Origin of the sequence: Streptomyces sp. NPDC046977, assembly GCF_040644455.1 — a bacterium.
GTDB lineage: Bacteria > Actinomycetota > Actinomycetes > Streptomycetales > Streptomycetaceae > Actinacidiphila.
In genome coordinates this window covers 1-57054 of sequence record NZ_JBEYWO010000016.1, presented here as the reverse complement: position 1 = coordinate 57054, position 57054 = coordinate 1, and the positions used below count along the sequence as shown (strand labels likewise).

Below are 57054 nucleotides of genomic sequence, written 5' to 3'. Positions count from 1 at the left end.
ACCGACAGCTTCCCGGGCTCCTTCCACCCCCGCACCATGCACCCCGGCAGCCTCACCGTCGAGTCCCGGCTGGGCGAAGCCCTCATCGACGACCTGCGGCGGCGCGGCCACGACCTCACCGTCGCGGCCCCCTGGAGCGAGGGCCGCCTCTGCGCCGTCGCCCGCGACCCGCGCACGGGCCTCCTGTCCGCCGCCGCCAACCCCCGCGGCATGCAGGGCTACGCGGTGGGCCGCTGAGGATCCCCGCCCCGGTGGGTTCTCAGGCCCGTCGCCTCGGCGGGACGCCGTTGACGAGTTCGACGGGGGTGGAGGCCGTGGCGAGGGCGGCCAGGGCGGCGCGGACGCGGCGGTGGAGGCCGGGGGAGAGGTAGGCCTCGGCCTCGTCCGGGGTGGCCATGCGCCAGTCGGAGAGTTCCTCGGCCTGGAGGCGGACGGCCGCGAGCGACGCGTCGTCGAGCACGCCCCCGTCGAAGAGGAACGAGGCGAGCGGCGGCCGCCCGGGAACCCCCTGGATCCAGTCGACGGCGAGGAGTTCGCCCGGTTCGACGTCGAGACCGATCTCCTCCAGCGTCTCGCGCCGCGCGCCCTCGCGCGGCGTCTCCCCGTCGGCGGACTCGATGGTGCCGCCGGGCAGCACCCACTTGCCGTCCTCGCGGTAGGTGGTCTCGGCGATGAGGATGCGGCCGTCGGCGTCACGGAACAGGGTGCTCGCGCCGGCGAGGATCTTGGGGAGGCTCTCGATGTACGCGGAGAAGTCGGAGGTCGTCACGGGTCCCAACCTAATCGGCTACCGGCCGTCCCGAGGAGACCGGGTCGCCCCGCTCACTCCTCGCGCCGGACCCAGGGAGCGAATTTCCGGCCGGGAACGGCATCCGCACGCCAGTGGCGCGGCACCGTCCCGAGCACGATGTCGAGCCGTTCCGCGGCGACCAGGCATGAGGCGGGGCCGGGACAACCGGCCGCTCCCGGCCTGCTGATGCTGCCCTCACGTCCTCAACAACGGGCCGGTGAAGACCGGTTCGCGGCCGTGGTGGCTGGTGAGTTCATGGCCGGCGGCGGGCCGGAACCGCCACCCCGCTGTCCGGCGGCGTGGTCACGTGCCGGCCGCCGCGACGGCCGCGTCCACCGCCGCCGCGAGGTCGGCAGGCGGAAGGCTGCCGGGGGCGCGGCGGGCCCGGGCGGCGCGGTTGAGGAGGTTGCGCAGGGTGTCGTTGACGGGGGTGGGCACGCCGTGGAGGCGGCCGAGGAGGACGATCTCACCGTTGAGGTGGTCGGCCTCGGCGGAGCCGGTCGCGCGGCTGAGGCTCTGCCATGTCGAGCCGCCGCCCCGGGCGGCGCCCTCGACGGTGCGCACCGTGACGAGGTCGCCGCGCATCGCGGCCTGTTCGGCCTCGCTCGCGTACGCGATGCCCGCCGCGTCGAGCACCGCCTCGCCCTCGGCACGCGCCCGCCGGTGGAGCGCGCGCACGGAGTCGTCGCGGCCGATGAGCGCCTCCACGGCGTTGCCCAGGTTCGTCAGCAGCTTGGCGTACTTCCACCGCATGACGTCCTCGGTGACCGGCGCGCGCAGGAACGGGGACGCCTCCAGGCCGGCCGCGATGCGCCGGACGGTGGCGTCCGTGCCGTGCGGGTAGCGGCCCAGGTGGAGCATGCCGGTGAGAGGCGCACAAGGGGCGATCACGACGCCGGGCTCGACGTGGGCCGACGGCAGCCACACGCACATGCCGTACACCTCGGGGAAGCGCCGCAGCGCGAGCCGTTCGTTGGCGACGCCGTTCTGGGCGAGCACCAGGGGGAGGCCCTGGCCCACCGGCGCCCAGGTGTCGAGCGCGGCGGCGGTGTCCTGGGTCTTGACCGCGAGGACCAGGACGTCGTCGTCGCGCAGGTCGAGCGCGTCCGGTCCGTCGACGACCGGGACGGCGAGGGAGAGCGTCGCATCGGGCGTGCGCAGGGTGAGCCCGTGGTCCCGCAGAGCCGCGCCGTGCGCGCCCCGGGCGACCATGACGACGTCCTGTCCGCTCTGGAACAGCCGTCCGCCGATGGACCCGCCGACCGCGCCCGCGCCGATGATGATGTACCGCACACGCGGACCCTACGGCACCAGGGCGAGCGTGCGGCGGGCGAGGTCGCCGATCGCCACGCCGTCGAAGCCGAAGACCGCGCTGCGCACCCGGTCGCGCAGCGGTTCCGTCCACTGCGGCGGGATCGCGGCGCCGCCGCACAGCACGCCCGCCACCGAGCCCGCCGTCGCGCCGTTGGAGTCGGTGTCGAGGCCGCCGCGCACGGTCAGCGCGATCGTGGACGTGAAGTCGCCCTGCCCGTACAGCAGTCCGGCGGTGATGACCGCGGCGTTGGGCACGACGTGGATCCAGTGCAGGTGCCCGGTCTCCTGCTCCAGGTCCGCCAGGGTGTCCGCCCAGCCGAGCCCGGCCTCGTGCAGCGCCATGGTGCGCCGCACCGTGCGCGACAGCCGGCAGCCGGGCGGGATCTGGGTCAGGGCCGCCTCCAGCGCGTCCCGCGCGTCCGGAGCCGTGAACGCGGCGGCGATCAGGGCCGCCGCCCACATCGCGCCGTAGACGCCGTTGCCGGTGTGCGACAGCACCGCGTCGCGCCGGGCGAGGGAGGCGGCGCGGCGCGGGTCGCCGGGGGAGGTCCAGCCGTACACGTCGGCGCGGATCAGGGCCCCGATCCACTCCTGGTAGGGGTTGTCGACGGTCGCGCTGAGCGGCGGTCCGATACCGGACGCGAGATTGCGGTACGCGGCCCGCTCCGCGGTGAAGGTCTGAAGGTAGGGCAGCCGCAGCAGCCACAGCTCGCCGACGTCCTCGGTGGTGAAGCCCGCTCCGTGCGTCTCCAGCAGGTCGAGGCCGAGGATCGCGTAGTCGACGTCGTCGTCCCGCACACTGCCGTCGATGCCGCCGCGCGTGCACTGCCGCCACTCGGGGCGCAGGTCGAACTCTGCGGGGTCGGGGGGCGGGGACAGCGCGGGCAGGTAGTCCGTCAGGGGGAGGGCGTCCGCCCGGCGCAGGTAGCGGTCGATGCGGTCCCGGGTCCAGTGGTCGCCGCGCTCCACGGGCTTGCCGAGCATGTTGCCGGCGATGCGGCCCAGCCAGCCGCCCAGGATCCTGTCCTGAAGGACGGGGGTTGGTGACGTCATGCTCCCGGTGTACCGGAATCCCGCGGCTCCGGCGGGAAGCCCGCACTCCTGCCGTCGCGCGTCGCGCGCTTCCGCCCGCCCCGCCCGCCCCTGGGGGGTGCGCTGAGACAATGACCGGGTGTCAGAAGCCTCCGGTGCCGCCCCCGCACTGCTGCCCGACGACGAGCTGGAGCGGTCGTCCGTGGTCGCCAACAGCACCATGAACCGCGAGCGCGGGCTGTCCGGGGTGAACAGCTACGCCCGTGAACTCGGCTTCGATCCCGTCCGCGAACTGCTCGCCCGTTCCGCCTCGCCATCCTGGCTCGACCTGTGCAGCGGGGAGGGCCGGGCCCTGCGCGAGGCCGCGGCCGGGCTCCCGGCGACGGCGGTGCTGACCGGCGTCGACCTGGTGGGTCCCCTCGTCCCGGTGCCGCTACCGCCCGGGGTGGAGCTGGTGACGGCCTCGGTCGCGACCTGGACGCCGCGGCGTTCCTACGACCTGATCACCTGCGCCCACGGGCTGCACTATGTGGGCGACCGGCTCGGCCTGCTCGCCCGCGCGGCCTCCTGGCTCAGCCCCCGGGGGCTGCTGGTCGCGCACCTGGACCCCGCCTGGATCCGCCGCGCCGACGGTACGTCGGGCGGCCGCCAGGTGACGGCGGCCCTGCGGTCGGCCGGCTTCACCTACGACGCCCGCCACCACCGGCTCAGCCTGCGCGGACACCGGGTCGTCCGCCTGCCCTTCCGCTATCTCGGCGCGGATCCGCACGCCGGACCCGACTGGACCGGCCAGCCGTCCGTCGCCTCCTACTACGCCGCGGGGTCCCCGGGATAGGGTCCAAGCGGCGCGACCTGCGGCAAGGGAGATCAATGTGACGGACACACGGCGAGCGCGCGTACTGATCGCCGCGGACAAGTTCAAGGGCTCACTCACCGCCGTCGAGGTGGCCGAGCGGATCGGCGCCGGACTGCGCCGCGTCGCGCCGGACGCCGTCGTCGAGTCCGTACCCGTCGCGGACGGCGGCGACGGCACGGTGGACGCCGCCGTCGCCGCGGGCTTCGAACGGCGGCTGGTGGAGGTCACCGGGCCGCTGGGCGAGCCGGTCACGGCCGCGTACGCACTGCGCGGCGACACCGCCGTCGTCGAGATGGCCGAGGCGTCCGGACTGCGGCATCTGCCGCCGGGGGTCTTCGCGCCGCTGACGGCCACCACGTACGGCACCGGCGAAGTGCTGCGCGCCGCGCTCGACGCGGGCGCGCGCTCCCTGGTGCTCGGTGTCGGCGGCAGCGCCACCAACGACGGTGGCGCCGGCATGCTCGTGGCGCTCGGCGCGCGCCTGTTGGACGCACAAGGTGTGCCGGTGGCCCCCGGTGGAGCGGCGCTCGCCACCCTGGCGTCGGCGGACCTGACGGGGCTCGACGCGCGCCTGGCGGACACCGAGGTGGTCCTCGCCAGTGACGTCGACAATCCGCTGCTCGGCCCGAAGGGCGCGGCCGCCGTCTACGGACCGCAGAAGGGTGCCGGCCCCGAGGACGTCGCGACGCTGGATGCCGCGCTTTCCCGCTTCGCCGAGGTGCTGGACGCCGCCGAGGCCGCGGAGGCGCCCGGCGCGGGCGCGGCGGGCGGTGTCGGGTTCGGCGCCCTCGTCGGGCTGCGGGCGCGGTTCCGGCCCGGCGTGCAGGTCCTGATGGACATGCTCGGTTTCGCGCAGGCACTGGAGCGGGCCGACCTGGTGATCACCGGCGAGGGCTCCCTGGACGAGCAGACGCTGCACGGCAAGGCCCCCGCCGGTGTGGCGGCCGCGGCCCGCGCCCGGGACGTCGAGGTCGTCGCCGTGTGCGGGCGCCTGGCGCTGCCCCCGGCCGCACTGACCGCGGCGGGCATCCGGCGCGCGTACGCCCTCACCGACATCGAGCCGGACCCGGCGCGCTGCATGGCCGAGGCCGGGCCGCTGCTGGAGCGCCTCGCCGTCGACATCGCGCGCGACGTCCTGGTCTGAACCGTCTGAGCCGCCGCCGCACACACGTGGGGCCCCGAGCCGTTCCCGGCTCGGGGCCCCACGGACGTTCGTCGTACGGCTACGGAAGCTCCGCCGCACGCGCCTCACGGCGGTTGTTGCGGATCGTGTTGACCCGGCGGGTCGTCGCGAACAGCGGGATGACCGCCGCCGCGATGATCTGCAGGGCCGCACCCGTCTGCAGCAGCACGTCGCCACCGGGGACCGCGAAGGCCCAGCAGACCAGGCAGCCCATGCTGACCACGATCCAGGCGAGGGTCATCACGGCGAGCCGGCCGCGCGGCTTGGGGTACTCGACCCGGCTGACCATCAGCCATGCCACACCGACGATGGCCAGCACCGTCGGGATGAACGGCAGGTCCAGCAGCACCACCGAGATCACGGTCATGGCCCCGAAGGGGCTCGGCATGCCCTGGAAGATGCCCTCGCGCACCGTCGTGCACGAGAACCGGGCGAGCCGCAGCACGACCGCCAGCAGCACCACGACCGCGGCCACCGCCGACACCCGGCCGTAGGCGTCGTCGGAGATCAGACCCCAGACCACCACGAAGTAGGCGGGGGCCAGGCCGAAGCTGATGAGGTCGGAGAGGTTGTCGAGCTCCGCACCCATCGCCGAGCTGCGCAGCTTGCGCGCCACGAGCCCGTCGAAGAGGTCGAAGACCGACGCCATGAGCATCAGCAGCACGGCGGTGGCGGCGCTGTGCCGCGTCATGCCGCCGTCGGTGTTGCCCATGAGGTGCGGGACCAGGACTCCGGTGGTGGTGAAGTACACCGCCATGAAGCCGCAGATCGCGTTGCCGAGGGTCAGGCCGTCCGCTATCGACAGCCGCGTTGACAGCGGCATGTCATCGTCGTCGTCCTCGTCCACCGCGGCGACCCACGGTGCCTGCGCGTCGGGCTCAATCACGGTCAAGGCGAGTCACCCCGGCAACGGTGGTCTGGCCGACCTCGACGGCGGGCTCGACGCCCTCGGGAAGGTAGATGTCGACGCGGGAGCCGAACCGGATCAGGCCGATCCGCTCACCCTGCTCGACCTTCGCGCCCTGCGGGATGTAGGGCACGATGCGACGCGCGACGGCACCGGCGATCTGCACCATCTCGATGTCGCCGAGCTCGGTGTCGAAGTGCCAGACAACGCGCTCGTTGTTCTCGCTCTCCTTGTTGAACGCCGGAACGAATCCACCGGGGACGTGCTCCACCGACGTGACCGTGCCCGCGAGGGGGGCGCGGTTGACGTGGACGTTCAGCGGGCTCATGAAGATCGCGACGCGTGTGCGCCCGTCCTTCCACGGCATGATGCTCTGCACCACGCCGTCGGCCGGCGAGATCACGCGGCCCTGGGCGATCTCCCGCTCGGGGTCGCGGAAGAACCACAGCATGCCCGCCGCGAGGGCGGTGGTGGGGACGGCCACGGCCGCCCATCGCCCGGAACGGCGGGCGCGAACGAGACTGACCGCCGCGGTGGCCACGGTCGGGAGGAGCCACGGCGATGCTCCGCGCGCGAGGCGTACGCCGGCCAGGCTGTCGCGTTTAGCAGAGGATTGGCTGTGGGGCATGGAAGACCTTCGTAGCGGAGGGTGCCGCAAGATGGTTCTGGGGACGGCGGCTTTCCGTGAATGGTATCGGCAGTGACGGGCAACTGGGCAAGCCAGTGGCGGAGTCAGTGGCCGGTTATTGATGACTGGGTGTGACCTTTGGCTCGCACAAAGTGTCACAACCCAGACATTCATCCCTGGATTCGGTACTCCTCGAGCAGCCGGCGCCCGATGATCATTTTCTGGATCTCGGCGGTGCCCTCGCCGATCAGCAGCATTGGCGCCTCGCGGTACAGACGCTCGATCTCGTACTCCTTGGAGAAGCCGTAGCCGCCGTGGATGCGGAACGCGTCCTCGACGACCTCCTTGCAGTACTCCGAGGCCAGGTACTTCGCCATGCCGGCCTCGAGGTCGTTGCGCCGGCCCGCGTCCTTCTTGCGTGCGGCGTTGACCATCAGCGCGTGCGCGGCCTCCACCTTGGTGGCCATTTCGGACAGCTTGAACTGGATCGCCTGGTGCTGCGCGATCGGCTTGCCGAAGGTCTGCCGCTGCTGGGCGTACGCGATCCCCAGCTCGAAGGCGCGCTGGGCCACGCCGCAGCCGCGGGCGGCCACATTGACCCGGCCGACCTCCACGCCGTCCATCATTTGGTAAAAACCGCGCCCGGTCTCGCCGCCCAGGACGCGATTTGACGGAATCTTCACATCCTCGAGGACGAGCTCGGTCGTGTCGACGCCCTTGTAGCCCATCTTCTCGATCTTCCCGGGCACGGTCAGGCCCTTCACCATCGGGTTCGGGCCGAAGCCCGGCTCCTTCTCGATGAGGAAGGTCGTCATCGACTTGTGCGGGGCCGTGCCCTCCGGCAGGCCCTCGTCCGTACGGCACAGGACCGCGACGAGGTTGGAGGTGCCCCCGTTGGTCAGCCACATCTTCTGGCCGTTGATGACGTAGTCGTCGCCGTCGCGGACGGCCTTGGTGCGGATGGCGGAGACGTCGGAGCCCAGGCCCGGCTCGGACATCGAGAACGCGCCGCGTACCTCGCCGGTGGCCATCCGGGGCAGGAAGTGGTCCTTCTGCTCCTGCGTGCCGTGCTGCTTGAGCATGTAGGCCACGATGAAGTGGGTGTTGATGATGCCCGACACGCTCATCCAGCCGCGGGCGATCTCCTCGACCGTCAGGGCGTACGTGAGCAGGGACTCGCCGAGGCCGCCGTACTCCTCGGGGATCATCAGGCCGAAGATGCCGAGCTCCTTGAGGCCCTCGACGATGTCGGCGGGGTACTCGTCCTTGTGCTCCAGCTCGTTGGCGACCGGGAGGATCTCCTTGTCGACAAAGCTGCGGACCGTGGAGAGGATCTCCTGCTGGACGTCGGTCAGCCCGTCGGTCTGGGCGAGACGGCTCATCTGTCGTATCTCCTAGGAGTTCAGTGGGCGACGGACGGACGGCCGGGCTGCTCGCCGCCGCGCTCCTTGATGTAGGTGGCGGTCGGGACCATCACCTTCCGGCGGAAGACGCACACCAGGGTGCCGTCCTGCTTGTAGCCCTTGGTCTCCACATGGACGATGCCCCGGTCGTCCTTGGACTTCGACGGCCACTTGTCCAGCACCGTGGTCTCGCCGTAGATCGTGTCGCCGTGGAAGGTCGGCGCCACGTGCTTCAGCGACTCGATCTCCAGGTTGGCGATGGCCTTGCCGGAGACGTCCGGGACGGACATGCCCAGCAGCAGGGAGTAGATGTAGTTGCCCACGACGACGTTCCGGCCGAAGTCGGTGGTCCGCTCGGCGTAGTTCGCGTCCATGTGCAGCGGGTGGTGATTCATGGTCAGGAGGCAGAAGAGGTGGTCGTCGTACTCGGTGACCGTCTTCCCGGGCCAGTGCTTGTAGACAGCGCCGACCTCGAACTCTTCATACGTGCGGCCGAACTGCATCGCTTCCAGGCCTCCGGGGTGTCGTGCTTGCTCGTACGGGTGATGTCCGCGGCGGTCATGCGGGGACCTCCAGCGGGTCCAGCGTGTTCGCCCTGCGGATCTCGTCCACGATCCTGCCGATGATCTCCGTGATTCCGAAGTCCTTCGGCGTGAACACGGCGGCGACGCCGCACTCGATCAGCTTGGCCGCGTCCGCAGGGGGGATGATGCCGCCGGCGATCACCGGGACGTCGTCCGCGCCCGCGTGGCGCAGGCGCTCCAGGACGTCCGGCACGAGCTCGGCGTGCGAGCCGGACAGGATCGACAGGCCGACGCAGTGGACGTCCTCGGCGACCGCCGCCGACACGATCTGCTCGGGCGTCAGCCTGATGCCCTGGTAGACCACCTCGAAGCCGGCGTCGCGGGCCCGCACGGCGATCTGCTCGGCGCCGTTGGAGTGGCCGTCCAGTCCGGGCTTGCCGACGAGCAGCCGCAGCTTGCCGCCGCCCAGCTCCCGCGCGGTGAGCTCCACCTTGCGGCGCACCTCGGCCAGCGGCGTGCCCGCCTCGGCGGTGACCGCGACCGGGGCGCTGCCGACGCCCGTCGGCGCCCGGTATTCGCCGAAGACGTCCCGCAGGGCCCAGGACCACTCGCCGGTCGTGACGCCGGCCCGTGCGCACTCCAGGGTGGCCTCCATGAGGTTGGCGGTGCCCGCGGCGGCCGCCTTGAGGGCCTCCAGCGACTTCTGGGCGCGGGACTCGTCCCGGTTGTCGCGCCAGTCGTGCAGGGCGGCGACGACCCGGGCCTCGTTCTCCGGGTCGACGGTCATGATCGCGCCGTCCAGGTCGGAGGTCAGCGGGCTGGGCTCGGTGCCCTCGTAGCAGTTGACGCCGATGATCTTCTCCTCGCCGGACTCGATCCGCGCCCGGCGCTCGGCGTGCGAGGAGACCAGCTGCGACTTCAGGTAGCCCGACTCGACGGCCGCCATGGCGCCGCCCATCTCCTGGATGCGGCCGATCTCGGCGAGCGACTGCTCGACCAGCTCGCCGACCTTCGCCTCGACGACATGGCTGCCGTCGAAGATGTCCCCGTACTCCAGCAGGTCGCTCTCGTGCGCCAGCACCTGCTGGATGCGCAGGGACCACTGCTGGTCCCAGGGGCGCGGCAGCCCGAGCGCCTCGTTCCAGGCCGGCAGCTGCACGGCGCGGGCGCGGGCGTCCTTGGAGAGCGTCACGGCCAGCATCTCCAGCACGATGCGCTGCACGTTGTTCTCGGGCTGGGCCTCGGTCAGGCCGAGCGAATTGACCTGGACGCCGTAACGGAAGCGGCGCTGCTTGGGGTTCTCGATCCCGTAGCGCTCCCTGGTGACCTGGTCCCAGATGCGGGTGAAGGCCCGCATCTTGCACATCTCCTCGACGAAGCGCACGCCGGCGTTGACGAAGAAGGAGATGCGCGCCACGACGTCGCCCATGCGCTCCTGCGGCACCTGGCCGGAGTCGCGGACGGCGTCCAGGACGGCGATCGCCGTCGCCATGGAGTACGCGATCTCCTGGACCGGCGTGGCGCCCGCCTCCTGCAGGTGGTAGCTGCAGATGTTGATCGGGTTCCACTTGGGGATGTGGCTGACCGTGTAGGCGATCATGTCGGTCGTCAGCCGCAGCGACGGCACGGGCGGGAAGACGTACGTCCCGCGCGACAGGTACTCCTTGACGATGTCGTTCTGCGTCGTCCCCTGGAGCTCCGTGATCGCGGCGCCCTGCTCCTCCGCGACGACCTGATAGAGCGCCAGCAGCCACATGGCGCTGGCATTGATGGTCATCGAGGTGTTCATCCCGTCCAGGGGGATGTCCTGGAAGAGCCGGCGCATGTCGCCGAGATGGGCGACCGGGACCCCGACCCGGCCCACCTCGCCGCGGGCGAGGATGTGGTCGGGGTCGTAACCGGTCTGCGTCGGGAGGTCGAACGCGACCGACAGGCCGGTCTGGCCCTTGGCGAGATTGCGCCGGTACAGGGCGTTGGACGCCTCGGCCGTGGAGTGCCCGGCGTAGGTCCGCATCAGCCACGGACGGTCCTTCTGACGCTCGCTCATGCTCGTTCCCGATCTCAGATGTTCCGGAAGCGGTTGATGGCGTCGATGTGCCGGGCCCGCATCTCCTCGTCGCGGACGCCGAGCCCTTCCTGCGGGGCCAGCGCGAGCACGCCGACCTTGCCCTGGTGGAGATTGCGGTGCACGTCGTAGGCGGCCTGGCCGGTGTCCTCCAGGCTGTACGTCCGCGACAGCGTCGGGTGGATCTTCCCCTTGGCGATGAGGCGGTTGGCCTCCCACGCCTCGCGGTAGTTCGCGAAGTGCGAGCCGATGATGCGCTTGAGCGACATCCACAGGTAGCGGTTGTCGTACTCGTGGGTGAAGCCCGAGGTCGAGGCGCAGGTGACGATCGTGCCGCCCTTGCGGGTGACGTACACGGACGCGCCGAAGGTCTCGCGTCCGGGGTGCTCGAAGACGATGTCGACGTCCTCGCCGCCGGTCAGCTCGCGGATGCGCTTGCCGAGGCGCTTCCACTCCTTCGGGTCCTGGGTGTGCTCGTCCTTCCAGAACCGGAAGTCCTCGGCATTGCGGTCGATGATCGCCTCGGCGCCCATGCTGCGGCAGATCTCCGCCTTCTGCGGCGAGGACACCACGCAGATCGGGGTGGCGCCGCCGGCCAGCGCGAACTGGGTGGCGTACGAACCAAGGCCGCCGCTGGCGCCCCAGATCAGGACGTTGTCGCCCTGCTTCATCCCGGCGCCGTTGCGGGAGACCAGCTGCCGGTAGGCGGTGGAGTTGACCAGGCCGGGGGCCGCGGCCTCCTCCCAACTGAGGTGCCGGGGCTTGGGCATCAGCTGGTTGGACTTCACCAGGGCGATCTCGGCGAGGCCGCCGAAGTTGGTCTCGAAGCCCCAGATGCGCTGCTCGGGGTCGAGCATCGTGTCGTTGTGGCCGTCCGCGGACTCCAGTTCCACGGACAGGCAGTGCGCGACCACCTCGTCGCCGGGCCGCCAGGCGTTCACACCGGGGCCGGTGCGCAGGACGACGCCCGCCAGGTCGGAGCCGATGATGTGGTACGGCAGGTCGTGGCGCTTGGTGAGCGGGGAGAGCTTGCCGTACCGCTCCAGGAAACCGAAGGTGGACATCGGCTCGAAGATCGAGGTCCACACCGAGTTGTAGTTGACGGAGCTGGCCATGACGGCCACCAGGGCCTCGCCCGGGCCGAGCTCCGGCAGGGGCACGTCGTCCACGTGCAGCGACTTGCGCGGGTCCTTCTCGCTGCTCTCCAGGCCCTCGAACATGCCGACCTCGTCCTTGCGGACGGTGACGGCACGGTACGACTCGGGGAGCGGCAGGGCCGCGAAGTCCGCGGCCGTGCTTTCGGACGCCATGATTGCGTCGAGGATGTCCTTCACGGTGATGCCTCCGGCGAAGCGCGACGTAGGGACGCTTGAGGGAACGTCGGGGGGTGCGGTGGGTCGTGCCGTCGGTTCGGCGGTTGTGCTGTTTCCGTGACGGTCGCACGGATCGAGCGAGAGCGCTGGGTGGCGCGGGTGAGTGCCTGTGACGCAGGCGTCCGGGCCTTTGGGGACAGACGGCGTGCGAAGGTTCACCGCACGCCGCCCGCCCGGACTGCTCTCACGGTATGGCACCGCGTGCCACTCGGCAAGACACTGGGTGCCAACATTTTGTCTCACATGGCACCACGGCTGCACATCTGAGCGGCTGGGGAGTGTCGGGGAATGCCGTGGGATGTCCGCATTTCACGCGGGACGCGCGAAGCCGGGGGTGGGGGCGGGGGGAGTACTTCACGGTCCCACCGGCCGGCCGGGGCGGCGAGTCGGGGCAGCCCCTCCGGAGGGCGGTGCGCGAGGTGGCACGGCGTGCCACCTCGCGTCCCGGGGAAAGGCCCGGGACGGCCGGGCGCGGCGCCTACGCGCCCTTCAGGGCCTTCTCGATGGTCCGCATCACTTCCGCGGGCGAGGCGTCGGTGCGCGCGACCGCCACGATCACCTCGCCCTGGTGGGAGGTGAGGATCGGGGCCGGGAGGGGCCGGCGGCCGATCCCCGTGCCGAAGGTCGTCCGGATCACCTCGAAGGCGTGGTCGAGCTGCGCCTCCACGTCGCCCTTGCCGCCGGCCCGCAGCCAGCGCCGCAACACGTGGTTGTGGGCGGCGACCACGGCCGACGCCGCGACCTCCGCCAGCAGCGGGTCGTCGTCGCCGTCATGGTGGGCGCTCTCGTCGAAGTGGCCCAGCAGGTAGCGCGTGAACAGGCGCTCGTAGCGGGCAACCGACGCGATCTCGCGCTCGCGCAGGATCGGGATCTCCCGGGTCAGGCGGTAGCGCTCGACGGAGACCTCGGGCGCCTCCGCGTACATCCGCAGCACCTCGGTGATGCCCCGGCAGACCGTGTCCAGGGGGTGCTCATGGGGCTCTGCGGAGTCCAGCACCTCCCCGACCCGCACCAGGGTGTCGTCGTGATCGGGGAAGATCGCCTCTTCCTTGGAGCGGAAATGCCGGAAGAAGGTCCGCCGGGCCACGCCCGCCGCGGCCGCGATCTCGTCCACGGTCGTCGCCTCGTAGCCCTGGCTCGCGAACAGGTGCATCGCGGCGGCCGCCAGCTCCTGGCGGACGCGATGGCGCTGGGCGGTCGCGGAGGACGTACGGGTGGGCTTCGCGGGCTGGGACATACCGCGAAAGTACTGCATTCCCGCCGACTCTTGGGCAGGGCCCGGCTTCCGCAGCCTGTGGGGCGGCCCCAGCAGGCCGCCCCAGCCGTCCGCAGGCTCAGCGCCGGGCATACTCGCGGAAGCCGCGGCCGGTCTTGCGGCCCAGGCACCCGGCCGACACCAGGTGCTCCAGGAGCGGCGCCGGCGCCAGACCGGGGTCGCGGAACTCCTTGTGCAGCACCTGCTCGATCGCCAGCGAGACGTCCAGCCCCACGACGTCCAGGAGCTCGAACGGGCCCATCGGGTAGCCGCCGCCGAGCTTCATCGCCGCGTCGATGTCCTCCACCGTCGCGTAGTGCTCCTGCACCATCTTCACCGCGTTGTTCAGGTAGGGGAACAACAGCGCGTTGACGATGAACCCGGCCCGGTCGCCGCAGTCCACGGCGTGCTTGCGGACCGTGCCGCAGACCTCGTGCACGGTCGCGTGCACGTCGTCGGCGGTCAGGACCGTGCGGACCACCTCGACCAGCTTCATCGCCGGGGCGGGGTTGAAGAAGTGCATGCCGACGACGTCGGCCGGACGCGACGTCGCGGTCGCGATGGCGACGACCGGCAGCGAGGAGGTGGTGGTGGCCAGGACCGCGCCCGGCTTGCAGACCTTGTCCAGGGTCGCGAAGAGCTGCTGCTTGACCGCCAGGTCCTCCGCGACCGCCTCCACGGCAAGATCGACGTCCGCGAACGCGTCCAGCGAACCCGCCGCGGTCACCCGGGCCACGGCCTCGTCCCGCTGCTCCTGGGTGAGCCTGCCCTTGGCCACCGACCGGTCCAGGGACTTGGTGAGCGCCGCGAGGGCCTTGCCGGCCTTCTCCTGGCCGCGGGCGGCCAGCACGACCTCGTAGCCCGCCTTGGCGAACACCTCGGCGATGCCGGTGGCCATGGTGCCGGAGCCCGCGACGCCGACCTGCCGCACGGGGCGCCCGGCCGAGGCGCCGCCGCCGGCTGCGGGCGTCTCGGTGTCCGCCACGACCGTGGCGCTGCAGGGTGCCTCGTAGGTGTAGAAGCCGCGGCCGGTCTTGCGGCCGAGCAGTCCCGCGGCGGTGAGCTGCCCGAGGATCGGCGCCGGGGCGTGCAGACGGTCATGGGAGGCCGCGTACATGGCCTCCAGCACGGTCCGGGCGGTGTCGATGCCGATCAGGTCGAGCAGGGCGAGCGGGCCCATGGGCAGGCCGCAGCCGAGCCGCATCGCCGCGTCGATGTCCTCGCGGGTGGCGTAGCGGGACTCGTACATGGCGGCCGCCTGGTTGAGGTAGCCGAAGAGCAGTCCGTCGGCGATGAAGCCCGGCCGGTCGCCGACCGCCACCGGCTCCTTGCCGAGGCCCCGGACGAGCGCGGTCACGCTCTCGGTGGCCTCCGGCGAGGTCAGCACGGTCGAGACCACCTCGACCAGCTTCATGGCCGGGGCCGGTGCGAAGAAGTGCAGGCCGAGGACCCGGTCGGGCCGCGAGGTGCGGGAGGCCAGCTCCGTCACCGACAGCGCGTTGGTGCCGGTCGCGATGACCGTGTCGGGCTTGACGACGGCGTCGAGCCCGACGAGGACCTCGCGCTTGATCTCGAAGTGCTCGGTGACGACCTCGATCACCAGATCGGCGTCGGCCGCCGCCTGGAGATCGGAGAAGGTGCGGAAACGGGCCAGCACATTGCCGCGCTCCGACTCCGTCATGCGCTCGCGCCGCACGGCGCGGGCAGTGGCGGACTCCAGGGAGTCGACGGCGCGGCGCGCCGCGGCCTCGTCGGTCTCGATGCCGATCACCTCGTGACCGGCGCGCGCCATGACCTCGGCGATGCCGGTGCCCATGGTGCCGAGGCCGACGACGGCGACAGTGCGGAAGGGACGTGGACGGTCCATCGCGGAACTCCAGTTGCTGAGGATCCGCGCCGTGCGTCTTCGCGGCACAGGCGCGGGCGGGAGAGGAGTTGTGAGGAGCCGCGGGGTGCGTAAGCGTGGGTGTGCGTGCCCGCGTGAAGATGCTGGCGCGCCCTGTCCCGGGGCTGCGCCGCGATGGTGCCGAACCGACGGCGGCGGCACACGGCGGCTGCGTCACCAGGCCGCGGTGTGCGTTGGTTAGAGGGTAACCGGCGAGTAACCAACACGCCAGCCCCCCGCCCATGTGATTTGCGCCCCCGACAGATGAGCGCGCCATTAAGGTGAACATCGGGCGAGAGGGGACGCTGTGGACGACGCGGGGGACGCGCGCTTCGGGGAGCATCGTGCGGCGCGACGGGCCGGCGCCCTGTACGGCTCCCTGCTTTCCGGCGGCACCACCCTCGCCGAGCTGCGGGACCGCGGCGAGTCGCGCCGCGTCGTCGGACTGCTGTCCTTCGCGACCCAGGGTGCCGCCGAATCCCGCGACGCCTATGTGCGGCGCATGGCCGCGTCCAGGCAAGCCGCCGCCATGGTGCGGCCGTGGCTCGGACCGGAGGAGCGGGCCCTGCTCGACGGGGTGACCGGCCGGTCACCCGGTGTCCCCGCCCTGCTCGGCATCCTGCCCGGTGGGACGGACGACGAGCGCCGCTACGCCCTGGAGGCGCTGGCCGCCCGGCGCGCACCACAAAGCGCCGCACCGCTCTTCGAGCTGCTCTGCGACGCCTGCGCGGAAGGCGGCACGCCCTCCTGGTACCCGGACCTGCTGGAGCGGACCATCGGCCGCGTCGTCGGCGCGGGTGAACGCCCGCACTGGCGGCTGACCCCCTGCCCGGCGGACCTGGCCGCCGTGCCGGGAAACGTGCCTCTGCTGCTCCGGTACGCCGCCCATCCGGCACCCCGCGCCAGGGCCCTCGCCCTCGACCTGCTCGGGCGCGCCGGGGAACCGGCACACCTCGGCCTGTTCGTCGCGGCCGCCGGCGACCCCGAGGCGGCCGTGCGCGAGGCGGCGCTCGTGGCACTCGGCAGGACGGACCACCCCGGTGCGCGGGAAGCGCTCGCCGCCGTCCTGACCGAGCCGTCGCGCTCCCTGGACGAACGGGAGGTCGTGGCCGTCATGCTCGGCCGCGGCGGCGACCGCCGGGCCTTCGAGACGCTCTTCCTGCTTCTCAACCACCGCGACGCCTTCCGCAACGTCACCGCCGCGGACACCCTTGCCTGCCTCGGCGACCCGCGCACCGCCCGCGCCGCGGCCGCGCTCGCCACCAACCGGCTGCGCATCACCTATGCCCTCGCCGCGATCCGCCTCCTCGGGCGCTTGGGCGCCCCGGAGTCCGTGCCCGCCCTGACCTCCACCCTGGGATGGCTGCTGGACGAGGGACGGCTCGGCCTCCAGGCCACGCGCGGCTGCGTGCGGGAGCTCGGCCGGCTCGGGGACACGCGGGCGGTGCCCGCGCTGCGCCGGGCGGCCGGGGCGCCCGCTCTGCGTGCCCCGGCCGTGGAAGCCCTCGGCCGGATCGGCGGCCCGGCCGTGCTGGACCTGTTGCTCGCCGCGGCCGGAGACCCGCAGGAGGAGGTGCGGAGCGCCGCCGCGCGCGGGCTGGCCCGCTACCGGGACGAGCCCCGCGCCACCGCCGCGCTCGCGGGGCTGTGCGCGCCGCCGTACCCGCGGCGCGTCGTCCGGGCCCTGGTGCGTTCCGGCGACCCGGTGGCGGCTTCCGCACTGGCCAGGGCGCACAAGGAGGCGCCCAGTGCCGCGACGCGGAGGCTGGCGGGCTCCTTCAGCCCAGGTCCGCGGCGTAACGCAGCTCCTTGAGGGGCATGTCGTCGTACATTTCGATCTGGTCGGTCCCGTCCGGGCCGAAACCGGCGCGAGTGTAGAAGCGCCGCGCGGGCTCGTTGTCGGCCAGCACCCACAACCGCAGCCGGCGGAAGCCGCGTTCGGCGGCCCGGGCCCGGACGGCTGCCATGAGAGCGCGTCCGGCGCCCTTGCCGATGTGGTCGGGGCGCACATATATGGCGTACAACTCACCGACCTCACCGCCGTCCTGCTCACCGCGGTACGGGCCGAGCGCCGCCCACCCCGTCAGTTCGCCGCCCTCGGCGGACACAAGGTTGTCGACCCGCCCATTGCCCTCGTCGAACCACCCCCGGCGGCGTTCGGCATCCGCCTCGGCGTCCATCGCGTCCAGGTAGGGCTGCGGGACGATCCCCGCGTATGCCGCCCGCCAGCCGCTGACGCGGATCGCTGCCACGGCGCCGATGTCGTCGCGGGTCATCGTCCGTACTTCGTTCATGCACCGGACGCTATGCGCACCGAGGCGCTACCGGCCAGCGCCTTTCTTCACAGCAGCGTCAATTGCGTCGGCTCCGGCACCGGCTGGGCGGCGGCCGACTCGTCGGCCGGCGGCGTCGGCACGGCTCGCAGTCGCCGGGCGGCACCCGCGCGGGAGGGGCCTATGCCGAACTCGTCGGCGAATTCGTGCACCATGCGCGTGATGCGCCGCTGGTACCAGGTCGGGGCGTAGGCACCGCTCTCGTACAGCGCCTTGTAGCGGGAGATCAGACGGGGGTGGTGCACCGACAGCCACGCCATGTACCACTCGCGGGCGCCGGGGCGAAGATGCAGCACGAGCGGGGTGACCGAGGTGGCGCCGGCCGCCGCGATGGCGCGGACGGTCTCCCGCAACTGCTCCGGGGAGTCGCTGAGATAGGGCAGCACGGGCGCCATCAGCACGCCGCAGGCGATGCCGTGGTCGTTCAGTGTCCGGCAGACGTCCAGCCGCCGCGCGGGCGCGGGGGTGCCGGGCTCCACGGTGTTCCACAGCTTCCGGTCCAGGAAGCCGACGGAGACCGCGACGGAGACCTCCGTGACGCGCGACGCCTCGACCAGCAGGTCCAGGTCGCGCAGGATCAGCGACCCCTTGGTCAGGATCGAGAACGGATTGGCGTGGTCCCGCAGGGCCGCCAGGATGCCCGGCATCAGCCGGTACCGTCCCTCGGCGCGCTGGTAGCAGTCGACGTTCGTGCCCATGGCGATGTGCTCGCCCTGCCAGCGCGGCGCGGCGAGCTCGCGGCGCAGCAGTTCCGGTGCGTTGACCTTGACGACGATCTGCGAGTCGAAGTCCAGGCCGGTGTCGAGGTCCAGATAGCTGTGCGTCTTGCGCGCGAAACAGTAGACGCACGCGTGGCTGCACCCTCTGTAGGGGTTGATCGTCCACTCGAAGGGCATCCGGGACGCCCCCGGCACCCGGTTGACGATGCTGCGGGCGCGCACCTCGTGGAAGGTGATCCCGCGGAACTCGGGCGTGTCGAATGTGCGGGTCACGGCATCCATGCCGAAGAGCGCGGGTGTGGCCGCCGCCGTGTCGCGGCTCAGGTTGTCCCACCTCATGCCGCCTCCTTCTGTTGCTCTGCCCCGAGAATAGAACACCTGAGCGAAAAACGTCGAGGGGTGTCCGGAGGAGGTGCCGTCGGCGGCCGGCGGAGCACTCGGAGCCGGGGGAGTCCCGGCCCGGGCAAGAAGGCGGCGCTCGTGGGCATGGGCGGGCCCGGCCATCTGGCGTTCAAGATCGTCGATGCGCTCGGCGCCGAGGTGACGGTGCTCTCGCCGTCACTGCGCAAGGACGTCGCGGCACCGCTCGACCACAGCGGAGCCGCTGATCCGCGCCGAGGAGATCAACGAGGCGTACCAGCGGGTCCTCGTCAGCGACGCGGACGCGATCCGACGTAAGGACGTTTTACGGGCTCCGTGTACCTCAGCCCGCTGTGCGCCGTTCGAGGAGGGCGAGGTAGCGGCGGGCGAACAGATACGCGTCGCCCGGCCACCGGGCCGACAGATAACGGCCGTCCTCGACGACGAACGCATGGGTGTCGTCGTCCTCGGTTCCCCGCTGGGTCAGCACGCGGGGTCCGCGCTCGAACTGCGTCGCCGGGTCGGCGAGCGCGCCGCGCACCTCGTCCTCCACATAGGCCGGATAGGTGCGGTAGTACCGGCCGAGGCGCCAGGCGGTCGTCCAATAGGCGCTGCGCTCCATGTACTTGGGCAGGCAGGTGGTGCGGCGGTCGGCGAGGAGTCCGCGGCCCGTGGCCGGGTCCTGGGTGCGGGCCAGCACGAGGACTCCGTGGCAGATCGCGCCGACCGGCCGTTCCAGTGCCCAGAAGCGGGCCACCTGCTCCCGCAGTACGGCCGAGTCCAGGTACTGGCGCATCCCCGGCGCGTGCCCGCCGGGCAGCAGCAGCCCGTCGAACTCCGTGACGTCCGTGTCCGCCCAGCCCACCGGGTGCCCGAACGCGGCGCTGCGGGTGAGCTGTTCGTACCGGTCCTTGGCCTCCGCGGCGGCACCGAGCCGACCGAACACCACCCCGTCCAGCAGCCGCGGGTCGGCCGCGGGCCGGGTACCGGGCCGTTCGGTGGCGAGCACGACCTCGTGACCGGCCAGGGTGAGCACGTGCCACGGCACGGCGACCTCGGTCACGTCGAAGTCCCGGTCCGGGACCGGCATCCACACGCGCATGCGGGCATCATGCCAGGACTGCGCGCGTTCATGGGCGTGGACGCCACGGCCATGCGGAACAATGCTGTGCTGGAGCCTCTGCGGCTTTCCGACGGTAAGCACGCCATGGGAATGCCCGAAAGGGAATCTCGGGGACAGGGGCATGGAATCCTGGCGCCAATGTCTCTCGGCTGAACCGGCTGGCTTGGGCACGGCATCCGTGATGTCCCAAGACGGGGGAGGGACGCCGCGGGCAGAACTCTGCCGGCCGTGTCCTGGCAGGCGGGAAGAGTCGTACGTGTGCCATTGCGGTGCCGGAATATCCGCGCCACACCTTCTCCGTGAATGACCGCGGGTGCCGCAACCCGTGGACGGCCTCGGACGGTTGGTGCGGGCGATCACAAAGTCGCGCCGATTGAATTTCCGTGCCGTCCTCGAGCGTGGCGATGTTCAATTCTCGGACTTCGGAGAGGCGTGCGGCGTACGTCGTCCCTTCCCGGCGCCTTCCTACTCTCCGGCTTATGAAGAGATCAGTTGTGAGTGGTGCTACCGCAGCCGCCGCGTCCCTGACGCTGGTTGTGGCCGCTGCCGTGCTCGGCGGGGGTCTCCCGTCCGCTGACATTGGCCTGGCCGCCGGCCGCGGTTCGGACAGCACGTCGTACCTCTTCGGAGGCTCCGGCAAAGCCGGGAGCACGGCGGCGGTACGTGCCCACCGGGATCTGCTCGACCACGGCTCCGACGCGAAGATCCTCACCACCGCGCACCGGGGCCAGTGGCGAAAGGCCCCGGAGAACTCGCTGGCGGCGTTCAAGGCGGCCTACGACGACGGTGCCGAGATCATCGAGACCGACATCCAGCTCACGAAGGACGGCGTTCCCGTCCTGATGCACGACACCACCGTCGACCGCACCACCAACGGACGCGGCCCGGTCTCCGACATGACGCTCGCCCAGATCGAGCAGCTCCGCCTGCGCGAGGGACTTGGCGGCGGCCAGGCGGCGGTCACCGACCAGCAGGTGCCCACGCTGGAGGAGGCGATGGATCTCGCCAAGAATCGCGGGCTGATCAACCTGGACAAGGCCTGGCCGTTCCGGGAGCAGGTCTGGGACGTGCTCACCCGCACTGGCACCGTCGGCAACGGCCTCTACAAGAGTGACGCCCCGGTGCCGGAGGTCCAGGACTTCCTCGCCACCCACAAGGGCGCCCTCTACATGCACATGATCACGGACGGCAACCTGGGGGCCGTGGCCGCGTTCGGCGACGACCAGCCGGTGGCCTACGAGGTGAACTACGGCAGCGTCCAGGACGCCGTCGCCCGCAAGCCGTTCCTCGACGCCGTGGCCCGGCACAGCCGCGTCTTCAACAACACCATGTGGAACGGCCTGTCCGACCACATGACCGACGAGGCGTCGCTGACCGACCCGCTGCGCGGCTGGGAGGCCCTCGCGCGCAGCTTCGACACCACGATCTTCCAGACGGACGATGTGGAGAAGTTCGAGTCCTGGCTCCGCACCGGCGAGGGCGACCCCGTGCCGCACGGCGGCGTACGGGTCCAGGCCGAGAACTTCCTCCCCGGCCAGGACAGGGGCTACCACGACAACGACGGCGGGAACAATGGCGGGTTGAAGATGCGGCCCGGCGAGGACGTCGACATCGAGGACGCCGACGGCAACGTCCGGGTCGGCTGGATGCGCGGCGGCGAGTGGCTGACCTATGACGTGGACGTCCCGCGGACCGGGACGTACGCACTCTCCGTCCGGGCGTCCTCGCCGTACTCGCCCGCGGGCACCTACACCGTCTCCTTCGACGGCGGCGCCGAGAGCAAGCGGGTCGACATCCGCAACACCACGAGCCACAGCAAGGAGGTCCTGCAGCCCAGCGGTGTGCAGCAGCGGCTCACCGTCGGCCGTCACACCCTCCGGATCAGCCTTCCCCAGGACGCCTACCAGAACTGGAACCTCGACTACCTCCAGCTCGTCCCGGTCCACCGCTGAAGCACTCCTGGCCGGCCCCCGTCCGGGGACCGGCCAGGACGCGGGCTCCCGGGTGCCCCGACGGGAGCCGCCGATTTCGCGGGGGCCCGCCCGTGGTGATTGGCTTGCCGTGACGGCACACGGATCACGGCAAGTCACCGGAGGACGGCGATGGCACAGGTCGAGGCCACCACCCAGCGCGAGATCGCGGCGAGCCCGGAGAGCGTCTTCGCAGCGCTCGCCGACTACGCGGGGACGCGGCAGCGCCTGCTGCCCGAGCAGTACAGCGAGTACGAAGTGCGCGAGGGCGGGAGCGGCGCCGGCACCCTGGTGCACTGGAAGCTCCAGGCGACGGAGAAGCGCATCCGCGACTGCCTGTTCGCGGTCACCGAGCCGACCGCCGGGCAGCTCGTCGAGACGGACCGCAACTCCTCGATGGTGACCACCTGGACGGTCACCCCGGCGGGCGAGGGCCGCGCCAAGGCCGTGGTCAGCACCACCTGGACCGGCGCGGGCGGCATCGGCGGCTTCTTCGAGCGCACCTTCGCGCCCAAGGGCCTCAACCGCATCCAGGACGAGGTGCTCGCCCGCCTGGCCGCCGAGACCGAGAAGTAGCCGGCGGAAGCGGACCGCTGTGCCGGGACGGCGTCGGCGCGCTCAGTGCGTTCCGGCGCCGTCCCGGATGCCGGGCCGGTAGCCCAGGCAGCGGGAGGCCTCCTCGGCGGCCTCGACGACACCAGGGGCGAGCCGGCCCACGTCGGCCGGGGTGAGCCGCTGGGTCGGCGCACCGATACCGAGGGCCGCCACCACCTCGCCGGTGCTGCCGAAGACCGGCGCGCTGATCGAGGCCGCGCCGATGTCGCGCTCCTCGAAGGTGGCGGAGAAGCCCGTTCTGCGGATCTCCTCCAACTGGTCGTCCAGCAGGTCGATGTCCACCACGGTGCGCGGTGTGTGGCGGGTGAGGCCGTGGCCGACCGCGTCGCGGCGGGCCGTGGGGTCGAAGGCCATGAAGACCTTCCCCGCCGAGCCCGCGTGCAGGGACATCACCATGCCCACCGCGAACATCCGCATCACCACATGGTGCGTCTCGGCGAGCGAGACGACGGTGCGGTGCGCGCCGTCCCGCACATAGAGGCAGGCCGTCTCCCCGCTCCGGTCGCGCAGTCGCTGCAGCGCGGGCCGGGTGAGCCGCACCAGGTCGAGGCCGAAGGTGCCCGGTGCCGCCCACTGCACAAAGCGCAGCCCGATGCGGTAGACGTCCCCGTCGCGGTCGAGGAACCCCTCCCGCAGCAGGTTGTGCACCAGGCGCTGGCAGGTGCTGCCCGGCAGGCCGGTGGCCCGGGTGATCTCCTGCAGATTGAGTTCGGGCCGCTCGATGGTGAAGCACTCCAGGATCTGGCGGATCTTCTGCAGGACCAGCAGTGGCGCGGTCCCCGCCTTCTCGCTCATGGGTATCACCGCGTCTTCCGGGCCGGACGTCCGTCGCGTACGACGGCTACCGTATGTCAGCCGGCCGTCCCCGCCGTCGCGGCGCCCAGGCACAGAGGCACCGGCGCGGAGGACACGGCGGCGAGCGCGGAGTCGAGCCGGTGGCCGAGGAGGATGCGCAGTTGCTCGCGCACCGCCGTGAGGCGGCCGACGTCGATGCCGGTGGCGATGCCCGCGTGATGGCAGAGATGGACCAGGTCGTCGGTCCCCAGGTTGCCGGCGGCGCCCGGGGCGAAGGGGCAGCCGCCGATGCCGCCGAGCGCCGCGTCGAAGCGGCGCACGCCCAGCCGGAGTGCCTCCCAGACGTTCGCCGGCGCCATGCCGTAGGTGTTGTGCAGGTGGAGCCCGACGGGGAGTTCGGGCAGTGCTTCCCGCACGGCGGTGACGGTGCGGCGGATGTGCAGGGGACCGGCCGCCCCTATGGTGTCGGCGAGATGGAGCACACGGATGCCGAACGCGGCCAGCCTGCGGGCCGCTGCGACCACCGTGGCCGGGTCCGTCTCACCGTCGTACGGGCAGACGAACGCGGTCGCGATCGTGGCCTCCAGGCGCACACCCGAGGCCCTCAGGATCTCGACGGCCGGAGCCAGCCGGTCCAGGGACGCGTCCCGGGGCACACCGGCGTTGGCGAGGCTGTGGCCGTCGCTCGCGGAGACCGTGAGCCGGACGTCGCGCGCCCCGGCCTCGACGGCCCGCCGCGCTCCTTGTTCGTTGAACACCAGGGTGTGCAGGGAGACCGACTCGCCGGGCCGCACCCTGGCGAGCAGCAGGCCGGTGTCGGCCATCTGCGGCACCTTCTCGGGGCGGACGAACGATCCGGCCTCCAACGAGGTCACCCCCGCGTCCAGCAGCCCGTACGCCAGGCGCAGTTTGTCCGCGGTGGGAATCACGACGGGCTCGTTCTGGAGGCCGTCACGGAGCAGGACGTCCGTGATCAGCACCTGGTCGGGTGTGCCGGGCATTCACACCACCCCCAGGTCGCGCAGTTCCTGCCGGCGGCCCGCCCCTATGCCGAGTTCGGCCAGGACGGCGTCGGTGTGCTCGCCCAGGTCGGGCCCGAGCCAGCGGGTGCGGCCGGGCGCCTCGGTGAGTTTGGGGACCACGCCGGGGAAGGCCACGTCCTGGTGCCATCCGGGGGCTATGGCGACGCGATGGCGTTCGAGCATGCCGCGTGCCGCGAAGTGCGGGTCCTTGGCGATCTCGGCCGCGGTGAGGATCGGGCCGCAGGGGACGTCGCCGGCGTCCAGCCGCATCAGGACCTGCTCGTGCGGCAGTTCGGCGGTCCAGGCCGCGATGGCCGCGTCGAGCTCGGCGACGTGCCGCACCCTGCCCGCGTTGTCCGCCAGGCGCGGGTCGTCCGCCAGGCCGGGCCGGCCGATGACGGTCATCAGGCGCCGGAAGACGGCGTCGCCGTTGCCGCTGATCACGACGTAACGCCCGTCCTGGCACGCGTAGGTGTTGGAGGGCGCTATGCCCGGGAGCGCGCCACCGGTGCGTTCCCGCTCGATCCCGAAGGCGTCGTAGTCGGGCGTCAGGGACTCGGTCAGGGAGTACACGGCCTCGTACAGGGCGACGTCCACGACGTCCCCGCGCCCGGTGGCGGCGCGGCGGTGGAGCGCGGCCAGGGTGCCGACGACGGCGTACAGGCCGGCCACGGAGTCGGCGAGGCTGATGCCGAGCCGGGTGGGAGGCCGGTCGGGATACCCCGTGAGCTGGCGCAGCCCGCCCACCGCCTCCGCGACCCCGCCGAAGCCGGGACGGTCGCGGTACGGCCCGGTCTGCCCGTAGCCGGAGATCCGGGCCAGCACCAGACCGGGGTTGGCCGTGCGCATCGGCTCCTCGCCCAGTCCCCAGCGCTCCAGGGTGCCGGGGCGGAAGTTCTCCAGCACCACGTCGCAGCGGCGGACCAGCGCGAGGGCGATGTCGCGGCCTTCCGGGCGCCCCAGGTCGAGCGTGAGCGACCTCTTGCTGCGGTTCATCGCGCGGAACAGCAGGGAGGTGTCGCCCTCGTGGAGCCGCCAGCGGCGCAGTTCGTCGCCGCCGCGCGGCCGTTCGACCTTGACGACGTCGGCCCCGAGATCCGCCATCAGACGGCCCGCCGAGGGGGCGGCGATGAAGTTGCCCATCTCCAGGACGCGCAGCCCCGTGAGGGGGCCGGACGCCTCTCCATGACGCGCAGACGATTCGGGCATCTGCGATCACCTCGCAACCCATATCGTGATGTCTATTTCCAGCATGTGGGTCGAGAGGCTTCCCGTCAAGAAATCCGTTATATCGCTTCAAATAGGTGCTTAATGAGCTGACAGGATCGTGTACGCAGGGTGCCGGCCTATGCATGCGCAATGGATGACGGAGCGGAGTACCCTCATGATGAGATGCCGTCTCACAGAGAGCCGGTTGTGGACGAGCCCGCCTCCGCACCACGACGGGGCGCCTGGCCGTACTCGCCTTCCCCGGCACCGCGTGTGCAAGGAGCGAGCGGATGTCGCAGATCCCCGTGCTGGTCAACACCGGCGTCGCGATCGTCGCCATTGTCGTGCTGATCGTCCGCTTCCGCGTGAACCCCGTGATCTCCCTCGTGGTGGGGTCGCTCTACCTGGGGCTCGCGACCGGGCTGGGGCCCGACAGGACGGTCAAAACCATCACCACCGGCTTCGGCAACATCATGGCCGAGGTGGGCCTGCTGATCGCCTTCGGTGTGCTCATGGGCTCGCTCCTGAAGGAGATGGGTGCCATCGAGCGGCTGGTCGAGCACCTGCTGAGACTCTTCGGCCCCCGGCGGCTGCCGCACTCGATGGCGCTGACCATCGCCACACTCCTGCAGGCGATCTACCTCGACGTGCTCCTGGTGATCTGCGCGCCGCTGGCCCGTACCGCCTCCCGCCGGATCGGACCCTGGGGACCCGCCCGCATGGCCGCCGCCCTGGCGATCGGCCTGGAGAGCGGCATCGTGCTCATGGTGCCGGGTGTCGGCGCGCTCGCCCTGGCCGCCCTGCTGCACGTACCGCTGGGCACGATGCTGCTGTGGGGCCTCGTCCTGGTCGTCCCGACCGTCCTGATCTCCGTGTCGGTCATGACGTTCTTCTTCCGGCGGGGCTTCTGGAACAGCGCCACCGACGAGAACACCGCTATGGAGCCCGCCGCCCCCGAACCCCCGAGGACGGCGGAGAGCGAAGTCAAGGAGGACACCAAGGAGCAGGACAGCAAGCGGACGGCATGGCCGGTGAGGGTGAGGTCCTTGCCGGCAGCCGCCCTCGTGGGCGCCGTCCACGGCCCCGGCCGTCCGAGGGCGGCGGGGCCGGTCCGGCCCCCGGTGTGCCGGCCGGGCCTCCGCCCGGCCGCCGACGGCGAGCGGGCGCCGGTCGCGGTGTCCGGTGACGGTCCGGGCCTGTTCGTGCGCTTCGCCCCGCTCCTGGCCGCCCTGCTGATGATCGCCATCGGCGCGGTCTTCGACGCGCTCGGCGTCAGGAACGCCGTCCTGTCCTTCATCGCCAACCCCGTGGTGGCTCTGCTCACCGGGCTCGTCGGCACGGTCCTCGTCGGCCGGGCCGCCGTGGGCCGCGAAGGCGTGGAGCGCGCCGTGGTGCGCGGGTTCAAGGACAGCGGCCAGATCCTCATCCTCACGGCCGTCGGCGGTTCGCTGGCCGCGGTGGTGGCCGCGAGCGGTCTGGGCCACGTCCTGCGCGGCTACTTCACGACCGGGGACGTGGCGCCCCTGCTGCTGATCTGGGCCGTCGCCGCCGTGCTGCACATGGCCATCGGCTCGGTCACCATCTCCGCCATCACGGCCGCCGGCATCCTCGCCCCGATCTCGCCCGCCCTCGGGCTCGACCCGGTTCTGGTCGCGCTCGCCGTTGGCGCCGGCTCGCTCTTCGCCGTGCACGTCACCAGCAACACCTTCTGGCTCCTGCAGTCGCTGATGGGGCAGACCACGCGGGGCACGCTCAAGACGTGCACGGTCGGCGTCTCGGTCGCCTCCGTCGTGGCCCTCCTGCTGCTCCTCCCGCTGAGCCTGGTCCTGTGACGGCGGTCCGTTGACAACCGTGCGTTGACAACCGTCCGCGTCCGGCGACCGCCCCCATGGGCACGGGCCTGCGAGTTGGTCACTTGAACGGGTGGTTCTGCACGTCCACGGCGCATCCCCGGGCCTTTTGGTCGTTGTCGAAAGGTCAGGCGCGACGAGGGGAGTGGACACGGCGATGGGCGGCACCATGGCGACGGCTCTGACCGATCGAAGCGAACCCCTCGCCGACGAGTCCGGCGCCGGAGCAGGCGCGGGCGCGGACGACGGCGCGTCCTCGGACCACGGGATTCCCGCCGCCGACCTCACGCCGCGCAGGGTGCGGCTGGTCTTCCTGGGGCTCATGCTGACCCTGCTGCTCGCCGCGCTCGACCAGATGATCGTGGCGACCGCGCTCCCCAAGATCGTCGGGGAACTGCACGGGCTGGACCGGATGTCCTGGGCCGTGACGGCCTATCTGCTCGCCTCGACGATCGGGCTGCCGCTGTACGGCAAGCTCGGCGACCTCTTCGGACGCAAGATCGTCTTCCAGTTCGCCATCGTCGTCTTCGTCATCGGCTCCGCGCTGGCCGGCTGGTCGCGCACCATGAACGAGCTCATCGCCTTCCGCACCGTGCAGGGCATCGGCGGCGGAGGCCTGATGATCGGCGTGCAGGCGATCATCGCGGACATCGTCCCGCCCCGGCAGCGCGGCCGCTACATGGGCCTGATCGGCGCCGCGTTCGGCCTGGCGTCGGTGGCGGGACCGCTGCTCGGCGGCTTCTTCACCGACCACGCCTCGTGGCGCTGGTGCTTCTACATCAACGTGCCCTTCGGTCTGCTGACCCTCGCCATGATCGCCGTCGTGCTGCGGCTGCCCCGGCCCGCGGTGCGGCCGAGGCTGGACGTGCTGGGGGCGCTGCTGCTGGCCGCCGGCTCCACCTGCGCGGTCCTGCTGACGAGTTGGGGCGGCAGCACCTACGCATGGGACTCGGAGGTCGTGATCGGGCTGGGCGCCGGAGCGGCGCTCTGCGCGGTGCTCTTCGTGGTGGTGGAACGGTTCGCAGTGGAACCGGTCATCCCCCTGCGGTTGTTCCGGGACGGGATCTTCACGGTGTCGGCCCTCATCGGCGCCGTCACCGGCGTCGGGCTCTTCGGCGCGGCCAGCTACCTGCCCACCTTCCTGCAGATGGTCAACGGGGTCAGCGCCACCGAGTCCGGGCTGCTGATGCTCCCCATGATGCTGGGCGTCGTCCTGGCCTCGGTCGTCTCCGGCCAGCTCATCAGCCGCACCGGGCGCTACAAGGTCTTCCCCCTGCTCGGCGGCGCGCTGTCGGTGCTCGGCATGTGGCTGCTCTCGCGGCTGGACATCGACACCCCGCGTGCCGAGTACAGCGTCTACATGGCGGTCCTGGGACTCGGCATCGGCCTGGTGCTGCCCGTGCTGATCCTGGCCGTGCAGAACTCGGTGCGCCCCGCCGACCTGGGCGCTGCCACCAGCGCCAACAACTACTTCCGGCAAATCGGCGGTTCGGTCGGCGCCGCCGTCTTCGGCACCCTGTTCGCCAACCGCCTCGCGGACCGGCTGGCCGAGGGCCTGCCGCGCGGCTCCGCACTGCCCGACCCGCAGTCGATCACACCGCAGATGGTGCACGCGATGCCGGCCGCGTTGCGCGACGCCTATGTGCAGGCGTACGCCACCGCGATGCCGCGCATCTTCCTCTACCTGGTGCCCGTCCTGGCGACCGGATTCCTGCTCGCCTTCCTCCTGAAAGAGAAACCCCTGGTGACCCAGCACGTCCCCACCGCCCGCAAGGCCGACCTCGCCGGTGTCCCGGTGTGCGGAACGGTCCAGCACGCCGACGGCAGCACCGTGGGGCGGGCCGCGCTCACCCTCATCGATGTGACCGGGCGTCAGGTCGGTCGCGGTGCCACAGGGGACGACGGCCGGTACGCGCTGAGCACACCGGGCGGCGGCAGTTATGTGCTGATCGCGGCGGCCGGGGGACACCAGCCGCAGGCCGTGAGCGTCACCGTCGGAGAGCGCGCGGTGGAACTGGACGTCGTGCTCGGCGGCGCCGGGCGGCTCGCAGGGATCGTGCACACCGCCGACGGCACCCCGGTGCGCGAGGCGACCGTGACCCTCACCGACGCCGGCGGCGACGTCGTGGCCAGCACGCGGACCGGCCGCGACGGCGACTACACCCTCACCGAGTTGATCGCCGGCGAGTACACGCTCGCGGCCAACGCCCCCGCGTACCGGCCCGCGGCGCTCCCGGTCTCCGTGCAGGCCGCGCGGGAGACCCGGCAGGACGTCGAACTCGCGGGCGGCGCCATGCTGCGCGGCACCGTGCGCGCCCCCGGCGGGCGCCCGGTGGAGGACGCGCGGGTCACGCTCCTGGACGCGGCGGGCAATGTCCTGGACACGGTCACGACCGGGGCGGACGGCACCTTCCGCTTCGTGGACCTGGCCGCGGGGGAGTACACGGTGATCGCCTCCGGCTACCCGCCGGTGGCCACCGTCCTCCGCCTCGCGGGCGGCGGACGCGCCGAGCGCGACGTGCTGCTCGGCTACGAGGACTGACGCGCGGGCTCCTTCGTCAGTGACGTTCTGTCAATTTCACATTGGAGTACGCAAGTTTGCCGCAATGACGCGCGCGGCACCCGGTGACGGTCGTACCGTGGTGGCGGAGCCGCAGATCATGCGCGGGGCGCCGACCACGCCCGGCCGCGATCGGTGTCCGGCACCACAGGGGAAGGAGCCGAAGCGCGTCATGGAACGTCGCACCCCGCTCGGGGAGGGCAGCCGTCCGGCGCTGCCGCCGCAGCGTACGGGCCTTTCGGGACGCATTCCGCTCGCCGTGGTCGTCGTGGACCGCGACGGGCTGGTCTCCCACTGGAGCACCGGTGCCCGCAAACTCTTCGGCAGCACACGCGAGCAGGCGGTCGGCCGCTCCGCCGTCGACCTGCTGCCGGTCTCCGGTGCCCTCGGCGACGGCGCGGGCGGTCCCTACGGCACGGACACCGTCAGCGGCGCCGCCTACGGGCCCGGTTCCCTCGGCCCCTATGAGGGTCCCGACCTCGACGCCTCCCTGAGCGGCGAGACCTCCTACCCCACCGCGGGGCGCGCACGTCTCAACCGCAGCCATGACACCGTTGTCGACGACGCCCCGGTGGATGTGCTCTGGTGGTCCTACCCCCTGGTCGGACCGGGGCCCGAGACGCTCCTCGTACTCGCCGCCGACGCGGCGCAGTTGCACGTCGAGGCCGGTCAGGAGGGGGACGCCGGTGGCGAGTTCGAGCGCATCGCCCCCGGCTTCGCCCTGCACACCGAGTTCCCCGGCGCCGAGGGACTCGCCAAGCGGCTGCCGGAGATCCTGCCCAGCATGGGCGTCGCCGAGAGCGGCCGGATCGTCTCCCAGGTGCTGGAACTCGGCTACCCCGTCCTGGAGATCAGCCGGCACGACCGCGTCCCGGTCACCCCCGACTGGGGTGTGCCCCGCAGGGCCGAGCGCCGCGCCGACGGGCTGCGTGCCGCCCGCGAGGCCGCCGCCGACCCGCGGGCCGCCGCGGCCGAGGAGGCGGAGCCGGACATCGAGTACGCCGCCGTCCGCGAACGCCTGGAGTTCCTCAACGAGGTCAGCGGCCGCATCGGCAGCTCCCTGGACCTGTCCCGCACGATCCAGGAGGTCAGCGCCGCCGTGGTGCCGCGCTTCACGGACGTGGCGGCCACCTATCTGCGCGCACAGGTGCCGGCGGGCGAGGGCTTCCCCGACGGGCCGCCGGACGTCACGACCGTGTGGTACCAGGTCGCCGTGGAGCACACCGACGAACCCGGCCGCTGGGACGACGTGGTGCCCGTCGGCGAGTCGACCACCTTCCCCGAGCACACCCCGTTCTTCCAGTGCATGACGAGCGGGCAGCCGGTCCTCGTGCCGAGGATCACCGAGCCCATGGGCGAGGAGATCGCCGCGCAGTTCGAGAAGCGCGACATACGGCCCCTGATCACCGGGCGGTCGATGCTGGTGGTGCCACTCAAGGCGCGTGACGTGGTGCTCGGCTTCATGATCCTCCTGCGCCACCGCGAGCGGCCGCCGTTCAACGACATGGACCGTGTGACCGGCGCCGAACTGGCGGCCCGGGCCGGGCTCGTGCTCGACAACGCCCGCATGTACACGTACCAGGAGAACATCGCCGACACCCTCCAGGCGGGCATGCTGCCGCAGATCACGGCGCGCATGCCCGGCTGCGACGTGGTGACGCGCAGCCGGCCGGGCAACGGGCGGGGACGGGCCGGCGGCGACTGGTTCGACGCCATCAAGCTCCCCGGCTCCCGGGTGGCGCTGGTCGTCGGTGACGTCATGGCGCACGGACTCCACGCGACCGCCATGATGGGGCAGTTGCGCACCGCCGTGCAGACCATGGCCGCGCTGGACCTGCCGCCCGCGCAACTGCTGCGCAGCCTCGACGACCTCGCCCAGCGGCTCGGCGAGAACTACCTGGCCACCTGCTCGTACGTGGTGTACGACCCGGTCCACGGCGAGCTGTCCATCGGCAACGCGGGACACACCCCGCCCGTGCTGGTGCGTGCCGGGGACGGTCGCGCCGAGCTGCTGGACGTGCCCACGGGCGCGCCGATCGGCATCGGCGGCGTGGCCTTCGAGACGGTTCGGGTGCCGGTCGCGCCGGGCGACCGGCTGCTGCTGTGCACCGACGGACTGGTGGAGGCGCGCGGTCAGGACACGGGCACGGGACTGGCGGCGCTGTGCGAGAGCGCCACGCGGGAGGCCGCCTCGATGGACGACGCGTGCGACACGGTCATCCGCGCGCTGGGCAGGCCCGGCGGCCGTGCGGACGACACCGCCGTGCTGATGGCCCGCCTCGGCGGCATCGCACGGGAGGACGTCGTCAGCTGGCAGCTCGCCCTCGACACGCGCGAGGTGCGACGGGCCCGTGCGCTCACCCGCGACACCCTGGAGCGGTGGGGCGCGCCGGAGGCCGCCGAGACCGCCGCGCTGCTGGTCGGAGAGGTCGTCACCAACGCCGTACGCCACGCGCACACGCGCCACGTGGAACTGCGGCTGGTGCGCGCGGACGCGTTGCTGTGCGAGGTCACCGACGACGACCACGCCCTGCCCGTCCTGCTCGGCGCGGGTCCGGAGGAGGAGAGGGGCCGCGGGCTGCGCATCGTCAGCCGGCTGGCGCGGGAATGGGGCGCGAGCCGCACGGCGCAGGGCAAGACGGTCTGGTTCGAGCAGCAGCTGCCGTGCCGGAGCGCCGCCGCGCGGACGTGACCGACGTGACCTACGTGACCGACGTGACCGACGTGACCGACGCCGGGGCACGACACGCTCGCGAGGCTCTGTTCCTCCCCGCGGCCGGGCCGGGCCGGCGGTGCCGATCGGGGGGTGCCGCGGGAAGTTTTCCACAGGCCGGGTGGGGGCCTGGTGTGCGCCGATGACCTTGCGTAACGTTCCGTGGCATGAAGATCCTGATCAGCGCGGACATGGAGGGCGCCACCGGGGTGACCTGGCCCGGTGACGTCGTGCCCGGCAGCGGGCAGTGGGAACGCTGCCGGCACCTGTTCACCTCGGACGTGAACGCGGCGGTCGCCGGCTTCTTCGACGGCGGGGCCGACGAGGTCGTGATCAACGAGGCGCACTGGAGCATGCGCAATCTGCTGCTGGAGCAACTGGACGAGCGGGCCCGGTTGCTCACCGGCCGTCACAAGGACCTGTCCATGGTGGAGGGCGTCCAGCACGGCGACGTGGACGGGGTGGCCTTCGTCGGCTACCACACGGGCGCGGGGACGGAAGGGGTGCTCGCCCACACCTACCTCCCCAACTCCATCACCGGTGTGTGGGTCAACGGCGACCGGGCGAGCGAGGGGTGGCTCAACTCCCTGGTCGTCGAGGAGTACGGGGTGCCGGTCGTCCTGGTCACCGGTGACGACCGCACCGCGCTGGACGCCCACCGCTACGCGCCGTCGGCGCGGACGGTGGCCGTCAAGGACTACGTGTCGCGCTACGCGGCGGTGTGCCGGCCGCCCGCCCGTACCGCGGCGGACATCCGGGCGGCGGCCAAGGACGCGGTCGGCGTCGCGGTGCGGCACGAACCGGCCCAGGCCGGGCCGTTCGTGATCGAGCTCGAACTGGACGCGGAGCACCTGGCGGGCGCGGCGGCCATCGTGCCCGGCGTCGAGCGCACGGGTGAGCGCCGCGTCGCGTACACCTCACCGACCATGTACGAGGGGATCCGCTGCTTCAAAGCCGTGACCACCCTCGTCTCGTCAGCAGTGGAGGAGCAGTATGGCTGACACCCAGGCACTCGACGAGGCGGTCCGCTTCACCTCGGAACTGATCCGGATCGACACCACCAACCACGGCGGCGGGGAGGGCAACGAGCGTCCCGCGGCGGAGTACGCCGCCGGGCTGCTCGCCGAGGCCGGCATCGAGGCGGCCGTCCTGGAGTCCGCCCCCGGGCGGGCGAACGTGGTGGCGCGCATCGAGGGCACCGGGGCAGGCGCCGACGGCGCCCTGCTGGTCCACGGGCATCTCGACGTCGTGCCCGCGCAGGCCGAGGACTGGAGCGTGCACCCCTTCTCCGGGGAGGTGCGCGACGGGGTGGTGTGGGGCCGCGGCGCCATCGACATGAAGAGCACCGTCGCCATGGTGCTGGCCACGGTGCGCTCCTGGTCACGCGAGGGCGTGCGCCCCGCTCGGGACATCGTGCTCGCGCTGACCGCCGACGAGGAGGACAGCGCCGCCTACGGATCGGGCTTCCTCGCCGACCGGCATCCCGGGCTGTTCCACGACTGCACGGAGGGCATCAGCGAGTCGGGCGGCTTCACCTTCCACGCCGGACCCGGCAAGCGGATCTACCCCGTCGCGGCCGGGGAGCGCGGCACGGCCTGGCTGAAGCTGACCGCGGACGGCACGGCTGGCCACGGCTCCAAGGTGAACCGCACCAACGCGGTGACACGCCTAGCCTCGGCCGTCGGCCGCATCGGCGAGCACCACTGGCCGGTGCGGATCACCCCCACCGTCCGGGCCGCCCTGACCGAACTGGCCGCGCTCTACGGCGTCGAGCCCGACTTCACGGACGTGGACGGCCTGCTCACCAAGCTCGGCACCGCGGCCGCGCTGGTCGAGCCGGTCATCCGCAACAGCGCCAACCCGACCATGCTGGATGCCGGGTACAAGATCAACGTCATTCCCGGCCATGCGATCGCCCACGTCGACGGACGCGTGCTGCCGGGCGGCGAGGAGGAGTTCGCCGCGACCATGGACGAACTCACCGGCCCGGACGTGCGGTGGGAGTACCACCACCGGGAGATCCCCCTGGAAGCGCCCGTCGACAGCCCGGTCTTCGCGGCGATGCGCGAGGCCCTGGTCCACTTCGACCCGGGGGCGCACGTCGTGCCCTTCGTGATGGGCGGCGGGACGGACGCCAAGCAGTTCTCCCGCCTGGGCATCACCGGGTACGGCTTCTCCCCGCTCCGGTTGCCCGAGGGCTTCGACTACGCGGGCATGTACCACGGCGTCGACGAGCGCGTACCCGTCGACGGCCTGCACTTCGGCGTCCGGGTCCTGGACCGGTTCCTGCTCGGCGCGCACACCCCGGCCACCGGAGGAGAACGATGAACCCGGCACCGCGCACCGCACCGCACGGCGCCTGGGAGTCGCCGGTCGACGCCCGCACCGCCGCCGCCCACGACGGACGCCCGGAGTTCCCCGGCTTCGTCGGCGAGGAGGTGTGGTGGACCGAGCCCCGCCCCGCGGAGGGCGGCCGGCGCGCACTGGTGCGCCGGCGCGCCGACGGCCGCACGGAGTCCGCGCTGCCCACGCCGTGGAACGTCCGCACCCGTGTCATCGAGTACGGGGGCCGGGCCTGGGCGGGCACGACGGTGGCGTCCGGCCCGCTGATCGTCTTCGCCCACTTCGCCGACCAGCGGCTCTACGCCTACGAGCCCGGGCGGGCCGACGCCGTGCCCCGGCCGCTGACCCCCCTGTCCCCGGTGGGCGACGGGCTGCGCTGGGCCGACCCCCAGATCCACCTCGACCGCGGTGAGGTCTGGTGCGTACTGGAGGAGTTCACCGGTGACGGCCCGGTCGATGTGCGGCGGGTGCTCGCGGCCGTGCCGCTGGACGGCTCCGCCGCGGAGTCCCGGGACGCCGTGCGCGAACTGTCCGACGACGCGCACCGCTTCGTGACCGCGCCCCGGGTCTCCCCGGACGGACGGCGGGCCGTCTGGATCGCCTGGGACCACCCGCGCATGCCGTGGGACGGGACCGAGCTCATGCTCGCGGAGGTCGCGGGCGACGGGACCTTCGGCGCCGCCCGCACGGTCATCGGCGGCCCCGCCGAATCGGTCGCGCAGGCCGAGTGGGCTGCGGACGGGACCCTGCTGGCGGCCACCGACCGCACCGGCTGGTGGAATCTGCACCGGGTCGACCCCGACACCGGCGCGGCCGTCAACCTCTGTCCCCGGGAGGAGGAGTTCGCGGGGCCCGCCTGGCTGATGGGGTCACGCTGGTTCGCGCCGCTGGACAGCGGCACGGTCGCCGTGCTTCACGGACGCGGCGCGCAGCGGCTCGGGATACTCGAGCCGGCCACCGGTGAACTCGCGGATGTGCCGGGCCCGTGGAGCGAGTGGAGCGGTCCCCTCGCGTCGTCCGGGACGCGGGTCATCGGTGTGGCGGCGTCGGCCCGCACCTCCTTCGAGGTCGTCGAACTCGACACGTGCACGGGCCACAGCCGCGTCGTCGGCGCCGCCCACGAGGACGTCGTGGACCCGGCGTTCGTGCCCGAACCCGTCGAGCGGGTCTTCACCGGGCCCGGCGGCCGGGAGATCCACGCCCAGGTGTACCCGCCGCGCAACCCCGGTTTCACGGCGCCCGAGGGCGAACTGCCGCCCTACGTAGTGTGGGTGCACGGCGGACCCACCAGCCGTACCCCGCTCGTGCTCGATCTGGAGATCGCCTACTTCACCTCCCGGGGCATCGGCGTCGTCGAGGTCAACCACGGCGGCTCGACCGGGTACGGGCGTGCCTACCGGGAACGGCTGCGGGGGCAATGGGGCCTGGTCGACGTGGCGGACTGCGCCGCCGTCGCCGAGGCGCTGGCCGCGGAGGGCATCGCGGACCGGGGCCGGCTCGCCATCCGCGGCGGCAGCGCCGGCGGCTGGACCAGTGCGGCATCGCTGACCACCACCGACGTCTACGCGTGCGGTGTCATCCGGTACCCCCTGCTCGACCTGACCGGCTGGGCCGCGGGCGGTGAGACCCATGACTTCGAGTCGCAGTACCTGGACTCGCTGGTCGGTCCGTGGGCCGAGGTCCCCGACCGCTACCGCGAGCGGTCGCCGATCACCCACGCCGACCGGCTCACGGCGCCGTTCCTCCTCCTGCAGGGCACGGACGACGTGATCTGCCGGCCCGTGCAGTGCGAGCGCTTCCTCGACCGCGTCGCCGGGCGCGGAATCCCGCACGCCTACCTCCTGTTCGAGGGCGAGGGGCACGGCTTCCGGCGCGAGGACACGCTCATCGCCTCCCTGGAGGCCGAACTCGCCCTCTACGGGCAGGTCCTCGGCTTCACCCCGCCCGGTGTACCCCCTCTGGAGCTCGGCAAGTGACACCTCCGCGACCCCCGCGACCCCCGCGACCCCCGCGTCCCCTCGAACCCCTGGTCCGTCCGCGCCGGCTCGTACCGGGCGACCGCGTCGCCGTCGTCGCCCCCAGCGGGCCGGTGCCCGCGGAACGGCTGGAAGCGGGCCTGGCCGTCCTGCGTGACTGGGGGCTCGACCCCGTGGTGGCACCGCACGTGCTGGACCGTCGGCCCGGATTCCCCTACCTCGCGGGGGAGGACGCCGCCCGGGCCGAGGACTTCCAGCAGGCGTGGTGCGACCCCGACATGGCCGCCGTCCTGTGCGCACGTGGCGGTTACGGGGTCCAGCGGATGGCCGACCTGCTGGACTGGGAAGCCCTGCGGGCAGCCGGCCCGAAGGTGCTGCTCGGCTTCAGCGACATCACCGCCCTGCACGAGGCCTTCGCCCTCCGGCTGGGCCTGGCCACCCTGCACGGCACGATGATCGCGGCCCAGGCGTTCATCAAGGACGAGCCGACCCGCGACCACCTGCGGGCGACGTTCTTCGCGCCGGAGACCGTGCGGGTGCTCGGGTCAGCCGATGCGCGCACGCTCGTCCCCGGCACGGCCCGCGGGATCACGGTCGGCGGCTGCCTTTCCCTGCTGGCCGCGGGGATCGGCACCCCCGACGGCCGGTCCGAACTGACCGGCGGGATCCTGCTGCTGGAGGACATCGGCGAGGAGCCCTACCGCATCGACCGCATGCTGACGCAGCTGCTCCGCTCCGGCCTCCTGGACGGCCTCGCCGGTATCGCCCTCGGCTCCTGGCAGGACTGCGGCCCTTACGAGCGGGTCCGCGAGGTGCTGCGCGACCGGCTGGGCGGGCTGGGCGTACCGGTCGTGGAGGAACTCGGGTTCGGCCACGGCGACAGGAGCCTGACCGTGCCGCTGGGCGTGCCCGCCGTGCTCGACGCCGATGCCGGCACGCTGACCCTGGAGGTGCCCGCCCTCGACCGGTGACGGCTGTGCCGGGGCCGCGCGACGGCGGGCCCGGCGCGGCGCCGCTCCGAGATGCCCCGGAAGCTTACGAACCCCTGACGGCCGCGCGCGTCCGGGCGGAGCCGGGCCTGCCAGGACCTACGGTCGACAGCATGCTGGTACTTGTCACGGGCGGCGCGGGCTTCATCGGCTCCCAGATCGTCACCGCCCTCCTCGAAAACGGCCACGGAGTCAGGATCCTGGACCGCGCGGACGGCCCCGCGTCCGAAGGGACCGAGCTGCTGCGGGGCGACGTCCGCGATCCCGCGGCCGTGGCCGAAGCGCTGCGCGGCGTCGACGCTGTGTGCCACCAGGCCGCCATGGTCGGCCTCGGCAAGGACTTCGCCGATGCGCCGGACTACGTGGCCTGCAACGATCTCGGCACCGCGGTGCTGCTGGCCGCCATGGCCGGGGCCGGTGTGCGCGAACTGGTGCTCGCCGGCTCGATGGTGGTCTACGGGGAGGGCCGCTACACCTGCGGGCGGCATGGCCTCGTCCGCCCCGGTCCGCGACGTCCGGGCGACCTCGCCGCGGGGCGCTTCGAGCCGCCGTGCCCGCAGTGCGGCGAGCCGTTGCGCCCCGGTCTCGTCGAGGAGGACGCCCCCGCCGACCCGCGCAACGTCTACGCGACCACCAAGCTCGCCCAGGAGCACCTGGCCGCCTGCTGGGCACGCGCCGTGGGGGGCCGGGCGGTCTCCCTCCGCTACCACAACGTCTACGGCCCGGGCATGCCCCGCGACACCCCCTACGCCGGAGTCGCCGCGCTCTTCCGATCCGCCCTGGCGCGCGGCGAGGCCCCCCGTGTCTTCGAGGACGGGGGCCAGCGGCGGGACTTCGTGCATGTCCGCGACGTCGCTGCGGCGAACGCCACGGCTCTTGCGGCCGTCCGCGCGGCCGCGGACTCCGGCGGCGCGGCCGGCACGCTGCGCGCCTACAACGTGGGCAGCGGCGAGCCGCGCACCGTCGGCGACCTGGCCCGTGCGCTGTCGGTGGCGTGCGGCGGGCCGGAACCGGTGACCACCGGCGAGTACCGGCTCGGCGACGTCCGGCACATCACCGCTTCGTCCGCCCGGTTGCGCGACGAGCTCGGCTGGACGCCGCGCGTCCGGTTCACCGACGGCATGGCCGAGTTCGCCGCGGGGGCCTGAGCCGCATGGTGCCGGCTGCCATGTCCGCGACGTCGCTGCGGCGAACGCCACCGCTCTCGCGGCCGTCCGCGCGGCCGCGGACTCCGGCGGCGCGGCCGGCACGCTGCGCGCCTACAACGTCGGCAGCGGCGAGCCGCGCACCGTCGGAGACCTGGCCCGTGCGCTGTCGGTGGCGTGCGGCGGGCCGGAACCGGTGACCACCGGCGAGTACCGGCTCGGCGACGTCCGGCACATCACCGCTTCGTCCGCCCGGTTGCGCGACGAGCTCGGCTGGACGCCGCGCGTCCGGTTCACCGACGGCATGGCCGAGTTCGCCGCAGGGGCCTGAGCCGCACGGCAGCGCGGGGCGCTTCACCCCGCGAGCGGGAGCACCACCTCGAAGCGGCAGCCGCCGGGGACGTTGCGCACCGCCGCCCGCCCGTCGTGGGCCTCGACGATGCCGCGCACGATGGCGAGCCCGAGACCGGCCCCCGCGGGCGGTGTGCGCGCGTCGGTGCCGCGCCAGCCGGTGTCGAAGACGCGCGGCAGGTCCTCGGCCGGGATACCGCCGCAGCCGTCCGTCACCGACAGCACGACAACGTCCTCCGCGCGGTGCGCCGCGACCGCGACGGTCCCGTCGGCCGGGGTGCGGTGGATGGCGTTGACCAGCAGATTGGCCAGGACGCGGGTCATCTCCCGGCCGTCGACCTCCACCGGCACCGGGTCGCGGACGCCGTCATGGCCCCCGACGAGCAGCACCCCGTGCTCGCGGGCGAGGGCGTCCGCTCCGGCGAGGGCGTCGTCCACGAGGTCGTGGACGGACATGCGGGTCGGCGCCAGGGCGAGCACGCCCGCCTGGATGCGGGAGAGTTCGAAGAGGTCGCCGACCATGCCGGAGAGCCGTTCGACCTCGCCGCGGATCCGGCGGTGGTAGCGGGCCGGGTCGTCCACGACCCCGTCCTCGAGGGCCTCGGCCATGGCCCGCAGACCGGCGAGCGGGGTGCGCAGGTCGTGCGAGATCCAGGCGACGAGCTCGCGCCGGGAGGATTCCAGGGCGCGTTCGCGCTCGCGGGAGGCGGTGAGTTTGGCGCTGGTGGCGGCCAGTTCGCGGCCGAGGGCCGCGAGTTCGGCGGTGGGCGCCGCGGCGGGCGCCGAGAAGCCGCCGCCGTCCCCGAGGACGCGGGTGGCCTCGGTCAGGGCACGGCTGCCGGCGACGACCCACCGTCCCAGCAGCAGCGCGACGGTGAGGGAGACGGCCGCTGCGATCGCGCAGACCGTCGTGACCACGCCCAGATCGTGCGAGGACAGGAACATCGCCCAGGCGACCGACAGCGTCCCGGCGAGCATCGCGCCCACCGCCACGGCGGCCACCACCGCGAGGGACAGGGCCAGCGATCGGCGCCGCAGCAGGCGCAGGGCGAAGGCGCCGAGCAGTCCGGCGGCGGCCGCGCCGAGGGCGGCGTACGCGGCGATGAGCAGCAGGTCATGCATCGGCGGGCTCCGTCACGGACGCGGTGGGCGGGTCGAAGCGGTAGCCGACGCCCCAGACGGTGCTGATCAGCCGGGGCCGGGCCGGGTCGTCCTCGATCTTCTCGCGCAGCCGGCGCACATGGACGGTGACGGTCGACAGGTCGCCGAACTCCCACCCCCACACGCGGTGCATGAGCTCCTCGCGGCCCACGACCCGGCCGGGGTGCTGGAGGAAGAACGCCATCAGTTCGAACTCGCGCATGGTGAGGGCGAGTTCGACGCCGTCGCGGGTCGCGCGGCGGGCGGCCGGGTCGAGGGTGAGCCGCCCGGACCGCAGCAGCGTGCCGCCGCCCGGGCCGCTGCCCGCACCGGACGCGGCCTCGCGGCGGATGCCCGCGCGGCGCAGCACCGACTCGACGCGCAGCACCAGTTCGCGCGGGCTGAACGGCTTGGTGACGTAGTCGTCCGCGCCGACCTCCAGACCGAGGATGCGGTCGTCCTCGTCGCCGCGTGCCGTCAGCATGACGACCGGCACCTCGCCGTGGTCGGCGCGGATGCGGCGGCACACCTCCAGCCCGTCCAGGCCGGGCAGCATCAGGTCGAGCACGACGAGGTCGGGCCGGGCGGCCGCGGCGCCGGCGAGCGCCGCGTGGCCGTCCGCGGCGCGGTCGACGACGAAGCCCGCGCGGACGAGGTAGCCGGTCACGACCTCGGCCACGGTGGGGTCGTCGTCCACCACGAGGACTCGGGCGGGGGATGCGTCGCTGGTCACGCCCCGAGTGTCGCACCGGGCAGGTGCCGGACGGGTGGGCCGGTGGCCCCCACAGGGGGGACGTCCGTGTTTCGTAAGGACTGCATGTCCGAAATGCCCGGTCCGTGTTCGTAGGGTGAGGGAGGTGACCGACACCTTGCCCTCGCACCCCTCGCACCCTTCGCAGGTCGATGTGATCCTGCCCTGCCTCGACGAGGCCGCCGCGCTCCCGTGGGTGCTGGAGCGCGTTCCGGCCGGCTGGCGGGCCGTCGTCGTCGACAACGGCTCCACCGACGGATCGGCCGCCCTCGCCGAGCGCCTCGGTGCCACCGTCGTGCACGAGCCGCGCCGCGGTTTCGGCGCCGCCTGCCACGCGGGGCTGCTCGCCGCGACCGCCGACATCGTCTGCTTCTGCGACTGCGACGGCTCCCTCGACCCCGCACTGCTGCCCGCCGTCGCCGGTCCCGTCCGCGACGGCGAAGCGGACCTCGTGCTGGCCCGCCGCCGCCCCACCCGGGCGGGCGCCTGGCCGTTGCACGCCCGGCTGGCCAATCTGGAGCTCGCCCGGCTGATCCGCCGCCGCACGGGCCTGCGCCTGCACGACCTGGGGCCCATGCGTGCCGCCCGCCGGGAGGCGCTGCTCGGGCTCGGCCTCACCGACCGGCGTTCCGGCTACCCGCTCCAGATGCTGGTCCGGGCGGCGGACGCGGGCTGGCGGGTGCGGGAGACCGAGGTGCCGTACCTGCCGCGCACGGGACGCTCCAAGGTCACCGGGACGTGGCGCGGTACCTGGCACGCGGTGCGCGACATGCGCGCCGTACTGGCGGAACCGCCCGGTGCGCCGTCGCCCCCGTCCGTAGCCGGGCACCCGCAGGCGCCCCTCGCCGGCTCCCCGGCGGGGGAGCGGCGATGACGGCGCGCCCGCACGGGAACGAGCCCGCATCCGCACCGGCCCAGGTCCGCGCCCCCACCGGACCCACCGCCTTGCTCGTCATCGCCAAGGAACCGGTGCCCGGCCGGGTCAAGACCCGGCTCACCCCGCCCTTCACACCGGAGCGGGCCGCCGCCCTGGCCGCCGCCGCGCTCGCCGACACCCTGTACGCCGTGCTCCGGGCCCCCGCGCGACGCCGCGTGCTGGTCCTGGAGGGCCGCCCCGGACCGTGGCTGCCGCCGGGGATCGAGGTGGTGCCGCAGGTGCCGGGCGGTTTGGACGAACGCCTCGCGGCGGCTTTCGCCGGGTGCGACGGACCCGCCCTGCTGGTCGGCATGGACACCCCGCAGATCTGCCCGGCCCTCCTCGCGCCCGCCCTGGCCGCCGACGCCTGGGCGGACTGCGACGCCTTCCTCGGCCCGGCGGCCGACGGCGGCTTCTGGGCGCTCGGCCTGGCCGCGCCCGACCCGCGCCTGCTGCGCGGGGTGCCGATGTCCACACCGCACACGGGCGCGTTCCAGCGGCAGCGACTGCTGGACGCCGGCCTGAGGGTGCGTCATCTGCCGGTCCTGCGGGACGTGGACACCGCCGCCGACGCGCGCGCGGTGGCGGCCGCCGCGCCCGGCACCCGGTTCGCGGCGGAGCTGGGCCGGTGACGGCGCCGTCGATCGCGTCCGTACCGCGAGCCGGTTCCGCCGGCGCGGGCGCGACGGCCTGGGTCGACGACCCGTACGCCCATGCCCTGCGTACCGGGCGCGGTCCGCTCTTCCTGCGGCGTTCCGACGGCTGGCTGCTGCCGCTGGAGGTCGAACGGTGGTGCGCCGAGCCCGACGCGGCCGACTCCGCCCTGCTCGGCCGCTGCCGCGGGCCCGTCCTCGACATCGGCTGCGGCCCGGGCCGTCTCGTCGCCGCTCTCGGCGGACGCGGGCTGCCCGCCCTCGGCGTCGACGTCTCCCCGGCGGCGGTCGCCCGGACCCGTGGCGCGGGCGGAACGGTCCTGCGCCGTTCCGTCTTCGACCGCCTGCCCGCCGAGGGCCGCTGGCGCACGGCCCTGCTGGCGGACGGCAACATCGGCATCGGCGGCGACCCCGCCGCGCTGCTCGCCCGGGTCCGCGAACTCCTCGCCCCGGGCGGATCCTTGCTGGCCGAGGCGGCCGCGTACGACGTCGACGAACGCCTCACCGTCCGGGTGGAGGACGCCGGCGGCCGTCACGGCGGCGACTTCCCCTGGGCCCGGCTCGGCTCGGCGGCGCTGCGCCGGACGGCGGAGGCCGCCGGCTGGACCACGGCGGGGGAGTGGGCGGTGGGCGGGCGCTTCTTCGTGGAGCTGACGCGCTGAACCCCGCGCCCCCGCCCGCGGGCGGACGTCGGGTCAGGAGGGCTGCGCCGCCGACAGCGCGGTGACCGTGACGACACCGTCGCACTCGGCGAACAGACCGTCCTCCAGGGCGACCTGGTGGCGGCCCGCACCGCCCGGGAGGCCCAGGACCATCGTCGGGTACTGCACCGGAGCCTCGCCCGACGCACAGTAGCCGTCCCCCTCGCCCTGGACTTGATGGAACGTCAGCTTGACCCACACCCGGCCGCCGGGCGCGACCGTGACCGGCGCGGAGGTGCCGCTGTTCTCCACCGTCAGCGGCACGTTGAGCTCCGGCGAGCCGTTGGCCGCTCCGGCCACCGTGGGGAAACCCTGGACCGTGCAGGCGGATCCGGAGGTGTTCGTGAAGCCCACGATCGCCGCCCCCGTGCCCGTTCCCTGCGGGCGCTGAGCCGCCTGGCGCGCCGGTCCCGCCTCCAACGCAGTGTCGTCGCAGGCGGTTTCCACCGGCGTGGCGGAGCTCGGGGAGGCGGCGGATGCGGAGGGCGCCGGGGAGGCCGAGGACACCGGCGACGCCGCCGATGCCGAGCCCGTCGGGGCGGGCGGAGTCACCGTGCCGTCGTCCCCCCGGCATCCGGTCAGCAGTACCGCCGCCGCGCAGGCCAGCACCGCGGCCACCGCCGTGCCGCGCGTCTTCGTGTGCTCCATGACGTCCCCCTGTGGTCCGGCCGCCCGGCTCGCCGCCCGGCGTTCGGCTCGGAACACGCGGCCGGCGGCAGGGGCGGTTTCGGGCCGTACGCGGCTGATACGCGATGGTGACGTATCGCGGTCACGTCGTCACATTCCGGGATCCGCGGCCGGCCCGCTCACGGCGGCGCAGCCGCCCCAGCAGCAGCCGGCCCGCCGTCACGACCGCCACCCCGCCCATCGCCAGGGCCCAGTTGCGCACATAGTCCAGGGGCAGCGCCGACGGGTTCGCCCCCTGCCCCTGCCGCAGCATCACCGGGAGCGCCACCGCCGTGAGGCAGCCGGCGGTGATCAGCGCGGCCCGCAACGGCCCGCGCGCACGCGGCGGGAGGAGCGCGCCGGCGGCGAGGACGAGAGGGACGAGCACACCGTCGTGCAGGAAGACCGCGGCCGCCAGCCAGCTCAGCACGCCCACGGGGGAACCTACCTGGCGATCCGTCAGGAGCAGCACGGCGCCCAGCGTCATCGCCGCCACACCGGCGGCGCCCAGCGCACCGCGCAGCAGTCGTGACGCGGTCACGGCAGCAACACCTCCAACCGGGTGACCCACTTGGTCTGCAGCACGCCGGGGCGGTTGGGGGCGATGATCCGCGCCGGATGGCCGTGGTCGGGCGACAGGGGAGCGCCGTTGAGGGCGACCGCCAGCAGCGTCAGGGGGTCTCGGGCGTAGGAGGCGCCCATCTCGGTCACCGCGTAGGCGCCGTCGCGCTCCAGGGAGACGACGCGCAGGCGCGCGTCCGGCGGGGCGCCGGCGCGGTCCAGCAGGTCGCGCACCCGGGCGCCGGTCCAGTGCGCGTTACGGCTCCAGCCCTCGACACAGGCGATCGGGAGCACCGCCGAGTACCGTGCCAGCGCCCGCAGTTCGGCGAGGCTCAGCTCGTACGGCCGCGGGCCCGCCACCTGGAGGCGCCAGCCGGCGGTCAGTTCCCGGGTGATGCCGGCCGCCGCCGCGGTGCGGTTCACCGGCAGTCCCTGCGGGCCGTGTCCGGGGCTGCGCGGCGCGAAGAGGGCGGCGCGGCCGAGCGGGGTCAGGGACTGGCCGACGGTCGTCAGGGTCACCGCGCCCGTGGCGACCGCCACCGCCGTCACGAAGGACCGCCGGTCGGGGCCGTCGTCCACGGGCAGTTCCCGCGTGCCGGACGACCGCCGCGTCCAGTGCGCCGCGACGACCGGTGCCTTGACCGCCAGGTGCAGCAGCAGCGCGCCGACGGCGACCCAGGCCATGGCCCAGTGCGCGGGGCGGAAGTTCCACGGCCAGGGGTACCACTGCACGGTGTTGAGCAGCCCCGTCACCAGTTGCAGCAGCACACTGCCGACCAGCACGCCGACCGACAGCCGTTCCAGCGCGTGCGCGAACGAGCGCACCGCCGGCCGGGCGAACAGCCGCGGGTAGACCGTCCAGAGCTTCGCGAGGAGCAGCGGAAGGGCGGCGATCCCGCTCGCCACGTGCAGTCCCTGGGTCAGCCGGTAGCCCCACACGGGACGGCTGGGCAGGGCGTCGGCCGCCCACGAGGGCGGTTGCTGGAGCCAGTGGCTCACCAGCCCGGTGACGAAGCAGACGGCGATCGCCGCCCCCAGGGCGCGGCCGACCACCGTCGCCGTCCGCGGGTCGTGCAGCCGCCCCGTGAACACCGGGGACGGCGGGGACTTGGGCAGGGGGAGCCCCGGGGGAAGGCGAAGGCGAAGGCGTCTCATGCGTTCCATCACACCGCCCGGGACCCCCGCGAAAGGGTCTTCGACTCCTTACGGAATACGGACGGACGGCCGCGCGTGATCGCCCGCGCCGCCGTGACCTGCGACGGTTGGGTCCGTGGGTACCCGCGCTGCCACTGCCACTGCCACTGCCGCCACCGCCGTCCTGCTCGCCGCCCTCACGGCGGCCGTCGCCACGGCCGTCCAGCACGACACGCCCGGCCGCACGCTGCTGCGCCAGGCTGTCGCCTGGGCGCTGTTCGCCGCCGCGGCCGTCGCCGTGCGCAAGGTGCCGGTGCGGCGGGCCGTCGTCCTGGTCGCCGCGGGCGGCGCGGCGCTCGCCCTGGCGGGGCTCGCCGGACCGCCGGGCACCAGCGACGACATGTACCGCTACGTCTGGGACGGCCGCGTGCAGGCGGCGGGCATCTCCCCGTACACGTACGCCCCTTCGGCGCCCGAACTCGGCGCGCTCCGCGACCCGTGGCTCTTCCCGCCGGACGGCGCCTGCCGTGCCTGGGACGAGCATCCGCTCGCGGACGGCGGCTGCACCCTGATCAACCGTCCCGCTGTCCACACGATCTACCCCCCGGTCGCCGAGGGCTGGTTCCTCGCCGTGCATGCCCTCTCCCCGGACGGCGCGCGCCACAAGGCCGTGCAGACCGGCGGCGCGCTCCTGGCCACGGGCACCACCCTCGCCCTGCTCCTCGTGCTGCGGCGGCGAGGCGGCGACCCGCGGCGTGCCGCGCTGTGGGCCTGGTGCCCGCTCGTGCCGGTCGAGGCCGTCAACAACGCCCATGTGGACACCCTCGGCGTGCTGCTGCTCGTCCTCGCCCTCGGTGCCGGCGGAGCCCGGCGCGGCGCGCTCCTCGGCGCCGCCGTCGCCGTCAAACTGCTGCCCGTCCTCGCCCTGCCGGGGGCGCTGTCGGGGGCGCTCTCCCGGGGGCGCGGGCCGCGCGAGGCGGCCCGGCTGCTGCTGCCCGCCGTGGTCGTCGTCGCCCTCGCCTACCTCCCGTACGTCCTGGCCTCCGGCGCCGGCGTCCTCGGCTACCTGCCCGGCTACCTCCAGGAGGAGGGCTACGACTCGGCGCACGTACGGCGTTTCGCGCTGCTGCGCCTCGTCCTGCCCGACACCGCCGCGGGGTTCGCCGCCGCGGCCGTGGTCGGGCTCGCAGCCCTGTACGTGCTGCGCCGCGGCGACCCCCGGCGCCCCTGGAGCGGAGCGCTGCTGGTGACGGGCACCGCGCTGCTCGTCACCTCGCCCTCCTACTCCTGGTACGCGCTGCTGGTCGTGGCCCTGGTGGCCCTCGACGGCCGGTGGGAATGGCTGTCGGTCGCCGCCGCGGGCGCCGTGCTCTACCTCGCCGGCGGCCCCGCGCAGCAGGCGGTCTGCTACGGGACCGCCGCCCTGGCCGTCGTGGCGGGTGCGTTCGTACGACGGGCGATGGAACGGCGCCCTCCCGGGCAGAAGGAGGAGTACGACTCGACCGGGGAGGATCCGACCCATGCATTCCGACCGGATACCGCGCGCGTCCGCCGCGGTCCTCGCACTGTCCGTCGCCGCGTCGCTCTCCGCGTGCAGCGGCTCCGGTGACGCCGGGGGCACCAAGGGCGCGGCCGCCCGTCCGGCGATCACCGTCACGCCCGCTTCCGGCGGGCAACCCGTTCCCGTCGACCGCAAGGTGACCGTCCGCGTCACCTCGGGCCGGCTGGACTCCGTCCGCGTCACCGCCCCCGGCCCCGGGGCGCTGTCCGGCGCCCTCGCCTCCGGCAAGGACGGCTGGACCTCCACGGGGCACCTCGCGCCGGGCGTCACCTACGACGTCGTCGCCCGCGCCACCGGCGACGACGGCAAGGCGCTCACCCGGCACGTGCGCTTCACCACCGCCGAGGCCGACCGCACCTTCGTGGGGGAGTACCACCCCGACAAGGGCACCACCGTGGGCGTCGGCATGCCCGTCTCCATCGTCTTCAACCGGCCCATCCGCGACCGCGCAGCCGTCGAGCGGAAGCTCGCCGTCACCGCGTCGCCGGCCGTCGACGGCTCGTGGAGCTGGATGAAGGACTGGAGCGGACGCGACCGCGTCGACTGGCGGCCCCGCGCCTTCTGGAAGGCCGGCACCGACGTGACCTTGCGGATGAACCTCGACGGCGTCGACGCGGGCGGCGGGGTCTACGGCACCCAGAACCGCGTGGTGCGCTTCCGGATCGGGCACGCGGTCACCACCACCGTCGACACCTCGCGCAAGACCCTCACCCTGAGCCGCGACGGCAAGGTCGTGCGGACGCTGCCGGTCTCGGCCGGCAAGCCCGGTTACGAGACCTGGAACGGCACGATGGTCGTCCTGGAGAAGACCCCCAGCATCACCATGAACTCCCGCACCGTCCGCATCTTCGGCCCCGAGGCCTACAACCTCAAGGACGTCAAGTGGGACGTCCGCCTGACCACCTCGGGCACCTTCACGCACGCCGCCCCCTGGAACGACGGCAAGTTCGGGAAGGTCAACGGCAGCCACGGCTGCGTCGGCATGAGCACCGCCGACGCCAAGTGGTTCTACGAGCAGGTCGGTATCGGGGACCCGGTCACCGTCGTGCACTCCACGGACACCGTGCAGCTGAACAACGGCTACGGCGCCTGGAACGCCGACTGGGACGACTGGAGTGCCGGCAGCGCCCTGTGACCGAAGGCCGACGGACCGACGGGCCGGCAGCCCGGACCCGTCCGGACACGGCGGAGCCCGCGCGGCGTGCGCGGGCTTCGTCGACGACCTACGAGGTGGGACTCCCTTCGCCGGCATGGTCCGGATCAGGTGCTAGGGGTCGCTCTCCGGTCCTTGCCTCTTCCCTGACCTTCAAGCCTCTCAGCCCGGCCGTTGAACCCGGTCGCGGGGGAAGTGGGACCTTCCCTGTCCGCCGCCGGTGCTACCGAACTCCCTCGCTCGCCCCGTAGGCCTTCTCCAGGTTAGTACCGTTCGCCGCGGATCACTAGCGGCAAATGCCCCGATTTCATGATTTTCAGTCGCCAATGCGGACGTACCCACTCAGACGCGGTCGAACGGCTCCGCGTAGCGGAAGGCCCCGCTGACCGACGGCGTGTACGCGGCCAGCGGCCGCACCTGGAAGTACGGGCCCCAGGCCGGATCCGGCGGCAGGATCCGGTAGTCCGTGCTGGCCCGGAAGCCGAAGCGGCCGTAGTACGCGGGGCTGCCCAGCAGCGCCACCAGCGGCTCCCCGAGCGCGTCCGCCGCGCCCAGCACGCTGTGGACCAGGGCGAGCCCGACCCCGCGCCGCTGGTGTCCCGGCGCCACGCTCAGCGGGCCGAGTGCCGCCACGGGAACCTCGTCCACATGACCGCGCGTGCACAGGACATGCCCGACAACGCCGCCCTCGTCGTCCGTCGCCACCAGCGACAGCGGGGGCAGCCACGCCCCCGACTCCCGCAACTCCGCGACCAGCGTGGCCTCCACCGGCACCTCCGTGCCCGGGTCCGCCCCCTGTTTCGCGAAGGCGGCCGCCGTGACGGCGTGCACGGCGGCCAGGTCGTCTGAGGTCTCCCGTCGGATCAGCACCCGGGCAGTCTCCGGTCCGCGCGCCCGCCGGGCAACCCGTTTTCCCCGCCGATCGGGGGGCGCGGGCCCTCAGCCGCCGCCGACGACCAGCCCGCGCGGCCCGCCGCCGGGGACCGCGCCCGGGAAGGGCCCGCGGAGGAGTCCGACGAGCCCCTGCGCGAGGTCGTCGCGCCAGCAGAGGTAGTCGTGCCCGCCGTTGTACTCGTGGTGGGCGACCTCGTAGCCCTTGGCGCTCAGGGCGTCGCGCAGCCGGTGCCCCGCGGCCGGGACGCCCCACTCCTGGAGGCCGGACGACAGATGGAAGCGGACGGGCCTGCGGGCCAGTGCCCGGACGCGCCCGGTGAGCCATTCCTCCGGGCACGCCCCCTCGCGGCGGGCCGCCGGCCACCAGAACGCGCCCGACTGGGCCAGGACATTGCCGAAGCGCTCCGGCCGCCGCAGCGCGGCATAGGCCGCGGCCAGGCCGCCGAGCCCCTGGCCCGCGACGACGGTTCTGGACGGGTCGCCGGAGACGGGCCAGCGACGGGCCGCCCAGGGCAGCAGTTCATGCGTCAGGAAGGCCACGAAGCGCTCGTCGCAGGCGAGTTCACGGCGCCGGGTGTCGCTGTCGAGCGCGTCCGGCAGGAGGGCGACGAGCGGCGGCAGCAGGCCCGCGTGGACGAGTCCGTCGAGCAGGCGGGAGATGCCCAGTTGCTGCCACACGTCGCCGTCGAGCAGGACCACGACCGGCAGTCCGGTGAGGTCCTCGTGGCCGGCGGGGGTGTACGCCCACACCCGCCGCCAGTTGTGCAGGTGCCCGCTGCGCAGCGTGTGCACGGACAGCTCGCCCGCCCCGGCAGCGGGGTGCGCCCGCTCGCCGCCGAGCGGGACGGGGGCCGCGGGGAGGGCCGCCACGGAGAGCGGTTCGGCGCCCCAACGGCTCGGGAAGACCGTCCGGTTGAGGGGGTCGCGCCGGGGGTGCCGGCGCAGCCGCCGCAGGTACGCCTGTCTCGCCCCGGGCGCGGAGCAGGCCTCCGGGCCGTCCCCGGTGCCCTCGTCGCCCTCACCGCTCCCGGCGCCGCCGTCGGCATCGGCGTCGTCGACGCAGAGCGCGTACGTGGCCCGCCAGTCGGCCCGCATCCGTATCGTCCAGTGCCACACGTCCGTTCCCGGGACGCGGGACATGAGGTTGCCCGCCAGGTCCTCGGGGTCCACCACCTGGCTGGGCAGCACGAGCACCGTGCGTGTCGCGGCGGTGCCCCGCCACAGGAAGGTGACGGCGGCGTGCCCCGGGTCACCGGCGACGGCCTCCACCAGCGGCGTTCCCTCGGCTTCCACCGCCCGCCAGAAGTCCCGCTCCCGCTCCGGGCGTTCGGCCAGTGCCGCGATCCGCGCGCTGCGGGCGCGCTCCACCGGTGCGGGCCGGGGGAAGCGCGGCGCGCGCAGCGACGCGCCGGACGGCGGGCTCCACAACGCGGACAGCATGACCGGCAAACCCTCCTGGACGTCTCCGACGGCAAAGGTCATTTAAAGTCACGTTCCCCTCGACCCGAAGTCGCCGTGAGGCCCGTCGCACCGTGACCAAACCCCTGTCGGCGCGGCCCGATCCGGGGTTCCATGTCCTCACCTGCCCCTTGGCGCCGAAGAGAGGGAGCCTCTTGGCCACCACCGTGCGACGCAGCACCCTCACCCTCCCCGCAGCCCCACTCGGCCCGGAGAACCCGCTGCCCGCCCTGCTCGCCCCGCGCGAACTGCACGCGCCGGAAGCGTTCGACGAGGCCGAGAGCACCGCGCTCCCGCCCGCGATGGCCCGCCGCCTCGCCTACGGGCACCTGCGCACGCTGCTGCCCGTACCGCGGCGGGACGGCTACACCCGCGAGCGCACACCCACCGCCCTGGACGCCCTCGTCATCGAGAACGACCGCCTGCGCGCCACCGTCCTGCCCGGACTCGGCGGGCGCCTGTACTCGCTGCTCCACAAGCCCACCGGCAGGGAACTGCTGCACGCCAACCCGGTCCTGCAGTTCGCCGACTTCGGGCTCGCCGGGGCCTGGTTCTCCGGCGGCGTCGAATGGAACCCGGGTGCCACCGGCCACACCACGATGACCTGTGCCCCGATGCACGCCGCCCGCGTCCCCGCGCCCGACGGCGGCGAGATGCTGCGCCTTTGGGAGTGGGAACGGCTGCGCGACCTGCCGTACCAGGTCGACCTGTGGCTTCCCGACGGCTCCGACTTCCTCTATGCCGGCGTCCGTGTCCGCAATCCTCACCACCGGACCGTTCCCCTCTACTGGTGGTCCAACACCGCCGTGCCCGAGACACCCGGCGCGCGTGTCCTCGCCCCCGCCGGCCACGCCTGGCACTTCGGTTCCCACCGGACAGTGCACCGGGTACCCGTTCCCGAGGAGCCCATCGCCTCCGAGCACCCGGCCGACTGGTTCTACGACCTGGCCGACGGCGCCCGGCCCTGGATCGCCGCGCTCGGCGCCGACGGACGCGGCCTGATCCAGACCTCCACCGACACCCTGCGCGGCCGCAAGCTCTTCGTCTGGGGCCGCGGCCGCGGCGGGCGCCGCTGGCAGCGCTGGCTCGCCGGGGACACCGGGGACGCCAGGAACGGCAGTTACCTGGAGATCCAGGCGGGGCTCGCCCCCACCCAGCTGGAGCACCTGCCGCTCGCCGCCGGCGGCGCCGTCTCCTGGCTGGAGGCCTACGGACCCCTCGACACCGCGCCGGACGCCGGAACGGACGCCGTCGAGGCCCACCTCGAGGCGGTCCTCCCGCGCGAGCGGGTGCGCGCCGCGTACGAGGCGTGGCTCCCCGCCGCCGACACCGACCCCGACCCCGGAGACACAGAGGACATCCTCGCCACCGGCTCCGGCTGGGGCGCCCTGGAGGTCCTGCGCGGCCGGTACGACCTGCCCGGCACGCCCTTCGCCCCGGGCACCATGGGCGAGCAGCAGAAGCCGTGGCTGGAACTGCTCCTCGCGGGCGTCTTCCCCAAGGCCCCCGGCGACGACGCGCTCCCCGGCCCCGCACTGGTTTCGCCGGAATGGCGCGAACTCCTCGAGACCGCGGGCACGTACGACGGCAACGAGTGGTACCTCGACCACCATCTCGGCCTGGCCCAGTGGGACGCCGGCGACCGCGCCCAGGCCGTCCGCAGCTGGGAGCGCTCCGCCGCGCGCACCGGCTCCTGGCTGCCGCTGCACTGCCTCGCCGCCGCCGACCGGGCCGACGGCCACCACGCGCGCGCCGCGGAACGTTACCTCGCCGCCGTCCGCGCCCAGGCCGAGGGCACCTGCCCGGTGGACGTCCGCACCGCCCTCGCCCGCGAGGCGGTCCCCGCGCTCCTCGAGGCCGGACGTCCCGGCGACGCGGCCGCCGTCCTCGGCGCCCTCCCCGACGACGTCCTCGCCCGCGGCCGGTTCCGCCTCCTGCACGCCCAAGTCCTGGCCGCCCAGGGTGACATCGCGGGCGCCCGCGCCGTCTTCGACGCCGGCTTCACCGTCGACGACCTGCGGGAGGGCGAGGACTCCCTGCACCTGACCTGGCAGTTCCTCACCGGCGGCGCCGAACCGCTGCCCGAGGCCTACGACTTCCGCATGGCCCCCTGAAAACCGTTGGCCCGCGGCGCACGGCACGTCCCACAGTGGTGACTCCCGATCACCACCACGAAGGGGGAAGAACGTGTCGACACTGCGGGTCACCGCCGAACGGCTCACGGTCCACGACCACCCGAACGCGGACGCCCTGGAGCTCGCCCAGGTCGGCCTCTACCGGGCGGTCGTGGCCAAGGGCGCGTACCGGACAGGGGACTTCGCGCTCTACATCCCCGAGCAGTCCGTGCTGCCGGACGCCCTGATCGCCGAACTCGGCCTGACGGGACGGCTCGCCGGCGCCGCGGCCAACCGGGTCAAGGCGGTCCGGCTGCGCGGCGAACTGTCCCAGGGCATCGTGTGCCGCCCGGCCGCGCTCGACGGCACGGACCTGGCCCGTGCCGCCTCGGACGACGCCGACTTCGCCGGGCTGCTCGGCATCACCAAATGGGTCCCGCCGGTCCCGGTGTCGATGAGCGGTGAGGTGGAGTCGGCGCCGGACCTGCTGCCGTGGGTCGACATCGAGAACCTCAAGCGCTACCCCGGCGTCTTCGCCCCCGGCGAGCCGGTCGTGATCACGGAGAAGCTGCACGGCACCGCCTGCGCCCTGACGTTCCTGGCGGCGACCGGGCAGGTGCTGGTCACTTCCAAAGGTCTCGGCGCCCAGCGGCTGGCCCTCAAGGAGTCCCCGCGCAACCTGTACTGGCGCGCCGCGCACGGCCACGGCCTGCCCGCCGTCGCGGCGGAGCTGGCCGCGCGGCTCGGGGCCACGCGGGTCGGGCTCTTCGGCGAGGTCTACGGTGCCGGCGTCCAGGATCTCGGCTACGGCACCGACGGGCGGCGCGAGGTCCCCGGCTACGCCGCCTTCGACGTCGCCGCCGAGATCGACGGCGCCGTGCGCTGGCTGGACCCGGCCGACCTGCTGCCCGACGGCACCCTGCCCCTGGTGCCCCGGCTCCACGCGGGCCCCTTCGGCCTCGGCCTCGCGCTGGAGCTGGCGCGGGGCACGGAAACCGTGTCCGGACGCGGCCTCCACCTGCGGGAAGGCGTCGTCGTGCGCGCGGCCCCGGACCGTCACAGCCCCGTGCTCGGCGGCCGTGCCATCGCCAAGGTCGTGAGCGACGCCTACCTCACCCGCAAGGGCGGCACCGAATTCGAGTGAGCGGCACGCATGCCCGTCCCGTCGCTGGGCAGGCGCAGCCCCCGAGTCACTTCACACAGCGCACGCATGAGAAGGGAACGGCCATGACCGACTTCAGCGCCCCCAACGGCGCCCAGCCGCCGGCACAGCGCGCCCTGCACGAGATCGCCACGGGCGGTGACAACGCGTCCGCGCTCAGCACCCTCGCGGCCAGTGACGTGCTGCTCCCGGTCCCCGGGCCGCCGGAGGAGGCCGCGGGCGGCGACGACGCGGAGCAGCAGACGATCAGCCTGCCCGTGTTCGAGCAGGAGGACGGCACGAAGCTCGTGCCGGTCTTCACCTCGGAGGTGCGTCTCGCCCACGCCCTGCCCAACGCCAGGGGCTACCGGATACTGCCCCTGTCCGCGCTGAGCAGCGGCTGGCCCTCGGACGAGCTCACGCTCTCCATCGACGCGGGCTCTCCGGACACCCTCACCATCAAGGGCGAAGGGGTCAGGGCCCTGGCGGGCCTGTCGGGTTGAGGCGTCCGGCGCGGCCCCGGCATGGTGCAGCCCCCGGTCCGGCCGGGGGCTGCACCATGCGCGGCGCGGTCTCCGTCACATCGGGCGGTAGACCGTCAACGCCTCATTGACCTTGTCGACGACCAGGCCGCCCGGGGCGGGGGCCACTTCGCCGTCCGCGGCGAACCGCGTCCCCGGGCCGATGCCGCCCAGGCGCACCCGTCGCAGCAGGGCCGTGGTCGAGCCGGTGACGGCGGCGGCGAGCAGCCGGGTCCTGGCGTAGGGGCTGCCGGGCACGATGCGGACGTCGAGCTGCCCGTCGGCCAGGTCGCGGCGGCGGACGGGGGCCGGACCGAGGCTGCGGTACGCGCCGTTGCCGGCGAAGAGCATCCACACCGAGTGGCGGCGGCCGTTGATGTCGACGTCGAGCGGGCTGGAGGTGCGCAGCACGTGGATCGCCGCGAGGATGCCGGCGGGCCAGCTCCCGACGCGGCGCGACCAGCGCTCGCGGTAGCGGACCAGATCGGGGTAGACCCCGATGCTGAAGGTGTTGAGGAACAGCGACGGCCGGTCCGCCCCGCCGTCGCCGTCCAGCGGCGTGATGCGGGCGACGTCGGCGGAGATGGCGGTGCCCGCCTCGACCGCGCGCGCCGCGTCGTCGATCGTCTCGATGGCCAGGTCCATCGCGAAGTGGTTGTACGTGCCGCCGGGGGAGACCATCAGCGGCACCCGGTGCCGCAGGGCGATCTCCGCCGCGAGGCGGACGCTGCCGTCGCCGCCGTGCACGCCGAGCGCCCCGCCGGCCTCGGCGGCCTGGCGGGCGGCCTTCTCCAGCATCTCCGCGAGGTCGTCGTCCTCGGAACACTCCTCGACCACGGCCTCCGGCAGCGCCGCCCGCAGCCGGTCCGCGGGCATCCCGAGCAGCGGCGGCGGCCCGGAGACCTCGTTGACCACGGCGTACAGTCCGCGCCCGCCCGGGAGGGCGGGCGCATCGGCCTGCGGTGTGGGCGGTACGGCGAGGTCCCGGCCGGTCGGCACGAGACCGCGCACGGCCAGCGCCGCGCCGGCGCCGAGCGTCATCCCGGCGAGCACGTCGCTGGGGTAGTGGACGCCCGTGTAGACCCGGGAGAACGCCACCGACCAGGCGAGCGGTGCCACGACCGCCCCCCAGCGGGGTGACTCGACGGCCACTCCCGCCGCGAAGGCGACCGCGGACGCCGCGTGACCGGAGGGGAAGGACGTACTGCCCGGCTGCCGGGACAGGCGCCGGATCACCGGGACGGAGTCCAGCACCGGGCGGGCGCGGCGCACCGCGCCCTTGCCGACGGTGTTGACCACCGCCGAGGCGAGGGCGAGCGACCCCACGCCGCGCAGCGCGGCCCGCCGTCCCTGGCGGCCGCCCACCACCGCGATGCCGGCGGCCACGCCGAACCACAGCGCGCCGTGGTTGGCGGCGCGGCTCAGCCGGGGCAGCACGGGCTCGGCGGCCGGCCACTCCCGTGTCGCGACACGCAGGAACAACTCCCTGTCCCATGCGCTCAGCTTCGGGCGCACATCGACTCCCTCCTGATCGGTTCCACTGCCGGGGTGTGTCCGGGGTCAGGCCTGCGGGCCCATCCCCAGCGTCCGTACGACGTCCTGGACGTTGGAGTAGCGCCGGTTGTCGCCCGGCAGGCCGTCCACCAGGTCGGTGAGCGGGTCGGGCGCGTGGTGGTCGCGCAGTGTCCGCAGCAGGTCGCCCCGGCGCGCCGGGAAGGTCTTGCGGGTCAGGTGGCGGGCCAGTTCGAACCGCAGCGACGTGCCGTCCGTGGCGCCGGACAGGACCGGGCCGTTGACCACCGCGACGTCGTCGTCGGCGGCGGGCTCGGGGTCGTGCCACTCCTCGGCGCGGGTCGGGTGCCCGGAGCGCAGCAGTCCGCGCAGTTCGTGCTTCATCTCGTCGTCCCGGTGGACGCTCAGGCGGTCGCTTCCTCGTTGCACGACGGCTCCTTTCCTCGGGGTCCGGGTACTTCCTCGTCTACCCGTTCGCGGCGTTGAATGCCTGCTGAATACGGTACGAAGCGGATGAATCGGGTCTTCCTGGGTACCAAACGTGCGAGGCCACCGGCAGCGAAAGGAAGGTGCGCGGCCCATGAGCCCTTACCGCGGCGGGGTCGACCCCGCAGAGCTGGACGAACGGCAGTTGGTGCACGAGCTGGAGTCGGTCCACCGCACCCGGCACGAGACGCTGCTGTACGGATCCTCGTCGGCCCTGGACGCCCACAACTCGCGCATGGTGGCGCTCGAAGGGGAGTACCTGCGCCGCCACCCGCAGCGGATGGTCGCCCCCGGCCGCACCCGCGCCGGGGCACGCGCCCGGGTCCTGCAGATGCCGGCCCAGCCCACGTCCGCGCAGTAGCCGCCGCCGGGGCACCGGGTGCCGGGGCGTGCGGCGGCCGAAG

At 73.3% G+C, this 57054-nt stretch carries 49 protein-coding genes and 2 pseudogenes (1 of these 51 only partly in view); 25 read left to right on the top strand and 26 right to left on the bottom strand.

Annotated elements, in window-relative coordinates; genetic code table 11:
• A protein-coding gene (locus ABZ883_RS23060) for a gamma-glutamyltransferase (protein ID WP_360908899.1) crosses the window boundary here: on the top strand, positions 1-237 show its end. The gene continues 1557 nt to the left of window position 1, outside the view; only the last 237 of its 1794 coding nucleotides appear in the window; the start codon falls outside the window, past its left edge; its stop codon occupies positions 235-237.
• A 22-nt stretch (positions 238-259) separates the two neighbouring features.
• Here the strand turns inward: ABZ883_RS23060 and ABZ883_RS23055 are convergent, their stop codons facing one another.
• The 3 genes from ABZ883_RS23055 to ABZ883_RS23045 all read right to left on the bottom strand — a co-directional run bounded on the left by ABZ883_RS23055 (position 260) and on the right by ABZ883_RS23045 (position 3157).
• A complete protein-coding gene (locus ABZ883_RS23055; protein ID WP_360908897.1) occupies positions 260-769 on the bottom strand; it encodes an NUDIX hydrolase in 510 nt (169 codons plus the stop codon).
• Positions 770-1093: 324 nt separating this feature from the next.
• On the bottom strand, positions 1094-2083 hold the full coding sequence (locus ABZ883_RS23050) for a 2-dehydropantoate 2-reductase N-terminal domain-containing protein (RefSeq protein WP_360908895.1): 990 nt from the start codon (positions 2081-2083) through the stop codon (positions 1094-1096).
• 9 nt (positions 2084-2092) lie between these two features.
• On the bottom strand, positions 2093-3157 hold the full coding sequence (locus tag ABZ883_RS23045) for an ADP-ribosylglycohydrolase family protein (protein ID WP_360908893.1): 1065 nt from the start codon (positions 3155-3157) through the stop codon (positions 2093-2095).
• 118 nt (positions 3158-3275) lie between these two features.
• Between ABZ883_RS23045 and ABZ883_RS23040 the strand changes: the two genes are divergently transcribed.
• Together ABZ883_RS23040 and ABZ883_RS23035 are read left to right on the top strand one after the other, a co-directional pair.
• Positions 3276-3971 carry a methyltransferase domain-containing protein gene (locus ABZ883_RS23040; RefSeq protein ID WP_360908891.1) on the top strand — a complete coding sequence of 232 codons (696 nt, stop codon included), beginning with the start codon at positions 3276-3278 and terminating at the stop codon, positions 3969-3971.
• Between the two features lie 37 nt (positions 3972-4008).
• Entirely contained in the window at positions 4009-5136 is a 1128-nt protein-coding gene (locus tag ABZ883_RS23035) for a glycerate kinase (protein ID WP_360908889.1), read from the top strand.
• Between the two features lie 79 nt (positions 5137-5215).
• Here ABZ883_RS23035 and pssA read toward each other — a convergent pair whose 3' ends face one another.
• The 8 genes from pssA to ABZ883_RS22995 all read right to left on the bottom strand — a co-directional run bounded on the left by pssA (position 5216) and on the right by ABZ883_RS22995 (position 15197).
• A complete protein-coding gene (gene pssA, locus ABZ883_RS23030) occupies positions 5216-6067 on the bottom strand; it encodes a CDP-diacylglycerol--serine O-phosphatidyltransferase (RefSeq protein ID WP_360908888.1) in 852 nt (283 codons plus the stop codon).
• Entirely contained in the window at positions 6054-6710 is a 657-nt protein-coding gene (locus ABZ883_RS23025; protein WP_360908886.1) for a phosphatidylserine decarboxylase, read from the bottom strand. Before ABZ883_RS23025 ends, pssA begins: the two co-directional genes overlap by 14 nt.
• Positions 6711-6880: 170 nt before the next feature.
• Positions 6881-8092 (bottom strand): acyl-CoA dehydrogenase family protein, encoded by a 1212-nt coding sequence (locus ABZ883_RS23020; protein ID WP_360908884.1) that lies wholly within the window; start codon positions 8090-8092, stop codon positions 6881-6883.
• A 20-nt stretch (positions 8093-8112) separates the two neighbouring features.
• Entirely contained in the window at positions 8113-8616 is a 504-nt protein-coding gene (locus tag ABZ883_RS23015; protein ID WP_360908882.1) for a MaoC family dehydratase, read from the bottom strand.
• Between the two features lie 55 nt (positions 8617-8671).
• Complete coding sequence (locus tag ABZ883_RS23010; RefSeq protein WP_360908880.1) at positions 8672-10684, bottom strand: protein meaA; 2013 nt, start codon at positions 10682-10684, stop codon at positions 8672-8674.
• Positions 10685-10698: 14 nt separating this feature from the next.
• Positions 10699-12036, bottom strand: a complete 1338-nt coding sequence (gene ccrA, locus ABZ883_RS23005) for a crotonyl-CoA carboxylase/reductase (protein WP_360908878.1) — start codon at positions 12034-12036, stop codon at positions 10699-10701.
• Between the two features lie 517 nt (positions 12037-12553).
• Positions 12554-13330 (bottom strand): TetR family transcriptional regulator, encoded by a 777-nt coding sequence (locus ABZ883_RS23000; RefSeq protein WP_360908876.1) that lies wholly within the window; start codon positions 13328-13330, stop codon positions 12554-12556.
• A 79-nt stretch (positions 13331-13409) separates the two neighbouring features.
• The gene (locus ABZ883_RS22995) at positions 13410-15197 is read right to left on the bottom strand and encodes a 3-hydroxybutyryl-CoA dehydrogenase (protein ID WP_360908874.1); all 1788 of its coding nucleotides are present in this window, start codon (positions 15195-15197) and stop codon (positions 13410-13412) included.
• A 325-nt stretch (positions 15198-15522) separates the two neighbouring features.
• On the opposite strand from ABZ883_RS22995, the gene ABZ883_RS22990 reads away from it, so the two are divergent.
• Positions 15523-17028 (top strand): HEAT repeat domain-containing protein, encoded by a 1506-nt coding sequence (locus ABZ883_RS22990; protein ID WP_360908873.1) that lies wholly within the window; start codon positions 15523-15525, stop codon positions 17026-17028.
• Here ABZ883_RS22990 and ABZ883_RS22985 read toward each other — a convergent pair.
• Entirely contained in the window at positions 16994-17509 is a 516-nt protein-coding gene (locus ABZ883_RS22985) for a GNAT family N-acetyltransferase (RefSeq protein WP_360908871.1), read from the bottom strand. The genes ABZ883_RS22990 and ABZ883_RS22985 overlap by 35 nt on opposite strands.
• Before the next feature lie 47 nt (positions 17510-17556).
• On the bottom strand, positions 17557-18606 hold the full coding sequence (locus ABZ883_RS22980) for an Rv2578c family radical SAM protein (RefSeq protein WP_360908869.1): 1050 nt from the start codon (positions 18604-18606) through the stop codon (positions 17557-17559).
• 111 nt (positions 18607-18717) lie between these two features.
• Here ABZ883_RS22980 and ABZ883_RS22975 point away from each other — a divergent pair.
• Positions 18718-18837 (top strand): annotated as a pseudogene (locus ABZ883_RS22975) (alcohol dehydrogenase); the annotation flags it as partial.
• A 133-nt stretch (positions 18838-18970) separates the two neighbouring features.
• On the opposite strand, the gene ABZ883_RS22970 reads toward ABZ883_RS22975, so the two are convergent.
• The gene (locus ABZ883_RS22970; protein WP_360908867.1) at positions 18971-19729 is read right to left on the bottom strand and encodes a type 1 glutamine amidotransferase domain-containing protein; all 759 of its coding nucleotides are present in this window, start codon (positions 19727-19729) and stop codon (positions 18971-18973) included.
• A 500-nt stretch (positions 19730-20229) separates the two neighbouring features.
• On the opposite strand from ABZ883_RS22970, the gene ABZ883_RS22965 reads away from it, so the two are divergent.
• A complete protein-coding gene (locus tag ABZ883_RS22965) occupies positions 20230-21702 on the top strand; it encodes a glycerophosphodiester phosphodiesterase family protein (protein ID WP_360908865.1) in 1473 nt (490 codons plus the stop codon).
• A gap of 150 nt (positions 21703-21852) precedes the next feature.
• Entirely contained in the window at positions 21853-22296 is a 444-nt protein-coding gene (locus tag ABZ883_RS22960) for an SRPBCC family protein (RefSeq protein ID WP_360908863.1), read from the top strand.
• A gap of 42 nt (positions 22297-22338) precedes the next feature.
• Here the strand turns inward: ABZ883_RS22960 and ABZ883_RS22955 are convergent, their stop codons facing one another.
• From ABZ883_RS22955 to ABZ883_RS22945, 3 genes are read right to left on the bottom strand one after another with little or no spacing between them, the layout of a single operon-like run.
• Entirely contained in the window at positions 22339-23130 is a 792-nt protein-coding gene (locus tag ABZ883_RS22955; protein ID WP_360908861.1) for an IclR family transcriptional regulator, read from the bottom strand.
• 56 nt (positions 23131-23186) lie between these two features.
• The gene (locus ABZ883_RS22950) at positions 23187-24131 is read right to left on the bottom strand and encodes a hydroxymethylglutaryl-CoA lyase (protein WP_360908859.1); all 945 of its coding nucleotides are present in this window, start codon (positions 24129-24131) and stop codon (positions 23187-23189) included.
• Positions 24132-25361 carry a CaiB/BaiF CoA-transferase family protein gene (locus ABZ883_RS22945; RefSeq protein WP_360908857.1) on the bottom strand — a complete coding sequence of 410 codons (1230 nt, stop codon included), beginning with the start codon at positions 25359-25361 and terminating at the stop codon, positions 24132-24134.
• A gap of 290 nt (positions 25362-25651) precedes the next feature.
• Here ABZ883_RS22945 and ABZ883_RS22940 point away from each other — a divergent pair, with 290 nt between their 5' ends.
• From ABZ883_RS22940 to ABZ883_RS22900, 9 genes and pseudogenes are all read left to right on the top strand, one after another.
• Complete coding sequence (locus tag ABZ883_RS22940; protein WP_360908855.1) at positions 25652-27193, top strand: SLC13 family permease; 1542 nt, start codon at positions 25652-25654, stop codon at positions 27191-27193.
• A 175-nt stretch (positions 27194-27368) separates the two neighbouring features.
• Entirely contained in the window at positions 27369-29753 is a 2385-nt protein-coding gene (locus ABZ883_RS22935) for an MFS transporter (RefSeq protein ID WP_360908852.1), read from the top strand.
• Between the two features lie 190 nt (positions 29754-29943).
• Positions 29944-32463: a SpoIIE family protein phosphatase gene (locus ABZ883_RS22930; RefSeq protein ID WP_360908850.1), complete on the top strand. Its 2520-nt coding sequence runs from the start codon at positions 29944-29946 to the stop codon at positions 32461-32463.
• Between the two features lie 188 nt (positions 32464-32651).
• The gene (locus ABZ883_RS22925; RefSeq protein ID WP_360908848.1) at positions 32652-33485 is read left to right on the top strand and encodes a M55 family metallopeptidase; all 834 of its coding nucleotides are present in this window, start codon (positions 32652-32654) and stop codon (positions 33483-33485) included.
• Positions 33478-34812, top strand: coding sequence for a M20/M25/M40 family metallo-hydrolase (locus ABZ883_RS22920; RefSeq protein ID WP_360908846.1), 1335 nt, complete (start codon positions 33478-33480; stop codon positions 34810-34812). The genes ABZ883_RS22925 and ABZ883_RS22920 overlap by 8 nt, the downstream gene beginning before the upstream one ends.
• Positions 34809-36803 (top strand): prolyl oligopeptidase family serine peptidase, encoded by a 1995-nt coding sequence (locus tag ABZ883_RS22915; RefSeq protein WP_360908844.1) that lies wholly within the window; start codon positions 34809-34811, stop codon positions 36801-36803. The genes ABZ883_RS22920 and ABZ883_RS22915 overlap by 4 nt, the downstream gene beginning before the upstream one ends.
• Positions 36800-37774: an LD-carboxypeptidase gene (locus tag ABZ883_RS22910; protein ID WP_360908842.1), complete on the top strand. Its 975-nt coding sequence runs from the start codon at positions 36800-36802 to the stop codon at positions 37772-37774. The genes ABZ883_RS22915 and ABZ883_RS22910 overlap by 4 nt, the downstream gene beginning before the upstream one ends.
• 131 nt (positions 37775-37905) lie before the next feature.
• Positions 37906-38940, top strand: a complete 1035-nt coding sequence (locus tag ABZ883_RS22905) for an NAD-dependent epimerase/dehydratase family protein (RefSeq protein ID WP_360908841.1) — start codon at positions 37906-37908, stop codon at positions 38938-38940.
• Between the two features lie 19 nt (positions 38941-38959).
• Positions 38960-39268 (top strand): annotated as a pseudogene (locus ABZ883_RS22900) (NAD-dependent dehydratase); the annotation flags it as partial.
• 23 nt (positions 39269-39291) lie between these two features.
• Here the strand turns inward: ABZ883_RS22900 and ABZ883_RS22895 are convergent.
• Positions 39292-40410, bottom strand: coding sequence for a HAMP domain-containing sensor histidine kinase (locus ABZ883_RS22895; RefSeq protein WP_360908839.1), 1119 nt, complete (start codon positions 40408-40410; stop codon positions 39292-39294).
• Positions 40403-41161 carry a response regulator transcription factor gene (locus tag ABZ883_RS22890; protein ID WP_360908837.1) on the bottom strand — a complete coding sequence of 253 codons (759 nt, stop codon included), beginning with the start codon at positions 41159-41161 and terminating at the stop codon, positions 40403-40405. Before ABZ883_RS22890 ends, ABZ883_RS22895 begins: the two co-directional genes overlap by 8 nt.
• A gap of 124 nt (positions 41162-41285) precedes the next feature.
• On the opposite strand from ABZ883_RS22890, the gene ABZ883_RS22885 reads away from it, so the two are divergent.
• From ABZ883_RS22885 to ABZ883_RS22875, 3 genes are read left to right on the top strand one after another with little or no spacing between them, the layout of a single operon-like run.
• Positions 41286-42053 (top strand): glycosyltransferase family 2 protein, encoded by a 768-nt coding sequence (locus tag ABZ883_RS22885; protein ID WP_360908835.1) that lies wholly within the window; start codon positions 41286-41288, stop codon positions 42051-42053.
• Positions 42050-42727, top strand: a complete 678-nt coding sequence (locus ABZ883_RS22880) for a DUF2064 domain-containing protein (RefSeq protein WP_360908833.1) — start codon at positions 42050-42052, stop codon at positions 42725-42727. The genes ABZ883_RS22885 and ABZ883_RS22880 overlap by 4 nt, the downstream gene beginning before the upstream one ends.
• An 11-nt stretch (positions 42728-42738) precedes the next feature.
• Complete coding sequence (locus ABZ883_RS22875; RefSeq protein ID WP_360909187.1) at positions 42739-43410, top strand: class I SAM-dependent methyltransferase; 672 nt, start codon at positions 42739-42741, stop codon at positions 43408-43410.
• A 33-nt stretch (positions 43411-43443) separates the two neighbouring features.
• Here ABZ883_RS22875 and ABZ883_RS22870 read toward each other — a convergent pair whose 3' ends face one another.
• The 3 genes from ABZ883_RS22870 to ABZ883_RS22860 form a co-directional block, all read right to left on the bottom strand.
• The gene (locus ABZ883_RS22870) at positions 43444-44097 is read right to left on the bottom strand and encodes a DUF4232 domain-containing protein (RefSeq protein ID WP_360908831.1); all 654 of its coding nucleotides are present in this window, start codon (positions 44095-44097) and stop codon (positions 43444-43446) included.
• A 121-nt stretch (positions 44098-44218) separates the two neighbouring features.
• Positions 44219-44656, bottom strand: a complete 438-nt coding sequence (locus ABZ883_RS22865) for a hypothetical protein (RefSeq protein ID WP_360908829.1) — start codon at positions 44654-44656, stop codon at positions 44219-44221.
• The gene (locus ABZ883_RS22860; protein ID WP_360908827.1) at positions 44653-45831 is read right to left on the bottom strand and encodes a molybdopterin-dependent oxidoreductase; all 1179 of its coding nucleotides are present in this window, start codon (positions 45829-45831) and stop codon (positions 44653-44655) included. Before ABZ883_RS22860 ends, ABZ883_RS22865 begins: the two co-directional genes overlap by 4 nt.
• 115 nt (positions 45832-45946) lie before the next feature.
• Between ABZ883_RS22860 and ABZ883_RS22855 the strand changes: the two genes are divergently transcribed.
• Positions 45947-47419, top strand: a complete 1473-nt coding sequence (locus ABZ883_RS22855) for a glycosyltransferase 87 family protein (protein WP_360908825.1) — start codon at positions 45947-45949, stop codon at positions 47417-47419.
• Complete coding sequence (locus ABZ883_RS22850; RefSeq protein ID WP_360908822.1) at positions 47331-48506, top strand: Ig-like domain-containing protein; 1176 nt, start codon at positions 47331-47333, stop codon at positions 48504-48506. Before ABZ883_RS22855 ends, ABZ883_RS22850 begins: the two co-directional genes overlap by 89 nt.
• Positions 48507-48866: 360 nt before the next feature.
• Here ABZ883_RS22850 and ABZ883_RS22845 read toward each other — a convergent pair whose 3' ends face one another.
• Both ABZ883_RS22845 and fes read right to left on the bottom strand, forming a co-directional pair.
• Positions 48867-49394, bottom strand: a complete 528-nt coding sequence (locus ABZ883_RS22845) for an N-acetyltransferase (protein WP_360908820.1) — start codon at positions 49392-49394, stop codon at positions 48867-48869.
• Positions 49395-49463: 69 nt separating this feature from the next.
• Entirely contained in the window at positions 49464-50900 is a 1437-nt protein-coding gene (gene fes, locus ABZ883_RS22840; protein ID WP_360908818.1) for an enterochelin esterase, read from the bottom strand.
• Between the two features lie 131 nt (positions 50901-51031).
• Here fes and ABZ883_RS22835 point away from each other — a divergent pair, with 131 nt between their 5' ends.
• The 3 genes from ABZ883_RS22835 (at position 51032) to ABZ883_RS22825 (ending at position 54634) form a co-directional block, all read left to right on the top strand.
• Positions 51032-52990 (top strand): DUF5107 domain-containing protein, encoded by a 1959-nt coding sequence (locus ABZ883_RS22835; protein ID WP_360908816.1) that lies wholly within the window; start codon positions 51032-51034, stop codon positions 52988-52990.
• A 73-nt stretch (positions 52991-53063) separates the two neighbouring features.
• Complete coding sequence (locus tag ABZ883_RS22830) at positions 53064-54134, top strand: RNA ligase (ATP) (RefSeq protein ID WP_360908814.1); 1071 nt, start codon at positions 53064-53066, stop codon at positions 54132-54134.
• An 83-nt stretch (positions 54135-54217) separates the two neighbouring features.
• Entirely contained in the window at positions 54218-54634 is a 417-nt protein-coding gene (locus ABZ883_RS22825) for an SseB family protein (protein ID WP_360908812.1), read from the top strand.
• A 75-nt stretch (positions 54635-54709) separates the two neighbouring features.
• Here ABZ883_RS22825 and ABZ883_RS22820 read toward each other — a convergent pair whose 3' ends face one another.
• Together ABZ883_RS22820 and ABZ883_RS22815 are read right to left on the bottom strand one after the other, a co-directional pair.
• Entirely contained in the window at positions 54710-56167 is a 1458-nt protein-coding gene (locus tag ABZ883_RS22820) for a phosphatase PAP2 family protein (RefSeq protein ID WP_360908810.1), read from the bottom strand.
• A gap of 45 nt (positions 56168-56212) precedes the next feature.
• Complete coding sequence (locus tag ABZ883_RS22815) at positions 56213-56593, bottom strand: DUF2795 domain-containing protein (protein ID WP_360908808.1); 381 nt, start codon at positions 56591-56593, stop codon at positions 56213-56215.
• Positions 56594-56744: 151 nt separating this feature from the next.
• Here ABZ883_RS22815 and ABZ883_RS22810 point away from each other — a divergent pair, with 151 nt between their 5' ends.
• A complete protein-coding gene (locus ABZ883_RS22810; protein ID WP_360908806.1) occupies positions 56745-57011 on the top strand; it encodes a DUF6158 family protein in 267 nt (88 codons plus the stop codon).
• Positions 57012-57054: the final 43 nt, after the last annotated feature.

Excerpts from the sequence above, each read along its gene's own strand:
- ABZ883_RS23010 (WP_360908880.1), bottom strand. The coding sequence starts at position 10,684 with ATGAGCGAGCGTCAGAAGGACCGTCCGTGGCTGATGCGGACCTACGCC.
- ABZ883_RS23015 (WP_360908882.1), bottom strand. The coding sequence starts at position 8,616 with ATGCAGTTCGGCCGCACGTATGAAGAGTTCGAGGTCGGCGCTGTCTAC.
- ABZ883_RS22985 (WP_360908871.1), bottom strand. The coding sequence starts at position 17,509 with ATGAACGAAGTACGGACGATGACCCGCGACGACATCGGCGCCGTGGCA.
- ABZ883_RS22995 (WP_360908874.1), bottom strand. The coding sequence starts at position 15,197 with ATGGACCGTCCACGTCCCTTCCGCACTGTCGCCGTCGTCGGCCTCGGC.
- ABZ883_RS22810 (WP_360908806.1), top strand. The coding sequence starts at position 56,745 with ATGAGCCCTTACCGCGGCGGGGTCGACCCCGCAGAGCTGGACGAACGG.
- ABZ883_RS22825 (WP_360908812.1), top strand. The coding sequence starts at position 54,218 with ATGACCGACTTCAGCGCCCCCAACGGCGCCCAGCCGCCGGCACAGCGC.
- ABZ883_RS22915 (WP_360908844.1), top strand. The coding sequence starts at position 34,809 with ATGAACCCGGCACCGCGCACCGCACCGCACGGCGCCTGGGAGTCGCCG.
- ABZ883_RS23045 (WP_360908893.1), bottom strand. The coding sequence starts at position 3,157 with ATGACGTCACCAACCCCCGTCCTTCAGGACAGGATCCTGGGCGGCTGG.
- ABZ883_RS22945 (WP_360908857.1), bottom strand. The coding sequence starts at position 25,361 with ATGCCCGAATCGTCTGCGCGTCATGGAGAGGCGTCCGGCCCCCTCACG.
- ABZ883_RS22870 (WP_360908831.1), bottom strand. The coding sequence starts at position 44,097 with ATGGAGCACACGAAGACGCGCGGCACGGCGGTGGCCGCGGTGCTGGCC.
- ABZ883_RS22980 (WP_360908869.1), bottom strand. The coding sequence starts at position 18,606 with ATGAGGTGGGACAACCTGAGCCGCGACACGGCGGCGGCCACACCCGCG.
- ABZ883_RS22960 (WP_360908863.1), top strand. The coding sequence starts at position 21,853 with ATGGCACAGGTCGAGGCCACCACCCAGCGCGAGATCGCGGCGAGCCCG.
- ABZ883_RS22935 (WP_360908852.1), top strand. The coding sequence starts at position 27,369 with ATGGGCGGCACCATGGCGACGGCTCTGACCGATCGAAGCGAACCCCTC.
- ABZ883_RS22895 (WP_360908839.1), bottom strand. The coding sequence starts at position 40,410 with ATGCATGACCTGCTGCTCATCGCCGCGTACGCCGCCCTCGGCGCGGCC.
- ABZ883_RS22850 (WP_360908822.1), top strand. The coding sequence starts at position 47,331 with ATGCATTCCGACCGGATACCGCGCGCGTCCGCCGCGGTCCTCGCACTG.
- ABZ883_RS22905 (WP_360908841.1), top strand. The coding sequence starts at position 37,906 with ATGCTGGTACTTGTCACGGGCGGCGCGGGCTTCATCGGCTCCCAGATC.
- ABZ883_RS22955 (WP_360908861.1), bottom strand. The coding sequence starts at position 23,130 with ATGAGCGAGAAGGCGGGGACCGCGCCACTGCTGGTCCTGCAGAAGATC.
- ABZ883_RS22880 (WP_360908833.1), top strand. The coding sequence starts at position 42,050 with ATGACGGCGCGCCCGCACGGGAACGAGCCCGCATCCGCACCGGCCCAG.
- ABZ883_RS22925 (WP_360908848.1), top strand. The coding sequence starts at position 32,652 with ATGAAGATCCTGATCAGCGCGGACATGGAGGGCGCCACCGGGGTGACC.
- ABZ883_RS22930 (WP_360908850.1), top strand. The coding sequence starts at position 29,944 with ATGGAACGTCGCACCCCGCTCGGGGAGGGCAGCCGTCCGGCGCTGCCG.
- ABZ883_RS22920 (WP_360908846.1), top strand. The coding sequence starts at position 33,478 with ATGGCTGACACCCAGGCACTCGACGAGGCGGTCCGCTTCACCTCGGAA.
- ABZ883_RS23025 (WP_360908886.1), bottom strand. The coding sequence starts at position 6,710 with ATGCCCCACAGCCAATCCTCTGCTAAACGCGACAGCCTGGCCGGCGTA.
- ABZ883_RS22950 (WP_360908859.1), bottom strand. The coding sequence starts at position 24,131 with ATGCCCGGCACACCCGACCAGGTGCTGATCACGGACGTCCTGCTCCGT.
- ABZ883_RS23000 (WP_360908876.1), bottom strand. The coding sequence starts at position 13,330 with ATGCAGTACTTTCGCGGTATGTCCCAGCCCGCGAAGCCCACCCGTACG.
- ABZ883_RS22860 (WP_360908827.1), bottom strand. The coding sequence starts at position 45,831 with ATGAGACGCCTTCGCCTTCGCCTTCCCCCGGGGCTCCCCCTGCCCAAG.
- ABZ883_RS22940 (WP_360908855.1), top strand. The coding sequence starts at position 25,652 with ATGTCGCAGATCCCCGTGCTGGTCAACACCGGCGTCGCGATCGTCGCC.
- fes (WP_360908818.1), bottom strand. The coding sequence starts at position 50,900 with ATGACCTTTGCCGTCGGAGACGTCCAGGAGGGTTTGCCGGTCATGCTG.
- ABZ883_RS22970 (WP_360908867.1), bottom strand. The coding sequence starts at position 19,729 with ATGCGCGTGTGGATGCCGGTCCCGGACCGGGACTTCGACGTGACCGAG.
- ABZ883_RS23020 (WP_360908884.1), bottom strand. The coding sequence starts at position 8,092 with ATGAGCCGTCTCGCCCAGACCGACGGGCTGACCGACGTCCAGCAGGAG.
- ABZ883_RS22965 (WP_360908865.1), top strand. The coding sequence starts at position 20,230 with ATGAAGAGATCAGTTGTGAGTGGTGCTACCGCAGCCGCCGCGTCCCTG.